This window comes from Mesorhizobium sp. M8A.F.Ca.ET.208.01.1.1, from assembly GCF_004791315.1.
Lineage (GTDB): Bacteria > Pseudomonadota > Alphaproteobacteria > Rhizobiales > Rhizobiaceae > Mesorhizobium.
In genome coordinates this window covers 1-54,855 of the sequence record NZ_SRUT01000002.1, presented here as the reverse complement: position 1 = coordinate 54,855, position 54,855 = coordinate 1, and the positions used below count along the sequence as shown (strand labels likewise).

The 54,855-nt window shown below is 63.4% G+C and carries 59 protein-coding genes and 1 pseudogene (1 of these 60 only partly in view); 20 read left to right on the top strand and 40 right to left on the bottom strand.

Features of this window, described 5'->3' with window-relative positions:
- The 10 genes from EN851_RS10770 to EN851_RS10725 form a co-directional block, all read right to left on the bottom strand.
- Nucleotides 1-296: the beginning of a HipA family kinase gene (locus EN851_RS10770; protein ID WP_348630724.1), read on the bottom strand. 403 nt of this gene lie to the left of the window's left edge; the window shows 296 of its 699 coding nt (coding positions 1-296); its start codon is at nt 294-296; its stop codon lies off the left edge, out of view.
- 216 nt (nt 297-512) lie between these two features.
- Nucleotides 513-1,448, bottom strand: a complete 936-nt coding sequence (locus EN851_RS10765) for a ribose-phosphate pyrophosphokinase (RefSeq protein WP_019860650.1) — start codon at nt 1,446-1,448, stop codon at nt 513-515.
- 155 nt (nt 1,449-1,603) lie between these two features.
- Nucleotides 1,604-2,242 (bottom strand): hypothetical protein, encoded by a 639-nt coding sequence (locus tag EN851_RS10760; protein ID WP_135867483.1) that lies wholly within the window; start codon nt 2,240-2,242, stop codon nt 1,604-1,606.
- A gap of 43 nt (nt 2,243-2,285) precedes the next feature.
- Nucleotides 2,286-3,437: a Xaa-Pro peptidase family protein gene (locus EN851_RS10755; RefSeq protein WP_135929204.1), complete on the bottom strand. Its 1,152-nt coding sequence runs from the start codon at nt 3,435-3,437 to the stop codon at nt 2,286-2,288.
- Nucleotides 3,437-4,231 carry a peptidoglycan editing factor PgeF gene (pgeF, locus tag EN851_RS10750; RefSeq protein WP_127869759.1) on the bottom strand — a complete coding sequence of 265 codons (795 nt, stop codon included), beginning with the start codon at nt 4,229-4,231 and terminating at the stop codon, nt 3,437-3,439. The genes EN851_RS10755 and pgeF overlap by 1 nt, the downstream gene beginning before the upstream one ends.
- Before the next feature lie 103 nt (nt 4,232-4,334).
- A complete protein-coding gene (locus EN851_RS10745; RefSeq protein ID WP_135929203.1) occupies nt 4,335-5,423 on the bottom strand; it encodes a class I SAM-dependent methyltransferase in 1,089 nt (362 codons plus the stop codon).
- Nucleotides 5,420-6,280: a prolipoprotein diacylglyceryl transferase gene (gene lgt, locus EN851_RS10740; protein ID WP_135929202.1), complete on the bottom strand. Its 861-nt coding sequence runs from the start codon at nt 6,278-6,280 to the stop codon at nt 5,420-5,422. Before lgt ends, EN851_RS10745 begins: the two co-directional genes overlap by 4 nt.
- A 126-nt stretch (nt 6,281-6,406) precedes the next feature.
- Nucleotides 6,407-6,649: a BrnA antitoxin family protein gene (locus EN851_RS10735; protein WP_135861319.1), complete on the bottom strand. Its 243-nt coding sequence runs from the start codon at nt 6,647-6,649 to the stop codon at nt 6,407-6,409.
- Between the two features lie 130 nt (nt 6,650-6,779).
- Nucleotides 6,780-6,872 carry a hypothetical protein gene (locus EN851_RS10730; RefSeq protein WP_348630723.1) on the bottom strand — a complete coding sequence of 31 codons (93 nt, stop codon included), beginning with the start codon at nt 6,870-6,872 and terminating at the stop codon, nt 6,780-6,782.
- Nucleotides 6,873-6,966: 94 nt separating this feature from the next.
- Nucleotides 6,967-7,224, bottom strand: coding sequence for a type II toxin-antitoxin system ParD family antitoxin (locus EN851_RS10725; RefSeq protein WP_127869755.1), 258 nt, complete (start codon nt 7,222-7,224; stop codon nt 6,967-6,969).
- Nucleotides 7,225-7,384: 160 nt separating this feature from the next.
- Between EN851_RS10725 and EN851_RS10720 the strand changes: the two genes are divergently transcribed.
- The 3 genes from EN851_RS10720 (at nt 7,385) to EN851_RS10710 (ending at nt 8,882) form a co-directional block, all read left to right on the top strand.
- On the top strand, nt 7,385-7,687 hold the full coding sequence (locus EN851_RS10720) for an accessory factor UbiK family protein (RefSeq protein WP_127280606.1): 303 nt from the start codon (nt 7,385-7,387) through the stop codon (nt 7,685-7,687).
- Nucleotides 7,688-8,005: 318 nt separating this feature from the next.
- On the top strand, nt 8,006-8,506 hold the full coding sequence (locus tag EN851_RS10715) for a YbjN domain-containing protein (RefSeq protein ID WP_027143347.1): 501 nt from the start codon (nt 8,006-8,008) through the stop codon (nt 8,504-8,506).
- A 16-nt stretch (nt 8,507-8,522) separates the two neighbouring features.
- The gene (locus tag EN851_RS10710) at nt 8,523-8,882 is read left to right on the top strand and encodes a tRNA-binding protein (RefSeq protein WP_135929201.1); all 360 of its coding nucleotides are present in this window, start codon (nt 8,523-8,525) and stop codon (nt 8,880-8,882) included.
- Nucleotides 8,883-8,906: 24 nt separating this feature from the next.
- On the opposite strand, the gene EN851_RS10705 is transcribed toward EN851_RS10710, so the two are convergent.
- The 5 genes from EN851_RS10705 to EN851_RS10685 all read right to left on the bottom strand — a co-directional run bounded on the left by EN851_RS10705 (nt 8,907) and on the right by EN851_RS10685 (nt 14,008).
- Complete coding sequence (locus EN851_RS10705; RefSeq protein ID WP_245520724.1) at nt 8,907-9,797, bottom strand: hypothetical protein; 891 nt, start codon at nt 9,795-9,797, stop codon at nt 8,907-8,909.
- A 173-nt stretch (nt 9,798-9,970) separates the two neighbouring features.
- Nucleotides 9,971-10,993 carry a glycosyltransferase family 1 protein gene (locus EN851_RS10700; protein WP_135929199.1) on the bottom strand — a complete coding sequence of 341 codons (1,023 nt, stop codon included), beginning with the start codon at nt 10,991-10,993 and terminating at the stop codon, nt 9,971-9,973.
- Nucleotides 10,994-11,252: 259 nt separating this feature from the next.
- Nucleotides 11,253-12,668, bottom strand: a complete 1,416-nt coding sequence (locus tag EN851_RS10695) for an ATP-binding protein (RefSeq protein WP_127279699.1) — start codon at nt 12,666-12,668, stop codon at nt 11,253-11,255.
- A gap of 100 nt (nt 12,669-12,768) precedes the next feature.
- Nucleotides 12,769-13,488 carry a response regulator transcription factor gene (locus tag EN851_RS10690; RefSeq protein WP_127869752.1) on the bottom strand — a complete coding sequence of 240 codons (720 nt, stop codon included), beginning with the start codon at nt 13,486-13,488 and terminating at the stop codon, nt 12,769-12,771.
- A complete protein-coding gene (locus tag EN851_RS10685; protein WP_167531318.1) occupies nt 13,475-14,008 on the bottom strand; it encodes a MarR family transcriptional regulator in 534 nt (177 codons plus the stop codon). The genes EN851_RS10690 and EN851_RS10685 overlap by 14 nt, the downstream gene beginning before the upstream one ends.
- Before the next feature lie 261 nt (nt 14,009-14,269).
- Here EN851_RS10685 and EN851_RS10680 point away from each other — a divergent pair, with 261 nt between their 5' ends.
- The 3 genes from EN851_RS10680 (at nt 14,270) to EN851_RS10670 (ending at nt 16,402) form a co-directional block, all read left to right on the top strand.
- Complete coding sequence (locus EN851_RS10680) at nt 14,270-15,163, top strand: branched-chain amino acid aminotransferase (RefSeq protein WP_127869751.1); 894 nt, start codon at nt 14,270-14,272, stop codon at nt 15,161-15,163.
- A 145-nt stretch (nt 15,164-15,308) separates the two neighbouring features.
- Nucleotides 15,309-15,626, top strand: coding sequence for a hypothetical protein (locus EN851_RS10675; RefSeq protein WP_127278400.1), 318 nt, complete (start codon nt 15,309-15,311; stop codon nt 15,624-15,626).
- Between the two features lie 137 nt (nt 15,627-15,763).
- On the top strand, nt 15,764-16,402 hold the full coding sequence (locus tag EN851_RS10670) for an MBL fold metallo-hydrolase (RefSeq protein ID WP_127278401.1): 639 nt from the start codon (nt 15,764-15,766) through the stop codon (nt 16,400-16,402).
- Nucleotides 16,403-16,505: 103 nt separating this feature from the next.
- On the opposite strand, the gene EN851_RS10665 is transcribed toward EN851_RS10670, so the two are convergent.
- The 3 genes from EN851_RS10665 to EN851_RS10655 all read right to left on the bottom strand — a co-directional run bounded on the left by EN851_RS10665 (nt 16,506) and on the right by EN851_RS10655 (nt 17,878).
- Nucleotides 16,506-16,940, bottom strand: a complete 435-nt coding sequence (locus tag EN851_RS10665) for a BA14K family protein (RefSeq protein WP_127278402.1) — start codon at nt 16,938-16,940, stop codon at nt 16,506-16,508.
- A gap of 192 nt (nt 16,941-17,132) precedes the next feature.
- Nucleotides 17,133-17,345, bottom strand: coding sequence for a cold-shock protein (locus tag EN851_RS10660; protein WP_008877668.1), 213 nt, complete (start codon nt 17,343-17,345; stop codon nt 17,133-17,135).
- A gap of 320 nt (nt 17,346-17,665) precedes the next feature.
- Entirely contained in the window at nt 17,666-17,878 is a 213-nt protein-coding gene (locus EN851_RS10655) for a cold-shock protein (protein WP_006202520.1), read from the bottom strand.
- A gap of 582 nt (nt 17,879-18,460) precedes the next feature.
- On the opposite strand from EN851_RS10655, the gene EN851_RS10650 reads away from it, so the two are divergent.
- Entirely contained in the window at nt 18,461-18,859 is a 399-nt protein-coding gene (locus tag EN851_RS10650; protein WP_127278403.1) for a Kazal-type serine protease inhibitor, read from the top strand.
- 41 nt (nt 18,860-18,900) lie between these two features.
- On the opposite strand, the gene EN851_RS10645 is transcribed toward EN851_RS10650, so the two are convergent.
- From EN851_RS10645 to EN851_RS10630, 5 genes are all read right to left on the bottom strand, one after another.
- Nucleotides 18,901-19,518 carry an NAD(P)H-dependent oxidoreductase gene (locus tag EN851_RS10645; protein ID WP_127869748.1) on the bottom strand — a complete coding sequence of 206 codons (618 nt, stop codon included), beginning with the start codon at nt 19,516-19,518 and terminating at the stop codon, nt 18,901-18,903.
- Entirely contained in the window at nt 19,482-19,823 is a 342-nt protein-coding gene (locus EN851_RS37035; RefSeq protein ID WP_245511697.1) for a hypothetical protein, read from the bottom strand. The genes EN851_RS10645 and EN851_RS37035 overlap by 37 nt, the downstream gene beginning before the upstream one ends.
- 94 nt (nt 19,824-19,917) lie before the next feature.
- Complete coding sequence (locus EN851_RS36265; protein WP_167498789.1) at nt 19,918-20,055, bottom strand: hypothetical protein; 138 nt, start codon at nt 20,053-20,055, stop codon at nt 19,918-19,920.
- 47 nt (nt 20,056-20,102) lie between these two features.
- Nucleotides 20,103-20,351: a hypothetical protein gene (locus EN851_RS10635; RefSeq protein ID WP_127278406.1), complete on the bottom strand. Its 249-nt coding sequence runs from the start codon at nt 20,349-20,351 to the stop codon at nt 20,103-20,105.
- Nucleotides 20,348-20,617 carry a hypothetical protein gene (locus EN851_RS10630; protein ID WP_135929198.1) on the bottom strand — a complete coding sequence of 90 codons (270 nt, stop codon included), beginning with the start codon at nt 20,615-20,617 and terminating at the stop codon, nt 20,348-20,350. The genes EN851_RS10635 and EN851_RS10630 overlap by 4 nt, the downstream gene beginning before the upstream one ends.
- 366 nt (nt 20,618-20,983) lie before the next feature.
- On the opposite strand from EN851_RS10630, the gene EN851_RS10625 reads away from it, so the two are divergent.
- Together EN851_RS10625 and EN851_RS10620 are read left to right on the top strand one after the other, a co-directional pair.
- Entirely contained in the window at nt 20,984-21,202 is a 219-nt protein-coding gene (locus EN851_RS10625) for a hypothetical protein (RefSeq protein WP_127869747.1), read from the top strand.
- Between the two features lie 201 nt (nt 21,203-21,403).
- Nucleotides 21,404-23,038, top strand: a complete 1,635-nt coding sequence (locus tag EN851_RS10620) for a sulfotransferase (protein WP_135929197.1) — start codon at nt 21,404-21,406, stop codon at nt 23,036-23,038.
- A gap of 251 nt (nt 23,039-23,289) precedes the next feature.
- Here EN851_RS10620 and EN851_RS10615 read toward each other — a convergent pair whose 3' ends face one another.
- The 7 genes from EN851_RS10615 to EN851_RS10585 form a co-directional block, all read right to left on the bottom strand.
- Nucleotides 23,290-23,706, bottom strand: coding sequence for a glyoxalase/bleomycin resistance/extradiol dioxygenase family protein (locus EN851_RS10615; RefSeq protein ID WP_127278410.1), 417 nt, complete (start codon nt 23,704-23,706; stop codon nt 23,290-23,292).
- 154 nt (nt 23,707-23,860) lie between these two features.
- Nucleotides 23,861-24,043, bottom strand: coding sequence for a hypothetical protein (locus tag EN851_RS10610; protein ID WP_023770253.1), 183 nt, complete (start codon nt 24,041-24,043; stop codon nt 23,861-23,863).
- A 120-nt stretch (nt 24,044-24,163) separates the two neighbouring features.
- Complete coding sequence (locus EN851_RS10605) at nt 24,164-24,463, bottom strand: HigA family addiction module antitoxin (RefSeq protein WP_135929196.1); 300 nt, start codon at nt 24,461-24,463, stop codon at nt 24,164-24,166.
- A gap of 13 nt (nt 24,464-24,476) precedes the next feature.
- Nucleotides 24,477-24,758, bottom strand: a complete 282-nt coding sequence (locus tag EN851_RS10600) for a type II toxin-antitoxin system RelE/ParE family toxin (RefSeq protein WP_135856120.1) — start codon at nt 24,756-24,758, stop codon at nt 24,477-24,479.
- A gap of 134 nt (nt 24,759-24,892) precedes the next feature.
- A complete protein-coding gene (locus EN851_RS10595) occupies nt 24,893-26,419 on the bottom strand; it encodes an ABC-F family ATP-binding cassette domain-containing protein (RefSeq protein WP_135929195.1) in 1,527 nt (508 codons plus the stop codon).
- 513 nt (nt 26,420-26,932) lie between these two features.
- Nucleotides 26,933-30,058, bottom strand: a complete 3,126-nt coding sequence (gene uvrB, locus EN851_RS10590; RefSeq protein ID WP_135929194.1) for an excinuclease ABC subunit UvrB — start codon at nt 30,056-30,058, stop codon at nt 26,933-26,935.
- Nucleotides 30,059-30,175: 117 nt separating this feature from the next.
- A complete protein-coding gene (locus tag EN851_RS10585; protein WP_127869742.1) occupies nt 30,176-31,771 on the bottom strand; it encodes a DUF2778 domain-containing protein in 1,596 nt (531 codons plus the stop codon).
- Nucleotides 31,772-32,298: 527 nt separating this feature from the next.
- On the opposite strand from EN851_RS10585, the gene EN851_RS10580 reads away from it, so the two are divergent.
- From EN851_RS10580 to EN851_RS10565, 4 genes are all read left to right on the top strand, one after another.
- On the top strand, nt 32,299-33,168 hold the full coding sequence (locus EN851_RS10580; RefSeq protein ID WP_135867468.1) for a protein-L-isoaspartate O-methyltransferase: 870 nt from the start codon (nt 32,299-32,301) through the stop codon (nt 33,166-33,168).
- 50 nt (nt 33,169-33,218) lie between these two features.
- Complete coding sequence (locus EN851_RS10575) at nt 33,219-35,897, top strand: hypothetical protein (RefSeq protein WP_135929193.1); 2,679 nt, start codon at nt 33,219-33,221, stop codon at nt 35,895-35,897.
- Nucleotides 35,897-36,829 (top strand): hypothetical protein, encoded by a 933-nt coding sequence (locus tag EN851_RS10570; protein WP_135929192.1) that lies wholly within the window; start codon nt 35,897-35,899, stop codon nt 36,827-36,829. The genes EN851_RS10575 and EN851_RS10570 overlap by 1 nt, the downstream gene beginning before the upstream one ends.
- Before the next feature lie 95 nt (nt 36,830-36,924).
- Entirely contained in the window at nt 36,925-37,203 is a 279-nt protein-coding gene (locus tag EN851_RS10565; protein WP_135929191.1) for a hypothetical protein, read from the top strand.
- A 29-nt stretch (nt 37,204-37,232) separates the two neighbouring features.
- Here EN851_RS10565 and EN851_RS10560 read toward each other — a convergent pair whose 3' ends face one another.
- Entirely contained in the window at nt 37,233-38,489 is a 1,257-nt protein-coding gene (locus EN851_RS10560; RefSeq protein ID WP_135929190.1) for a hypothetical protein, read from the bottom strand.
- 144 nt (nt 38,490-38,633) lie between these two features.
- Between EN851_RS10560 and EN851_RS10555 the strand changes: the two genes are divergently transcribed.
- Together EN851_RS10555 and EN851_RS10550 are read left to right on the top strand one after the other, a co-directional pair.
- Entirely contained in the window at nt 38,634-39,683 is a 1,050-nt protein-coding gene (locus EN851_RS10555) for a CapA family protein (protein WP_135929189.1), read from the top strand.
- 91 nt (nt 39,684-39,774) lie between these two features.
- Nucleotides 39,775-40,743, top strand: coding sequence for a DUF3137 domain-containing protein (locus EN851_RS10550; RefSeq protein WP_135881185.1), 969 nt, complete (start codon nt 39,775-39,777; stop codon nt 40,741-40,743).
- Between the two features lie 15 nt (nt 40,744-40,758).
- Here the strand turns inward: EN851_RS10550 and EN851_RS10545 are convergent, their stop codons facing one another.
- On the bottom strand, nt 40,759-41,253 hold the full coding sequence (locus tag EN851_RS10545) for a DUF2314 domain-containing protein (protein ID WP_135881184.1): 495 nt from the start codon (nt 41,251-41,253) through the stop codon (nt 40,759-40,761).
- 438 nt (nt 41,254-41,691) lie between these two features.
- Between EN851_RS10545 and EN851_RS10540 the strand changes: the two genes are divergently transcribed.
- From EN851_RS10540 to EN851_RS10530, 3 genes are all read left to right on the top strand, one after another.
- Nucleotides 41,692-41,934 carry a DUF1344 domain-containing protein gene (locus EN851_RS10540; protein ID WP_135929188.1) on the top strand — a complete coding sequence of 81 codons (243 nt, stop codon included), beginning with the start codon at nt 41,692-41,694 and terminating at the stop codon, nt 41,932-41,934.
- 180 nt (nt 41,935-42,114) lie between these two features.
- Nucleotides 42,115-43,737 (top strand): FAD-binding oxidoreductase, encoded by a 1,623-nt coding sequence (locus EN851_RS10535; RefSeq protein WP_135929187.1) that lies wholly within the window; start codon nt 42,115-42,117, stop codon nt 43,735-43,737.
- 73 nt (nt 43,738-43,810) lie between these two features.
- Nucleotides 43,811-44,434, top strand: coding sequence for a hypothetical protein (locus EN851_RS10530; RefSeq protein WP_127873622.1), 624 nt, complete (start codon nt 43,811-43,813; stop codon nt 44,432-44,434).
- 7 nt (nt 44,435-44,441) lie between these two features.
- Here EN851_RS10530 and EN851_RS10525 read toward each other — a convergent pair whose 3' ends face one another.
- The 4 genes from EN851_RS10525 to EN851_RS10510 form a co-directional block, all read right to left on the bottom strand.
- Nucleotides 44,442-44,963: a hypothetical protein gene (locus EN851_RS10525; protein WP_135881182.1), complete on the bottom strand. Its 522-nt coding sequence runs from the start codon at nt 44,961-44,963 to the stop codon at nt 44,442-44,444.
- Between the two features lie 136 nt (nt 44,964-45,099).
- The gene (locus EN851_RS10520) at nt 45,100-46,041 is read right to left on the bottom strand and encodes an alpha/beta hydrolase (RefSeq protein WP_135929186.1); all 942 of its coding nucleotides are present in this window, start codon (nt 46,039-46,041) and stop codon (nt 45,100-45,102) included.
- A 72-nt stretch (nt 46,042-46,113) separates the two neighbouring features.
- The gene (locus tag EN851_RS10515; protein ID WP_135929185.1) at nt 46,114-47,244 is read right to left on the bottom strand and encodes a hypothetical protein; all 1,131 of its coding nucleotides are present in this window, start codon (nt 47,242-47,244) and stop codon (nt 46,114-46,116) included.
- Nucleotides 47,245-47,250: 6 nt separating this feature from the next.
- A complete protein-coding gene (locus EN851_RS10510; protein WP_135929184.1) occupies nt 47,251-47,685 on the bottom strand; it encodes a DUF4383 domain-containing protein in 435 nt (144 codons plus the stop codon).
- A 753-nt stretch (nt 47,686-48,438) separates the two neighbouring features.
- Between EN851_RS10510 and EN851_RS10505 the strand changes: the two genes are divergently transcribed.
- Nucleotides 48,439-49,377: a diacylglycerol kinase family protein gene (locus tag EN851_RS10505; protein ID WP_135929183.1), complete on the top strand. Its 939-nt coding sequence runs from the start codon at nt 48,439-48,441 to the stop codon at nt 49,375-49,377.
- 277 nt (nt 49,378-49,654) lie between these two features.
- On the opposite strand, the gene EN851_RS10500 is transcribed toward EN851_RS10505, so the two are convergent.
- The 3 genes from EN851_RS10500 to EN851_RS10490 are packed head-to-tail and all read right to left on the bottom strand — an operon-like array spanning nt 49,655 to nt 53,396.
- Nucleotides 49,655-50,572, bottom strand: a complete 918-nt coding sequence (locus tag EN851_RS10500; RefSeq protein WP_127279783.1) for an NAD(P)-dependent oxidoreductase — start codon at nt 50,570-50,572, stop codon at nt 49,655-49,657.
- Nucleotides 50,569-51,783 carry a mandelate racemase/muconate lactonizing enzyme family protein gene (locus EN851_RS10495; protein WP_127279782.1) on the bottom strand — a complete coding sequence of 405 codons (1,215 nt, stop codon included), beginning with the start codon at nt 51,781-51,783 and terminating at the stop codon, nt 50,569-50,571. The genes EN851_RS10500 and EN851_RS10495 overlap by 4 nt, the downstream gene beginning before the upstream one ends.
- Nucleotides 51,780-53,396 (bottom strand): GMC family oxidoreductase N-terminal domain-containing protein, encoded by a 1,617-nt coding sequence (locus EN851_RS10490; RefSeq protein ID WP_135929182.1) that lies wholly within the window; start codon nt 53,394-53,396, stop codon nt 51,780-51,782. The genes EN851_RS10495 and EN851_RS10490 overlap by 4 nt, the downstream gene beginning before the upstream one ends.
- A gap of 205 nt (nt 53,397-53,601) precedes the next feature.
- Here EN851_RS10490 and EN851_RS10485 point away from each other — a divergent pair, with 205 nt between their 5' ends.
- On the top strand, nt 53,602-54,543 hold the full coding sequence (locus tag EN851_RS10485) for a phosphoribosylaminoimidazolesuccinocarboxamide synthase (RefSeq protein ID WP_135929181.1): 942 nt from the start codon (nt 53,602-53,604) through the stop codon (nt 54,541-54,543).
- Between the two features lie 207 nt (nt 54,544-54,750).
- Here EN851_RS10485 and EN851_RS37820 read toward each other — a convergent pair.
- A pseudogene (locus EN851_RS37820) lies at nt 54,751-54,855 on the bottom strand (IS110 family transposase); the annotation flags it as partial.

The window sequence follows — 54,855 nt, the reverse complement described above, 5'->3', positions numbered from 1 at the left end:
CCATCAAAAAACCGGTCCCAATTGCGGACCCACGTGTCGAAAATAACGAGCAACGCCACGTCGCCAGGTTCCCGGAGACGAGACAAAAAGGTGTCTCCTCCGTCGTGCGGGGTTCCGTCAACCGCGCGCGAAAAGAACATGGGCGGTGCCATATGCGCCCCATTTCTTTCCATGATTAGGTCTATTTGACAGTGGTGGACTATCGCGAATGGCGGCACCTGGAGGCCAATCCAAGAGGCCAATTCTCCGGAGACCAATTCCGACACGAGTATCGCGGAGCCCATCGGATTTCCCATAGATTTGAGAAATCCCTCGCCTGAATCTGTATCCACTCGGATCGGGCTGGTGCTTGAACCGAACGACTCTATTTCCCGGCGCACCTCAGCCGGCTGACATACCGCCCCACATGCAAGAGCCATGATGCCCCACCCAATCCCAATTCGGATTGCATACATCGCATCGCGAATGGAATCGAGTGTTGGGTACGCGAAGTGCAATATGCGGCAAAAACTCTAGTCGAACAGGCTCGACACCGATTCTTCGGTCGCCGTGCGCGAGATCGCTTCGCCCATCAGGTCGGCGATCGAGATGACGCGGATGTTGGGCGCGTCGAGCACGCCTTGCGTCGGCTGGATGGAATCGGTGATCACCAGTTCCTGCAGCTTCGAGCCGCTGATGCGGGCAACCGCGCCGCCCGACAGCACGCCGTGGGTGATGTAGGCGGTGACGCTGGTGGCGCCGTTGGCGAGCAGCGCATCGGCGGCATTGCACAGCGTGCCGCCGGAATCGACGATATCGTCGATCAAAAGGCAATCCTTGCCGGCGACCGCGCCGATGATGTTCATGACTTCCGATTCGCCCGGACGCTCGCGGCGCTTGTCGACGATGGCGAGCTGTGCGTCGAAGCGCTTGGCCAGCGCGCGGGCGCGCACCACGCCGCCAATATCGGGCGACACCACCACGACATTGCCGAGCTGCTTGTATTTCGCCTTCACGTCGCGGGCCATCACCGGCACCGAGAACAGATTGTCGGTCGGAATGTCGAAGAAACCCTGGATCTGGCCGGCATGGAGATCCAGCGTCAAAACCCGGTCGACACCGGCGCGTGTGATCATGTTGGCGACCAGCTTGGCCGAGATCGGCGTGCGCCCGGAAGCGCGGCGGTCCTGCCTGGCATAGCCGAAATAGGGGATAACCGCCGTGATGCGTTTGGCCGAGGAGCGCATGAAGGCGTCGATCATGATGAGCAGTTCCATCAGGTGATCGTTGGTCGGGAACGAGGTCGACTGCAGGATGAAGACATCCTCGCCGCGCACATTCTCCTGGATTTCGACGAAGATTTCCTGGTCGGCGAAGCGCCTGACACTGGCCTTGCCCAGCGGGATGTTGAGATAGCGAGCGACCGCTTCGGCCAGCACCCTGTTGGAATTGCCTGCGAAGAGTTTCATGCACCGTTCCTGGTGGAGGAAGGAGAGCCCCAACAGACTCTCCTGCGCCTTTTAACCGGGCTTTTAGCGGCCCGCGCGGCTATTGCAAGCGCCGTGATCGCGAATCCGCCGGCTAAGCCTAAGAAAGCTGTTCGGCATCACCGGCTGGCAACACCTCAACTCGCCTTGCCGCTGAGAAAGGCGGCAAACTGATCGATGGTCTGGTCGGCGATCGCCTGCATGGTGGCTGGCGAGACCGACTTCCAGCTGTCGGCCGCGCTGCCGCCGGAACCGGTCGAAGGCGCCTTCATCTGGCCGTTGATGCGGTGCAGCCGGTTGCCGGAGGGGTCGTAGACGTCCCAGACATAGATGACGGTGGTGTCCTTGCCCTCCGTCATCGTCGAGAAGTAACCCTTGAGCACATGGGTCGCGGTCTGGTCCTGGCTGCCGGCCAGAGTGATGCCGCGCTGCTTGGCGCGTGTCTGCAGTTCCGCCGTCAGCGGCGTGGCGGCGTCCACCGAAGCGCCGACGATCGGCGCGATCTGCAGCCGGGTCTTCGACAGGATCGCGGCGGCCTGGGCGGAGGTGACGGGCGAGGCGGCGGGTGCGCCCGCGGTCGTGGAGGCCGGCGCGGCCGTCGATGGCGGGGGGGCGGGAACGGTCGCGGCGGCGCTGCCTTGCGTGGCGGGTGCTGGCTGTGCCGAGGCTGCCGGCGGGGTGATGGCGGAGGGTTCGAGAACGTCCTTTGCGTTGGTGCAGGCAGTCAAAGCCAATGCCACAAGCAATGACACGGTCGTCAGGTGCGATCGTCTCATTTGCCTTCTAACTCCTTGGCGAAGAACGCCTCCCATTATGGATTCACTGCACGATCAAGTCGAGATCATGGCGGGACAGCGGCTTCGGCTGGGATTCGGTGGTCAGGTAGGTGCGGCCAAGCGTCATCGCCGTCTCGGTCTCGGAATCCATGATGATCATGTGGGCAAACAGCGTCATGTTCGGCGCGATCGGCTCGGGATTGCCCTGGTAGAACATCGGCATGTCCATCCAGGACGGCGTGAAGCGGGCGCCGACCGAATAGCCGCAGGCGTTCAGCCGATGCTTGGTCAGGCCGTGCGCTTCCATGGTGCGGGCGTGGGCGTCGAACACGTCGCCGAAGGTGTTCGCGGGCGTCATCGCCTTTTCGACGGCCAGAAGCGCGGCGCGTGCGGCGTCGAACAGCTCCTGATGGCGCTTGGAGACCTTGCCGGTCAGCACGGTACGCATCATCGGCGCATGGTAGTGATGGAAGACGCCGGCCCATTCGAGCGTCAGCTGGTCGTTCTTGGTGAGCTTGCGGCGGCCGGCCTTGTAACGGCACAGCAGCGCATCGCCGCCGGAGCCGATGATGAACTCGTTGGCCGGGTAGTCGCCGCCGCCGGCGAAGACCGCGCCCTGCATGGCGGCCAGGATCAGGGCCTCGTCGCCGCCCTGCTTGATCAGCGGCAGGGCCGCGTCCAGCGCGTCGTCGGAGAGATTGGCGGCCTTTTCCGCCTTGGCGACCTCGGCCGGGCTCTTGAACAAGCGCAGCCGGCCGACGATGCCCGAGGCATCGGCGATCTGGCCGAAGGTCTGCAACTGCTCGTCCAGGCGGCGGCCATTATAGGCGGTCAGGCCGTGGGTGTCGTATTCGACGCCGATGCGGGCGCCGAGCAGGTCGAGTTCGTTGAGCAGGTTGCGCAGGTCGACCGCCGGATTGGCGCCGTCGCGGTCGGTCCACAGCACGATGTTGTCGATGATCGAGGTGTTGCGCGCCTGGCGAAGGTCCGCCGAGCGGGTCAGAAGCACCATGGAGCCGTCGGCCTTCACCACCAGGCACTGGAAGAAGCAGAAGCCGAACGTGTCGTAACCCGTCAGCCAGTACATGCTTTCCTGCGCGAACAGCAGCATGGCGTCGAGCTTCTTCTCGGCCATCTCGATCATCAGCCGGTCGCGCCGCGCGTCGAATTCCGATCGTTCAAAATGCAGCGCCATTATATCTTCTCCAAAACGATTGCCGAAACCTGCCGGCCATAATCGGGCTCCTTGCGGTGCGTGGTGCGCCGGTAGGAGTAAAACAGATCTTCCTCGGCATAGGTGCAGCGGCCGAGACCCTCGGCCGTCACGCCGGCCCTGGCCAGCCGGTCGACCGTGTAACTGGCGAGGTCGAACATCGAATGGCCGGCATGTGCCGAAGGCACGAAATACCGGGCATTTTCGCTGTCGGCCTCGACGAAGCGGGCCACGAATTCCGGCCCCACTTCGTAATTGTCGGGGCCGATCGAAGGGCCGAGCACGGCGATGATGTTTTCGCGACGGGCGCCGAGGCTCTCCATGGCGGCAATGGTGTTTTCGAGCACGCCGGTGAAAGCGCCTTTCCAGCCGGCATGCGCCGCGCCGATGATGCGCGCGCCGGCATCCGCGAACAGAACCGGGCCGCAATCGGCGGTCGAGGCGCCGATGGCGATGCCGGGCCGGTCGGTGACGATGGCATCGGCCTTGGGCCGCTCGCCCGCGAATGGTTCCCTGGCGATGACGACGTCGGGCGAATGGATCTGCCAGGCGGTCAGGAGATGGCTTGCGGGCACGCCCATCCAGGCGGCGACACGGGCCCGGTTCTCGGCCACCAGCGCCTGGTCGTCATCCGATCCGGTGCCGATGTTGAGGCCCTGGTAGATGCCTGTGGAGACGCCGCCATTGCGGGTGAAATAGCCGTGGCGGATGCCTTGTGCCTGCGCCTTGTCCAGCAGCGGCGACCGAACGGGATCCGGTTTGGTCTGATTGAGCATGTCGGCGTTGTTGTCCGTGTGGGCGGTTTCGTCAAGGAAAAGCAGCCGGCGGTCCGGCCGCTCTCTTACCGGACGGGAGATTGGGAGGGGCAGCGGCAAAAAGTCAATCCGCCGTGGCGAAGGGCCTGACGGAGATACCACGCGGCATGACGGCAAGCACCTTGAACAACTCGCCCATCGCTTGCGGGCCGGCGAGGCGCTCGACGGCATTGGATATCCTGTCGCGTGCCGCCTGGCCGGCATCGGCGCCCAGCTGGCCGGCGCGCTCCAGAATGCCCATCCCGAGCAGGAAATCGCCCTGCGTCGACAGATGGGCGTCGAGACCATGCGCGCGCACGACTGCCGCAAGAGCGGCGAAATCGACATGCGAGGTGAGGTCGGCCTCGCCGGGATTGGCCAGCACATCTTCATGATTGTGCCGGCGCAAGGCCTGCAGCGTGTCGCCGATACCAGGCCGCAGATGGCCGTAGTCGGGGAATAGTCCGGCGCCGCCGTCGCTGGCCATGCGCTCGGCGATGGCCGCCATCAGTGCGGTGCGGGCGGGCGCGACTTCGACGATCGCGCCTTGCGGCGCGTCGCCCGCATCCCTGGGCAGCAGCGTCGGGTCGACCGAGCCGGCGCCGGCGAAGAAGCAGAGATTGCCGGCCTCGTCCAGGCCGACCATGCGCTCGCGCCATTCGGCGCCGGCGCGGACGAACTGGCGGATGGGCACGGCATCGAACAATTCGTTGCCGACGATCAGCAGCGGCTGCCGCGGCAGCGTGTCGATGATCTCGTGCCAGGAAACATCGAATGGTGTCTCGCCGAGCGTCTGTTTCTGGACTTCCGTCAGGCGCGGGCTGGTCTCGACCATGGCGAAGGCGGCGCCATCGGCCAAGGCCGGATCGAGCCGCGACAAGGTGCGCAGCATGTCCTTCATCAGCGTGCCGCGGCCGGGGCCGATCTCGGCGATGGTGACCGGCATCGGCCGGCCGATTGCTGTCCAGGCCTGGTAAAGCCAGACGGCGACGAGCTCGCCGAACATCTGGCTGATCTCCGGCGCGGTGATGAAGTCGCCGGCCGCGCCGAACGGTTCGCGGGTCGTGTAGTAACCGTCGCGCGGATCGAACAGGCACAGCGCCATGTATTCGTTGACGGGCATCGGGCCCACCGCCTCGATCAGGTCGACGATGCGGGATTTCAGTCGCGTCATGTCACCTGCGGTTGTGCTTGGGTCACCGGCTTGGCTGTCGCCATCGCCCAAATGCCGGCCAGCACCATCGGCGTCGACAGGATCATGCCCATGGTCAGCCAGTTGGTGGCGAGGAGATAGCCGAGCTGCTGGTCGGGTTCGCGGAAGAACTCGAGAAAGATGCGCGACAGGCCGTAGCCGCAGATGAAGGCGCCGCCGACAAAGCGCGGCGTCTTCAGCTTGAGACGCGAATGAGTGAGGATGCGCAGCACGACAAACAGCACCAGGCCTTCGAGCAGGGCCTCGTAGAGCTGGCTCGGATGGCGGGTGAACGGACCGCCATTGGGGAATTCGATCGCCCAGGGCACATCGGTGGGCCGCCCCCAGAGTTCGGAGTTGATGAAGTTGGCGACACGCACGAGGCCGAGGCCGACCGGCACGCCGGCTGCCACGACATCGAACAGCGACCATGTGCGGATGCCGCGCTTCATGGAAAACAGCGTCATGGCGAGGATGACGCCGAGCAGGCCGCCATGGAAGGACATGCCGCCTTGCCAGACGGCGAAGATATCGAGCGGATGGGCGATATAGCGCGCCAGGTCATAGAACAGGACATAGCCGGTGCGGCCGCCCAGAACCACGCCGATGGCCGCCCAGACGATGAAATCGTCGAGATCGTCCGGCTTCATCGGCAGGACGCCGTCGGGCCAGAGTTTCGGATTTGCCGCGAGCCGCTTGGCATACCACCAGGCAAACAGGATGCCGACGATGTAACCGATGCCGTACCAGTGCACCGCCAGCGGCCCGATCTGGACGAGGATCGGGTTGATGTTCGGGAAAGGCAGCGACGCCAGCGGCAGCAGGAAATATTCGTTCAACGGGGAGCTCTCGGTTGCGATCGGCGCGGACCATGCGGCAGGGTTTTGGCAGGGTCAAGGCAAGGTCACGGCCGTCCATGGTCCGTGAACAGGATCGCTCCCAGCTCCGTCGCCGGGTGGGCGTGCTCAACCCCTGGGCTTGGCGGACACCAGTTCACGCAAGGCGTCGTTGATCCTATCCTGCCAGCCGGGACCATCTTCCTGGAAATGATCGAGCACGGCCCGGTCGATCCTGATCGAGACAAGCTCGCGGACATTCGGCGCGGTGGAGGGTTCGCGAGGCGGAGCCGCGGCCGGCTTCTTGACCGGCTTGAAGACGGCTTCGGCGGCTTCCATCGGATTTGTCGGTCTGCGCGGGGGCGTTGCCATTGGGGGACCCTGATTGGAAGCGACTCATGCTTGATGCAGGTCGTGAGGAAAACATTACACTAGGCGAATTGACGCCATGCCGTACAGAAGGAGCCGTTCGAAAGCTGGTTCAGGCTCGGGTACCGATCCGTCAGTTATCCGGGAACGGAATTGCTCCGAGGTCCATTGAGCCGTGCAGGATGTGCAATATCTCAACGGTTTCCACGCCAACGCGGTAGAAAATCAGATAGTTGCCGTGAGGACGCCGCCGAATGCCGGAAGATCGATGCCAATGGCTTCAAGGTCCGCCTCCGCCTGATCGGTTAAGACCAGCCGCTTCACTTTTTGGCTGCCATTGCCTTGTACTTGGCCTCCAAGCGGTCAAACACTTCGTCAACCGCCTTTACGCGCCCAGCATCAGCGTCTGAAAGGCCTTTGGCGAGAGCCGCATCGAGAGCCGCAAGGCGTTTCTCGCGCTCTTCGACGAGGCGAACACCTTCGCGCAGCACTTCGCTCTTCGAGTTGTAGCGCCCTGTGTTGACAAGCTGGTTGACGATGTCTTCGAGCCGGGTGCCCAAATCCGCGCTAATGGCCATGGTGGTGCTCCTGCATATTCCCTCCAAAACAATAATAGTTATTGGCGCGACTTACCAGTCGTTTGGGAGGTTGGCGCCGACGTGATGCCGCACCGGCCTCAACGTTCTTGCATTCGGCGCGCAGCACCACTAACTCAAATCAAGCAAGCGAGGATTTGCCATGTCGACCGGACCGAACCGCATTCTCGATGAATTCGCCAAGCTGATGACCGATGCCGCCGGTGCCGCTCAAGGTGTGCGGCGCGAGGTGGAGACGGCCTTCAAGGGCCAGGCGGAGCGCATCCTCAACTCCATGGATGTCGTGCAGCGCGAGGAGTTCGAGGCCGCGCGCGAGATGGCCGCCAAGGCGAGAGAAGAGAACGGCAGGCTTGCCGAGCGCATCGAGGCGCTCGAGGCCAGGATCGCCGAACTGACCGGTCAGGCCACACCTGCGGCTCCGGCGAAGCCCAAGCCGAAAAAATAATTCGTTAAACTTTTCCACAAAGCACCAGCCTGAAAATCGCTTTGCCGTGAATCGCTTACCGGCATTGCGTGACTCTTTGTGACAGGCACCTTTCCACATGCGAATGACGCAGTGCGAAAAATTGGGCTGTTCACGCGACTCCCGATCAATAGACTGAATTTGTTGCATGATTCGGAGCAGGGTCATGCCGCCGGGCGGTGGGGTCCGGTCTGGGGTCTTTGCGTTGAGAAGTCCCGGCCGTCCGAGTTCTAGACAAGATTGTTCGTCGTGTGTGCCCCGCGGAGCGTGTGGCGCTCCCCTGAACACAGGAAGCATTCCATGGAACTTCTCGAACTCGAATTTTCCCGCGAAATCCATCCGGTGGATGTGATCGAGCAGGTGGCCCACAACAATGACTGGTCCTTTGAACGGGCCGGCGACGACGAAATCTCGATCTCGGTTGCCGGCAGCTGGACCGACTATCACGTCTCCTTCTCGTGGATGGAGGATTTCGAGGCGCTGCATCTCGCCTGCGCCTTCGACATCAAGGTGCCGGAAACCCGCACGCTGGAAGTGATGCGGTTGTTGTCGCTGATCAACGAACAGATGCTGTTCGGCCATTTCGACCTCTGGGAGCAGGAGGGCGCCATCATGTTCCGCCAGTCGCTGCTGCTCGCCGGCGGGGTCGAACCCTCGAGCCAGCAGGTCGAGGTGCTTTTGTCCTCGGCGCTGGAAGCTTGCGAGTGCTACTTCCAGGCTTTCCAATTCGTCGTCTGGTCGGGAACCTCGGCCAAGGACGCGCTCGCCGGCGTGCTGTTCGAGACCTTCGGCAACGCCTGAGCAAGACGCGTTCGAGATGAGTTCAAGCAACGAGCGCAAGCCCGAAATCAGCTTCGCCGATTTCGATCGTGTCGACATCCGTGCCGGCACGATCATCGAGGCCGTACCGTTTCCGGAGGCGCGCAAGCCTGCCTTCAAGCTGAAGATCGATTTCGGCGCCGCCATCGGCGTCAAGAAGTCGTCGGCGCAGATCACCAAATACTATACGCCGGAAACGTTGATCGGCCGCCAGGTGTTCGCGGTGGTCAATTTCCCGCCGCGCCAGATCGGCCCGTTCATGTCGGAAGTGCTGACGCTCGGTTTTCCCGATGAAAAGGGCGCCGTGGTGTTGGGCGCCATCGAACGCAAGGTGCCGGACGGCGGGCGGCTATTCTAGATCAGGAAGCCCCGGCAAGCGTCATCATGGTGGTGCTGCAGCCGGCTGGATTGAAGCGACAGCTCGAGGCCGGAACGCGCCGAGAATGGTTCCAACCGTTGCAGCTGAGAGCACGAGATGCAGGACGTCGAACGGCCAGGCCAGTCCGAAATGGATCATCATAAGGGTCAAGAAGGAAGGCGACGCGCCATCCGCGGGAATCAGGACCAAAGCTCCGGCCAGGGCCAGTCCATATTTGAGTATGGCAACTATTGCCAGAACGATGAACATTATGGCGGTGAAACGCAGAAGATTGCCGTCCAGCGCACGCCAGCAGCCGATTGGATCAAACGATCCCGTCCACAGAAAATCGCCGACAAACAGATATGTCCAGCCAAGGACGAAACCACCCGCGAGGAGGTTGAAGGCGCCCATCGCCGACACCCAAGGCGCGACGTCCTCGGGGCGGAGCGGCAGGTCATGTGTGGCCATCAGGCCGGCAAAAAGCAGTCTGTGCTCGCCGGCGACCGCAAAGCGGCAAAACAGCTGGATGACTGCGAGAAGCAGGGCGGCCAAAAGAATCCGCCGGTCGAGCTCAAAGCGCACGCCCGGGATAGCGAAGCGCTTGACACTCTCAATGCCGCGCCGAACGACGACCCGGCCATCCTCGGGCGCATTTCCCATACGGTCCAGAACGAACGCAAGGACCATCGCCGAGAACGGCGCGGCGACAATCGCGGAAAGCCAAGTCCTGGGGTCAAAGCCCCGCGATAGAAGCCAGGTTGGCGCCTTCCCCGGATCGGCAAAAAGAACAAGAGCAAGCACCGCCAGACAAAGCGTTGTCAGAAAGCAGGGAAACCAGGCGGCCACGAAGAGCGGCCAGGCATTCGCGCGGCAATAGCCGAACACCCTCGCAACGGTCTTGCCGATGCGCAAGACGCGACGCTTCGATGATACTGCAGGCACGTCGTCCAGCGTAGAAATCGGCGTCAATCCCGCAACGAACTACACACACCGAATAATGCACCGCAAGCAACTGTCGCACAAGCTCTCGCAAGGAGCGTGTTTGACCAGACCTGAACTTCACCGCATCCTATGCGCCGGCTCTATCAGGCCGCCAGCTTGCGTGTCGTTCCCAATGCTTCCTCAACCGCGTCGAGGAACATTTCCGCGCAGGCCTTCCAGCTGTAGCGCATGGCGCGCTCGCGGGCCTGGTCGCGGCTGACGTTGAGTGCGGTAAGCGCCGCCTCGCGCAAATCGTTCGACACCGCGCCACCAAAACCGTCGCCGACGATGTCGTTCGGCCCGGTCACCGGATAGGCGGCGACCGGCGTGCCGCTGGCCAGCGCCTCGATGATGACGTTGCCGAAGGTGTCGGTGCGGCTGGGGAAGACGAAGACGTCGGCCGAGGCATAGATTTCGGCCAGTTCGTCATTGGGACGATGGCCGAGGAAATGCGCCTTCGGATATTTCGCCTTGAGCTTGGCAAGCTCGGGACCTTCGCCGACGATCACCTTGCTGCCGGGCAGGTCGAGATCGAGGAAGGCGGAGAGGTTCTTTTCGATGGCGACTCGGCCGACGCACAGGAAAACCGGTCCGGGGAAACCGAGGTCCTTCCTTTTGTCTGGCCGGAAATGATCGGTGTCGACGCCGCGCGTCCACGGCCTCAACCTGTTGAAGCCACGCGCGGCAAGATCGTCGGCGAGCGACTGGGTGGCGACCAGCGTGCCCTGGCCTGAATTGTGGAAATCGCGCAGCCAGCGATAGGCCCAGCTCTCCGGCACCGGCAGGCGGGCACTGAGATATTCGGGGAAGCGGGTGTGATAGCTGGTGGTGAACGGCCGGCCGGCATTGCGGCAATAGCGCCGCGCCATGATGCCCAGCGGCCCTTCGGTGACGATGTGGATATGGTCGGCCTTGTAGCCGTCGATCAGGCGCGCGACATGGCCGGGCGTGGTCAGCGCCAGGCGGATGTCGGGGTAGGTCGGCAAGGGCAGGGTGCGGAAGATGTTCGGGGTCAGGAACTCGACCGCGACGTCGAAGGACTTCAGAGTCTCGGTGAGCCGCTCCAGCGTGTGGACGACGCCGTTGACTTGCGGGCGCCAGGCGTCGGTGACCATCAATATGCGCATGGCGGCCCTTTGCTTCGGAGGTCTGCGGTTGCCTTGAAACGATACCGGAACGGCGACCATGCGGCCGCCCTCGCTTCGCTCCAGCGCACCCTGGCGGGCACGGGGTCGAAGTGAGGCGGCAAGGACGAATCAAGTGCGGTCGCGCGCTTCATGCGCGCTCTTGACCATGGTTTCATGACGGGCGGATGAAGCAGACCGCGCCCCCGGAAAGTCGAAACCGTTTTTCAGGCAAGATCATGCTCAGTTAGTCAAATAGAAATCAGGCCGGAACCTTGATTACGGCGCGCAGGCCGCCCATCGGACTGTCGTCGAGCGTGATGTCGCCGCCATGGCTGCGGGCGATGTCACGGGCGATCGAGAGGCCGAGCCCGGTACCGCTGGCGTCGAGGTTGCGGGCCTCGTCGAGCCGCACGAAGGGCTTGAAGACGTCTTCCCGCCTGTCAGGAGGAATGCCCGGGCCGTCGTCGTCGATGGTGACCAGAAGCGAGCCGCGGCCATGATTGGCGGTGACCTCCACCGTCTTGGCATAGCGGAAGGCATTGCCGATGACGTTGGACAAGAGCCGCGCGAAGGCGTTCGGCCGCACATGCACGGTCGGATCGCCGGAAAGCGTCGTCGACAGCTTGCATTTGCGCAACCCCGCTTCCTCGCCGAGCTTCTGGAAATAGGCTTCGAGATCGAAACGTCCCGGATCCTCCGAGGCCTCGCCGCGGGCAAAGGCGAGATAGCCTTCCAGCATCGACTGCATGTCCTCGATATCCTGGTCCAGCGCCGCCTTGGTCTCGGCCTTGCCGCCGGCCAGCGCCAGCTGCAGCTTGAAGCGGGTGAGGATGGTTCTGAGATCATGGCTCACACCGGTCAGCATGGCCGTGCGCTGCTCGATCTGGCGCTCGATGCGCTCGCGCATCTGGATGAAGGCAAAGCCGGCGCGGCGCACCTCCTCGGCCCCGCGCGGGCGGAAATCGCGCGGCATCGGCCGGCCCTTGCCGAAGCTCTCGGCGGCCTCGGCAAGCGCCAGGATCGGCCGGATCTGGTTGCGCAGGAAGGGGATGGCGATCATCAGAAGCACCAGCGAGGTACCGACCATCCAGATCAGGAAGATATGGGTGTTGGAGGCATAGGCCTGGCTGCGCCGCACGAAGACGCGCAGCACCTTGTTTTCGAGCTGGACGCGGACCTCGACGATGTTGGAATTGCCGACCGTGTCGATCCAGAATGGGCGGTTGATCTGGCGGGTAATTTCGGCGGAGAGAACATCGTCGAGGATCGAGAAGAACGGTTTTGGACCGGGCGGCGGCAACGGATCGGGCGGCAGGAGGTCGACCTTGAGCTGCATGCGGTCCTGCGCGATGCGGATGATGTTGGCGTAGTCGGCGTCGTGCGGATAGGTCTCGATCAGGTCGATGATGGCGGCGATGTCGCGCACGGTGGCCTGCGACAGGCGTTGCGTCACGGTTGCCCAGTGACGTTCCATGAAATCGAAGGCGACGACCGACTGCAAAAGGATCATCGGCGCGATGACGATGATCAACGAGCGCGCATAGAGGCGCTTGGGCATGTAAAGCGAAACGAGACGCCAGAACCGGTTCCAGATGCGCGGCACCGCCTTGAACGTCCGCGTGGCGCGTGCGCTCAGGCCGTCATTGTCCGGCTGTTCCAGTTCCGTGGTCGCCATTGGCTCTTTTCATCCGCGGCTAACTCTTTGTTGGAGCATAATCTTTCCGAAAACCGGTTCCCAGTTTTCGGGATCATGCACTTGAGCCGCCGCCGGCATTCTATTCCACGCTGAGCCGATACCCAATACCGCGCACGGTCTGCAGCCAGACCGGGTTGGACGGATCGCGCTCGATCTTGCGGCGCAGCCGGTTGATCTGGACGTCGATGGTGCGCTCGCCGACTTCCGAATCGTCACCGACCAGCTCGTGGCGGGGGATGGTTTCGCCGGCGCGCGCGGCGAAGATCGCCAGGATCTCCTGTTCGCGGTCGGTCAGCTTAAGCGCTTCGCCGCCGCGCTTCAGTTCGCGCCTGGCGATCTGGAATGTGTAGGGACCGAACACCAACTGTTCGACCTTGGGCGTCGCCGCCGGGCCGCCCCGGCGCAAGATGTTGTTAATGCGCAGGATCAACTCGCGCGGGTCGAAGGGCTTTGGCAAATAGTCGTCGGCGCCGGCCTCGAGCCCGGAAATGCGGCTGTCGGTCTCCGACAGGGCCGTCAGCATCAGGATCGGCACATTCTTTTCGGCGCGCAACGACTTTGTCAGGTCGACGCCGGTTTCACCAGGCATCATGACATCGAGCACAAGCAGGTCGAAGTCGAGACCGGCGAGCTTGCGGCGGGCCTCGCCGGCATTGCCGGCGACGGTGACGCGAAAGCCGTTTTCGGTCAGATACTGCTTGAGAAGATTGCGGATACGGGTGTCGTCGTCGACCACGAGCAGATGCGGTGCGTCGTCGTCCGGTGCGGCCGCCTGGTCGATCCTCTCAGTGCTCTCCATGGCTTTTTCCTGACATTTTTGCGGACCCAACGTCGATCTGAGCTCTCAGTTCCGGATTGACCATCGCTTCGAGGAAGCGTTCCACCAAGGTCCGTTCGGCGGCGCCGGAATCTTCCAATGCAGCATGGATGCGGCGCGACTGTGGCCGCGCCAGCGCCAGCGCCAGCGCGCGGCCCTTGGCCGTTGGATAAAGTTCGCGCTGGCGGCGGTCGCGCGGGCCTTGCAACTGCACGACGTGATCGGTGTCGATCAATTGCTTGAGCACACGCGCCAGGCTCTGCTTGGTTATCTTCAGCACGTCGAGCAGTTCGGCGACGGTCAGGCCCGGCCGGCGGTTGACGAAATGCAGCACGCGGTGGTGGGCGCGGCCGAAGCCGTAATCGGCCAGGATCTGATCGGGATCGGAGGTGAAGTCGCGATAGGCGAAGAAGAAGAGTTCGATGATGGCGAAGTCGATGCCGTCCTCGCTGGTGATCGCGGTCCTGATCGGTTTTCCGGCAGCTGGGCTTTTATCCGTCATCATTTCTCCATGGGAACGGGAGATTATGTCAGTACTATTGACGTAATTTCCCTGCAATGGTAATTTTTGACAAGCTTTTGGGCGGATTGCGAACGAAAAGGCAAGGCAGGCCGGTTTTTCCGGAACTTCCTGAGTTTGCCAGGGCGCGATTATCCGCTTACGCTTCGAGACACCGGCCGGCGTCTCCAATCACCTGGCGCGGCCAAAAAAGAACACGCAACGACACTGAGATATGCGGGCCGTTGTCCGCGGGAGGTTACCATGGCATCCGTTCCTTTCGATCAACTGGACGGCTTCATCTGGATGAATGGCGAGTTCGTACCGTGGGGAGACGCCAAGATCCACGTGCTGACCCATGGCCTGCACTACGCCAGCGCGGTCTTCGAGGGCGAGCGCGCCTATGGCGGCGAGATCTTCAAGCTCAACGAGCATACCGAGCGGCTGCATGAATCAGCGCGCCTGCTCGGCTTCAAGATTCCCTATTCGGTGGCCGAGCTCAACGACGCCTCGACCACGCTCCTGAAGAAGCAGGGCTTCCAGGACGCCTATGTCAGGCCGATCGCCTGGCGCGGCAGCGAGCAGATGGGCGTTTCGGCGCAAAACAACCGCATCAACGTCGCCATCGCCATCTGGCAGTGGCCGAGCTATTTCGATCCGGCGCAGAAGCTGAAGGGCATCCGTCTCGATGTGGCGGAATGGCGCCGGCCCGACCCGCGCACGGCGCCGTCGCGGTCGAAGGCCGCCGGCCTCTACATGATCTGCACCATGTCCAAGCATGCCGCCGAGGCCAAGGGCTACGCCGACGCCATGATGCTCGACTGGCGGGGCCAGGTCGCGGAAGCGACCGGCGCCAACATCTTCTTCGTCAAGGACGGCAAGATCCACACGCCCAAGCCCGACTGCTTCCTCGACGGCATCACCCGCCGCACGGTCATTGGCCTGGCCAGGGATCGCGGCCTGGAGGTCATCGAGCGCGCTATCCTGCCGGAAGAACTGGAAGGCTTCGAGCAATGCTTCCTGACCGGAACGGCAGCGGAAGTAACCCCGGTTTCGGAGATCGGCCCTTACCGATTCGAGGTCGGCGAGATCGCCAAGAATCTCATGAACGACTATTCTATGGCCGTTCAACCCAAGCATGCGATTGCCGCAGAATAACGATAGTCACAGCTTTTCTCGCAAGCAGGGGCGGTTTTCAGGCCGCCCCTTTTATTTAAGCGTTTGTGCATTTGACTTTCGTCCAATTCGGCGTCTCATGATGGTGTCGGCCCGGGAGGCTGGCAGCTATGGAGGGACTAATCATATGGACATGAACACGCTTCTTCCGATCATCATTCAGATCATTACAGGCATTATCGGTGGTCAGGCGGTCGGCGCGGCGATCAAGACGGCGGCGATGGGTCAGCTTCCCAAAATCCTGGGCGGAGCCATCGGCGGCGTTGGCGGCGCGGCGATCCTCGGCAGCCTGCTCGGCGGCGGCGCGATCACTCCTGACGCAGCCGCGGCGGCCACCAGCGGCCTGGGCAGCGCGCTCAACCTGCAGAACATCGTCGGTGGCGCAGGCGGCGGCGCGATCCTGACCGGCATTCTCGGCGCGGTCATGGGCGCCATGAAAAAGTAAGCCTGCCAATCTCGGGCTGGCAAAATGGGCGGCTTCGGCCGCCCATTTCTTTTTGGACACGCACTGTTTGACCTTCCGGACGTGGACGGTCTTGGCCGATGCCTCTACATGATCGCTGACACAGCGAAAGGACGATCATGGGTCAGCTCAATGCCGGTATCGTGCCGGTCACTCCGTTCCAGCAGAACTGCACCATCCTGTTCGACATGGACGACAAGCACGGCGTGGTGGTCGATCCCGGCGGCGACATCGACAAGGTGCTGGCGGTGTTGAAGGACAATGCGATCACCGCCGAAGCGATATGGATCACGCATGGCCATATCGACCATGCCGGCGGCGCCATGGAGTTGAAGGAGGCGCTCGGCATCGAGATCATCGGCCCGCATGAAGCCGACAAGATGCTGCTCGACAATCTGGAAAACCAGGGCAGGCGCTACGGCATCGACGGCGTGCGCAATTGCGTGCCCGACCGGTTCCTTGCAGAAGGGGAAACTGTGTCGTTTGGCGGCCATGTGTTCGAGGTGCTGCATTGCCCCGGCCACGCGCCCGGCCATGTCGTCTACTACAACCGCGCCGCCAAATTCGCCCATGTCGGCGACGTGCTGTTTCGCGGCTCGGTCGGCCGTACCGACCTGCCGGGCGGCGACCATGCGGCACTCATCGCCTCGATCAAAGACAAGCTGTTGCCGCTCGGCGACGACATCGGCTTCATTTGCGGCCATGGCCCCGGCGGGCGCTTCGGCGAGGAACGGCGGACCAATCCATTTTTGACCTGAATGAATGAGGTCTGGACCGCCCTGGGTTCGAAAGCCCAACAAGCCGACAACAAAAAAAGCGCCGGCCTTGCGGTCAGCGCTTTTTGTCTGGGGCAGGGAAGCCTCAGTTGGCGGTGCAGAAATGCTGCTCGCCGTCGCTGCCGGTGAAGGTGCCGGTGCGGGAATTGAAGGTGCGGTAGCGATCCGAGCAATAGTCGTACCAGCCGCGCGTCCAGGGTTCGGCGTAGCGGTCGGCATAGACCACCTGCGGTTCCACATAGTAGCGGCGGACCGGAGCCGGGCGCACGAGCACCTGACGATCGTAGTAACCGTCATCGTAATAACGGTCGGAATCGGGCGGCGGCCGGTCATTGGCCAATGCGCCACCAATCAGCGCGCCGGCGGCAAGGCCGAGAACGCCGGCTGCCACAGCGTCGCCATTGCCATGGCCGTGATGGTGCCAACGGCGCCAGTCATCGGCATTGGCTGCCGAAAAGGTCCCCAGCGTGGTGGCGACCACGGCGGCGGACAGCACGGCTGTCTTGAAAATGCGGTTCATCTTGGTCTCCTTCGTACCGGGCCGTGCAGGTCTGCAGGGGATACGGTCCGGCTTTACCAGTGACTAATATGAGACCGTGGCTGAACGGGGGCTGAACGAAATTTTGACCACGCGCATTCTTTCACGGCATCAACAGCCGCACCCTCGGGGCGCGGACCTGACCTGCCGGAGCCGGCGTCGTCCGAAGCCGGCTCAGCCGACCGACAGGTTGACGGCCTTGGGTCCCTTGCCGCGCTTGTCCGGCTCGGTGTCGAATGTCACTTTCTGCCCATCTTCGAGACCGGGAAGACCCGACGCCTGCACGGCCGAAATATGCACGAAGACATCCTTCGCGCCATCATCCGGTGTGATGAAGCCGAAGCCCTTGGCATGGTTGAAGAATTTGACGGTGCCGGTCTGCGGCATGGGAAGCTCCTTTGATCCCATAAACTCCAGTCTCGGGCCGGCAAATGCCCGAGAGGAAATTTGTCCTTTATTTTAGCGTCATCGGCAAGAGAAAGTTTTGCGGGCACTTAAAGCCCGCCGCGCTTTAAGTGCTTGTTATGATGCGCGTCATTGGCCGGAACCCGGATGAACTTGCCGGTAACATGCGTTCATGCTGCACTGCTGACATGAAAAAGGCGCGGCGAAAACCGCCGCGCCTTTCAAAAATCTGTCTGCCTGCCCAGGTGCTGGTCAAGCTCCTCGTTCGCTCATCCGCCTGGGACGTGCGGTGCGCCGATCGCTCAGGCTGCGCGCAGGTTGACCGCCTTCGGGCCCTTGCCCATGCGGTCCGGCTCGACGTCGAAGGTGACCTTCTGGCCGTCGACGAGCGTGCGCAGGCCCGAGGCCTCGATCGCTGAAATGTGGACGAACACGTCCTTGGCGCCGCCGTCGGGCGTGATGAAACCGAAGCCTTTGGTTGCATTGAAGAATTTAACGGTGCCGGTCTGGGCCATTGGGGAAACTCCTTCACCCGTTCAGTCTTGGTGGTCCTGCCCGCCACCTGGCGTCGAGGGCAGTTCCTGGTGGTTGCTTTCGGCAGTCATGCATTGGCGCATGGTCAAACCCCCCGCCGAAAAACGGGGCCGTCAGAGATTCACAGTATCGGGGAAAGGTCGTCCAAAACGTTCCGCTCTCCGGGTCGCAAATGCCCGAACACAGAATTTATCGCACGGAAACGTGAAGGTTGCAAGATAGCGCCGCGGGCCGCCGCCATGGGCGCATCCCGACGCATAAATCGACCGATCAAAGCGTCGACCGGCCGCAGATAGGCTTCGTTGGCCGAGGGGTCATCGGCCCACAGCCCCGGTCATGCATGGGCCAGAAGCGATGATTGCCGGCGACGCGGCGGGACCCGACCGATCCCGCTGTCATTTCCCGATAGAGGCCGCGGGCGGGGTTGCAATCGGCAGTGGAATGGCGAGGATCATGCCATTGGCGACTGATCTAAATCTTGTTTTGAGCGATATCATTGTCAGCGAACCGCCAGGCAGTCTTGGGCGGTATGCACCGGGACGGGGATCGAGGGAGAGACGATCATGAGGTTGCTTGCGGCAATCTTTTCACGGCAGGGTTTTAGCGTCCTGTTCCTGTCGGCAATTCTTGCCGCCTGTACGGTCGTCGTCGATGACGGACCGCGCCCGCGTCCGCCGCGCCCCGAACCGCAATTCTGCACCAAGCAGTACGAGCCGGTCTGCGCCCGGCGCGGCGACGATCGCCAGACCTTCGCCAATGCCTGCCTTGCCGGCAGGGCGGGTTACCGCATTGTGCGCGATGGCCCCTGCCGCGATGGTGGTGGTGGTGGCGGCCAGCAGGCCTTCTGCACCCGCGAATACGCGCCGGTGTGCGGCCGCCGGCATGGCGAGATGCGCACCTTCCCCAACGCCTGCGAGGCCCGCGCCTCGGACTATCGCATCGTCGGCGAAGGGCCGTGCTGAGAACTTACCTTCCCTCCTTGTCGAAGAAGCGGAAATTGCAGTTATTCTTCCACGCCGACATAAGCCTTCGTCCTGAGCAGGCCGGCCAGATGAGCGGCGTTTGAAGCCGCCATTTCGATGGCTTCGGCGACCTTGTCGGGAGTCTTCGGCAGGTCGACATAGTTGACGTCGCCCATGGCTTCACCGACCCAGTAGACGCCGCCATTGGCGGGGATTGTGAAGCCGACGTCGTTCAGCGCCTGGAAGCATTCCGCGTGGCAGTGATGCGCGCCGTCCTCGTTGCCGACGATCGCCACCAGCGCCACCTTGCCGGCGGCCGGCATGCGGCCCTTGTCGTCGGTTTCGTCGAGAAAGGCGTCCATGCGTTCCATGACGCGCTTGGCGATGCTTGACGGCTGGCCCAACCAGATCGGCAGACCGAGGATGAAGATATCGGCGGCGACAATCTTTTCTCGCAGGCCAGGCCAGTCGTCGCCCTTGCCCATGTCGGAGAGCACGCCGGGCTTGATGTCGTGATCGACAGCCCGCACGACCTGGCCCTTCACGCCATGCGGTTTGAGCGCTGCGAGCAGATCGGCGATGATCTTGTCCGTGGACGATTTTTCCTTGTCGCCGGAAGCTTTCAGCGAACAATTGATGGCAAAGGCGGCAAGGGGCATTGCGGAACTCCTGCATAGGGTTGTGCACGCTCAACGTCACAAGGCGCTTGCGGTTGCGCGGCGGGCGAGATCCAAACATGGCTGCCTAGGCAGGATACGCCCCATCGGCGGGTCCTGCATAAAAGCTCGCTGCCGTGCTCGTCGGAAATGCGCAGGCGGTCGGGGGTTTGCGGCATGGACAGGCTGTGGAACAGCGCGGTGGCGCATTGCAGCGCCGCACGCAGGGTCGGCGCCTCCAGCGACACCTTGTCGAGCGTCGCTTCCTCGGTGTCGCGCGACCGGTAGAATTCGATTACAAAGTTCAAGCAAGCCTCCGAGCGGAATATTGCGTGAGCATGTTGCGTCAGTCCATTGTCTGCTCACGGCAGCGGGTGTGCGCACTCAGCGCCGCTCGGGCTGTCAACCCTTGGACTTCGGCTTCAAGCCGCTCTCCGCCTGCTTGACCGACGAGCCGAACGGGGAGGCAGGCTTGGCCACCACCTTGTCCTTCTTCGGCTTGCGCACCTCGCGATTGCTTCGCTGCTGACCCTTGGACATGACTGCTCCTGATGCGCGTTGGCTGGGCGTGTCGGCTGGCTTTCCGCTCAGGTGACCGGATTGTCGGCCAGTTCGAGATTGTCTTCCGTGGTGACCCGTTCGTGGGTCTCCTGCTCGCTTCGGATACGGTATTGCGGGGAACCGTCCTTGACCGGCAGCCTGCTCTTGATCTCGAACAGTTCCGCGGTCTTGCTGAGCAGGCCGGTCCGGCTTTTCATGCGCACGGTCTGGCCGATGGCGAAGAGATGCGAGGGCGTGTCGGTGCGCGGACGCGCATTCTGTTGGAAACGGATCATGCTGCATTCTCCCGGTCGCGCATCAGCGCGGTTTCGAGGTCCATGTAGTCGATGGCGACAAGCTGGCTGATGGGCGGGTTGTTCATCGCCCTTGCCGGCAGATGGATGAAGGTGGCGATGCGGCGCCAGGCAAGCCGCGACATGCCATCGATCAACTCTTCGTCGTGATCGATGTCGTAGTCGCCAGCCGGCAGTTGTCCTTCCAGGCCACCGAGCACGAACGGTGCGGTGAAATGGGCGATGGAGCGGGTGGTGCGGTCCGGCATTGTCCTGGCCTTGATATTTCCCCGCCTCGTGGCGTCACGTAAACAGCGGTCTGAGAGCAAAAAAGCGGGGACACGACGAATGTGCCGCGCGTCCGGTACCGGCAATTTGGAATGAGATTGGCGGGTCGAAAACCTCCGACGCCGCGAGATGCCAATTCTGGCCCAAACGATATCTCCCATATAGCTCAACTTTGCGCTCTCTTCAAGAAGAATTGTTGAATTACCCGCCTCGGATAGAAAAATAGGCCTCTATAAACTTTCGAACAATTCCGTTAGGGTTCAAGATATTTCTAAAAGTTTCTTGGAAACATGCCGAGTTTTTCCTTGACGCCCGTACTTTTTATTTTTTCTAAAAAGGATAAAACCATGGTTTCAGTCAGAACCTCGAAAGGGAAGACGGTGGCGATCAATCCGATCGTCAAGCCAATCGCCACATACGCCAATGGCGCCGCTGGAAAGCCGATGGCCGTCCAGTCGGCGCGGCTGACCATCAGAAGCGACGAGGCGGCAAGGCGTACGATCTCCGACACCGACGGCACCGTCAGGCGGGCCAGGCAGGTTGCCGAGACCAACCGCCTGATCTGACCGCTTTCGCGGCGATGTAGGGCACAGAACCAAGCAAAGCCTTGAACGTGCCGCGCCGATGGCCTAGATCGCGGGCAGGCGCGAAAACACGGCAGGTGTCCCATCAACAGAGATCAGAGAAGAGCGGCGGGTGCGGGAGCTACGTCTGGCGCGGCCAAGTCTGGCGCCGGAGGACGGTCGCCGCTGGGCCTCGACCAGTATGTGCAGCAGGCGCTGCAACTGCATCAGGCCGGGCGCCGGCAGGAGGCCGAGGCGATCTACCGGCAGGTGCTGGCGCGTCAGCCCAAACACGCGGCCGCGGCGCATTTCCTCGGCTTGCTGCTGCACCAGACCGGGCGCAGCGAAGAAGACATGGATTTCCTGGAGCAGTCGGTTCAGCTGCAGCCGACGAACCCCGACTTCCTCAACAATCTCGGCACGGTGATGCGCGATCTCGGCCGCGTCACGGCGGCGATCGATTTCTTCCGCGGCGCGGTGGACCTGCGGCCGGAGCAGCTCGCGGCGCGCGACAATCTCGGTTCGTCGCTGAAGCAGATCGGCCGGTTCGAGGAGGCCGAGGACATCTATCGCGGCACAGTGCAGCGCAATCCATTCCACGTGCGCGCGCGCATCGGGCTTGCCGAAACCCTGCAGGAAGCCGGACGCCTCGACGAGGCACTGGCCGTCTTCCAGGAGGCCCTGACCATTCGCCCCAAGGATGCCGACCTGCTGCACGGGCTGGGCGTCGGCCTGATGGAGAAGGGCAAGCTCGGCGAGGCGACAGACCTGTTCCGCCAGGCGGTGGCGATCCAGCCCGGCATGGCCCGCGCGTGGCTGATGCTGACGCAGGTCAAGCGCCAGAAGGAGCGCGATGCCGAATTGGCCGGCATGGAGGCGCAGCACGCCAAGGCGCCTCAGGACAGCCTGGCACGCATGCAGCTGTCGTTTGGCCTCGGCAAGGCCAATGACGATCTCAAGGATTACGGCAAGGCCTTCGACTACTTCGCCGAGGGCAATGCCATCCGCCGCAAGGGCATCGACTATGATCCGGTGAAGACGCGTGCCGAATTCGAGGCGATGAAGACCGTGTTCGATGCCGGCTTCTTCGAGAAGCACAGGCCGAGCCCGATCACCGACGATGCGCCGATCTTCATCGTCGGCATGCCGCGTTCGGGCACGACGCTGGTCGAACAGATCATCGCCAGCCACCCCCAGGTTTATGGCGCGGGCGAGCTCAGCATCCTGAAGACGGCGGTCGGCAGGCAGTTTCCGTCGGACATGCCGGGCGGCTTCCCCTGGGGCGTGGCCGACACCGACGATACCGATTTCGGCGAGGCGGGGCAGGCCTATCTCGACATGCTGCATGCCCGCTATCCGCATATGCGCCACGTCACCGACAAGATGCCGGGCAACTTCCTGCTCGTAGGCTTCATCCGCATGATGCTGCCGAAGGCCAGGATCATCCACTGCGCCCGCGATGCGGCGGCGACATGCCTGTCGATCTACAAGGTGCATTTCCGCGGCGACAGCCACCGCTATGGCTATGACCTCGGCGAACTCGCCGATTTCCACAATCTCTATATCGACATCATGGCGCATTGGCACAAGGTGCTGCCCGGCGTCGTGCACGATGTGCGCTACGAGGACTTCGTCGCCGACCAGGAAGGCCAGAGCCGGGCGCTGATCGACTATCTCGGCCTGCCATGGGACGATGCCGTGCTGTCGTTCCACGCGACCGACCGGCCGGTGCGCACGGCATCCGCCGCGCAGGTGCGCCAGCCGATGTACCAGGGCTCGGTCGATTTGTGGAAGCGCTACGGCGACCGGCTGAAGCCGCTGCTCGACAAGCTGGATTAGCGAGCGGGTCGCGGAGATGCCCATCAGCTTCGTCATCCTAGGGCGAAGCAGGAGCGAAGCTCCGTCGCGAAGACCCTAGGATCCATGCCGCGACCTCGATCGAAGAATGCCGCGGGGAAGAAGTCTTCGCCGTTTCCGATATTTTGACGTTACGGCACGGATCCTATGGTCTACGCCGCGTCGCTTCGCTCCTTGCTCCGCCATAGGATTGTTTGGGCGCATCCCCCTCGGCGAGGGCGCGCACGCTAAGCTTATTCAGTCGGTGCGTTCATTGCCCAGGCGACGCCGAAGGGATCCTTCACCTGGCCCCAGCGGTCGCCCCAGAACATCACCTGCAGCGGCGTGACGATCTCGCAGCCGGCGTCGACGGCGCGTTTCCACCAGGCGTCGATGTCATCCTTGCCGAGATGGAGCTGCAGCGTATAGCCCTGCGCCGCCTGGTGCGGATGGCCGTGTTCCGGATAGGCGTCGCCGAGCATCAGCGTCGAGCCGTTGATGTAGAGATGGATATGCATGGTGCGGCCTTTTTCATCCGCCGGATAGGCAAAGACTTCCTCGGCCCCGAAAGCCTTCTTGTAGAATTCGGCGGCCTTGATGGCGCCGTTGACCTGCAGATAGGGGGTCAATCCGCCAAGTACTTTGGCGCGGGGCGGGGTCTGGTCGGTCATTCTCGTGTTCCTCTTCACGTTTGGCATGGCCTTGCGGATCATAGGACGGATGAGGTGACGCCAATCCTACAGGGCCCGAAAATTTTTCGCCGCGGCCGGATCATCGGGCACCGGCCGGCTTTTGAGGCCGGTGCTGCCGCGGCGGGCCATATGGTCATATGACCTTGGCCGAGGACGTGGCCGCGCGACGGCTGTCGCGGGCATCGAAGATTTCCGGAAAGCCGATATCCTTGCGCAGTTCGGCCGGCAGCGACAACAGGATGCGTTCGCTGCGGTGACGGGCGCGCGCCGCGGCATAGCGGGTTGCGATGCGGCCGATGGATGACAGGACGGACATGATGACTTCTCCCTGGGTTGGCGCCGGCATCATCGTGTCGGCATCCCAAGGACGAGGCAGCAACGGGCGATCCGACAGATTGTCGAATTTTTTCTCTGTTACCGGCGCGGCGCCCTTACGTCAGGCAGTAGTCTCCAATCGTTCGATCGTTTCAAGGTCGGCTCTCTTGGCCTTCCCCTCGACGGCGAGGTCATAGCTTGCCTGCATGTTCATCCAAAACTGCGGCGTGGTCCCAAAAAACTTCGCAAGGCGCAGTGCGGTATCGGGCGTTACCGGTGTCGTCTCGCTGGCTAGGCGCTCGATGCGCGTGCGCGGCACATGCAGCTTTTTGGCCAGCGTGTAAGGCTTCAGACCAAGCGGTATGAGATACTCTTCGCGGAGAATTTCTCCGGGATGGATGGGCGGGTTGATATCAAGCATTTGGGACCTGCCTTCAATGGTAGTCGGTTATTTCAACATCTTCTGCTTGCCCATCCACCCAGCGAAAGCAGATGCGAAACTGATCGTTGATGCGGATCGAATGCTGACCGGCACGGTTGCCTTTCAACGGCTCAAGCCTGTTGCCGGGAGGCGTCTTGAGATCTGACAGTTCGGCGGCGTTGTCGATCATGTACAGCTTCCGTTGGGCCGGTCGGACAAGATCCGAAGGGAAGCCCTTTGGAGCCTTGCCGTTCGAAACGGCTTGGCTGGTCTTGTCCTTGAACGAGCGTATCATCCGTGGGGTTCCGACGGACGTACCATGACATGATACGTTTCAGGAATCAAGAGTACGTCTCATGAAATGATACCAAAGGTGCGCCCTGTCAGTGACAGGCCGAAACTTCATCGGCAATGCATCTTCGTCGCCGCTCAGCCGGTTCCTTCAGCCACTTCGCGGAAGAAACGCTCCGGGTCTTCGACCTCGGTCAGCTTCTGCTTCTCGACCAGCCAGAAGCGGTTGCCGACGGCACGGATGAAGGAGCGGTCGTGCGAGGCGAGCAGGCAGCTTGCCTGGTGCTTCAGCAACTCCTCCTCCAGCGCTTCCTGGCCGTCTATGTCGAGATGGTTGGTCGGCTCGTCGAGCAGGTAGAAGTTGGGATTGGCGAGCCTGAGCGCCAGCATCATCAGCCGCGCCTTCTGGCCGCCCGACAGCACACCGATCCTTTTCTCCTGCATCTCGATGACCACGCCGGCGCCGGCGAGCAGCGAGCGGGCGCGCTGTTCGCCGACATCGTAGCGGCGCGAGACCATGGCCAGCGGCGTGTCGTCGCCGCTGATGCCGGATAGCGCCTGGTCGCTGTAGCCGAGCACTGTCGACGGCGTCACCTTCACATTGCGCACCGCATCCTGATCGAGGATGGCGTTGCGGATCAAGGTGACGAAGCGCGACTTGCCGACGCCGTTGCGGCCGAGCAGCACGATGCGGTCGCCCTGGCAGATGTGACGCTTGCCGGTCCGAAACAGCAGCGTGCCGTCGGGCGTTTCCACCGCCGCGTCGTCGAGCGTGATCAGCACCTTGGCGTGCGTGCCGCGATTGGCGAGTTTGATCGCGCCCGCCGATTTTTCGCGATGCGCCGGATTGGCTGCCTCTTCGAGCTTTTCCGCGCGCTGGTTGAGCTGCTTGGTCTTGACCGTCAGCAGGTCGCTGCCCGAATTGATGCCGATATTGTTGAGCTTGGCCGCCTGCCGGCGCAATTGCTGCGCCACTTTCATGTCGCGCTGGAATTTTCGCTCGGTCGAGGCGTCGACCTCGTCCAGCGCTTCCCGGGCCCGTGAGTAGGGTAGCGAAAACACCGGCGACTGTTCCGGACGCAGGAACAGCGTGCGGTTGGTGGTGGCGTCGAGGAAGGCGCGGTCATGGCTGGCGATGATGACGGGCACGTCGCGCGGCAGCGCGTTGAGCCAGGTTTCCAACTGGCTGATGCGGGCGAGGTCGAGATGGTTGGTCGGCTCGTCGAGCAGCAGCACGTCGGGATCGGTGACCCAAACGCGGGCGATCAGCGCCAGCCGCTGCCAGCCGCCGCTCAGCGCCCGCATCTCCCGCTCGCGCATTGGCTCGGGCACGTCGAGCGAATCGAGGACCACGTCGACGCGCCACATCTCGCTGTCGGTCTGCTCCGGTGGCAAGGCATCCGCCACCACCTGGTAAAAAGTACTGCCGAGCAGGGCAGGGGCAACGGACTGTTCGACATGGCCGACGCGCAGGCCGCGCGTGCGGGTGATGTCGCCCGTTGTCGGCTCCAGCTCGCCGGCCAGGCATTTCAACAAGGTCGACTTGCCGCGGCCGTTGGCGGCAACGATGCCGAGCCGGTCGCCAGTGCCGATGCTGAGGTCGAGATTGGAGAAGAGCGGCGCACTCATGGTGACGCCGAGGGATTTGAGGCTGATCAGGGCCATTTTCGATTTCTCTGGTCTGTCCGGAAAGTCCGGGTCAATGCACTTTGACGGTGCGCGTGCCGGCTATCAGGCCAGGCGTTGCACACCACGAAGGGCAGACCAAAAAATCGAAGCGGGAAAAAAACCCGGACCGTCCCTGGTCAGCCCTGCAAGCTAGCTCGCAGGGCAGAAATCGGGCCACGCTGACGATGGTGACGAAAAAACGTAAACACGTGAGCCCTCCTTTCGAGACGTTCGAGTGTGACGACTGGGTACAACGAGGAGGGGGCGAATGGCAAGGGGCGGGCAAAGTTGACAGCCACAACGGAGTCGCTGCGTTCCTTCGCGCCCCCCTCTGGCCTGCCGGCCATCTCCCCCACGAGGGGGGAGATTAGCTGTCGTCGGCGCCTCGCCAATCGCCAGCGCTGCAAGATGCAAGCCGGCGCGTGAGCTGCCAATCTCCCCCCTCGTGGGGGAGATGTCCGGCAGGACAGAGAGGGGCGCTGTCCCGCCAGCATTTCGGCATGGTGAAAGCTACTTCCCCGGCCGCCCGGTCTTGCCAGGCCTGCGCTTTTCGCGGCGGGCGTCGCCTGGATCCTCGTAAGAGCCGATGCCGGCGCGTTGGCGCACGATTGGTTTGTCGTCGCGTTCCGCTTGGGGGGGGATTGGCTGCGGCTTTGCCGGCACTTTTCCCTCGACCGGCGTCTCCGTGCGCCGCACGGTCATTTCGTCGAGTGAGTTCTTCTTGAACAGCGGTTTGGTCGCGTCGCCCGGGATGCCGAAATCGGAGCCGTGCGCCTCTTCGGCCGACTGCTTCTTGAACAGCGAGCGCGACACCGCGCCTGAAGGTGTCGGCATGTCGGTACCAGGCCCCATATCGTCCAGCGACGGCTTGGCGAACAGCGGCTTCTTCACCGGTACGGCGCCGTCGGCGCCCATCTCGTCGAGATCGGGCTTGCGGAAGAGGTTGGGCCGGGCGGCCTTGGCCGCCTCTTCGGCGGCACGTGCCTGGTCGAGCTTGCGGAACCGCTCCTGTTCCTCAGCCGTACGATGCTTGGCCACGCCCTTGTTGTGCTTGCCTTTTTCGCGGCCCGAGGCCGGACTTTGGCCTTCCACCTCGCGCGCCAGCGGATCGTCGGAGATCGACAGTTCCATCTCGCGCAGCCGCTTGATCTCGTCGCGGATGCGGGCCGCCTTCTCGAAGTCGAGATTGGCGGCGGCGTCGCGCATCTGCTTGTCCAGCGCGTCGAGATGGGCTTTGAAATTGTTGCCCATCATGGCGCCGGCGCCGTCGGTGAACTGCGAGATATCGGCGCGGACATGGTCCTTCTCGTAGACCGAGTCGAGAATGTCGGAGATCCGAGACTTGACCGATTCCGGCGTGATGCCGTTGGCGGCGTTCCACTCCATCTGCTTTTCGCGGCGACGGTTTGTCTCGGCCATCGCCCGTTCCATCGAGCCGGTGACCTGGTCGGCGTAGAGGATGACCTTGCCGTCGACATTGCGGGCAGCGCGCCCGATGGTCTGGATCAGCGATGTCTCCGAACGCAGAAAACCTTCCTTGTCGGCATCGAGGATGGCGACAAAGCCGCATTCGGGAATGTCGAGACCTTCGCGCAGCAGGTTGATGCCGACCAGCACGTCGAAGGCGCCGAGGCGCAGGTCGCGCAGGATCTCGATGCGCTCCAGCGTGTCGATGTCGGAATGCATGTAACGAACGCGCACGCCCTGCTCGTGCAGGTATTCGGTCAGGTCCTCGGCCATGCGCTTGGTCAGCACGGTGACCAGCGTGCGGTAGCCGGCGGCCGTCGTCTCGCGGATTTCGCCGACGACGTCGTCGACCTGGCTCTTGGCCGGGCGCACTTCGACCGGCGGATCGATCAGGCCGGTCGGGCGGATGACCTGCTCGGCGAAGACGCCGCCGGCCTGCTCCATTTCCCAGGCGCCCGGCGTCGCCGAAACGGCAACCGAAAGCGGCCGCATGGCGTCCCATTCCTCGAAGCGCAGCGGCCGGTTGTCCATGCAGGAGGGCAAGCGGAAGCCGTATTCGGCCAGTGTCGCCTTGCGCCTGAAGTCGCCGCGATACATGCCGCCGATCTGCGGCACGGTGACGTGGCTTTCGTCGATGAAGACCAGCGCGTTGTCGGGAATGTATTCGAACAAAGTCGGCGGCGGATCGCCAGGCTGGCGGCCTGTGAGATAGCGCGAATAGTTCTCGATGCCGGCGCAGGAGCCGGTGGCTTCCAGCATTTCGAGGTCGAAGCGGCAGCGCTGTTCCAGCCGCTGCGCTTCAAGCAGCCGGCCGGCGCGCTCGAGTTCCACCAGCCGGTGCTTGAGCTCTTCCTTGATCGACTTGATCGCCTGGTTGAGCGTCGGGCGCGGCGTCACATAGTGCGAATTGGCGTAGATCTTGACGCTCTTCAGCTCGCCGGTCTTCTGGCCGGTCAGCGGGTCGAATTCGGTGATCGCCTCGATCTCGTCGCCGAACATCGAGATGCGCCAGGCGCGGTCTTCCAGGTGGGCGGGGAAGATTTCGATCGTGTCGCCGCGCACGCGGAACGAGCCGCGCACGAAATTGATGTCCTGGCGCTTGTACTGCTGGGCGACGAGGTCGGCGAGCAGGGCGCGCTGGTCGAGCCGGTCGCCGATCTGCATCTGGAAGGTCATCGCCGTATAGGTCTCGACCGACCCGATACCGTAGATGCAGGACACCGAGGCGACGATGATGACGTCGTCGCGCTCGAGCAGCGAACGCGTCGCCGAATGGCGCATGCGGTCGATCTGCTCGTTGATCGAGGATTCCTTCTCGATGAAGGTGTCGGTGCGCGGAACGTAGGCTTCCGGCTGGTAATAGTCGTAGTAGGAGACGAAATACTCCACCGCATTGTCGGGGAAGAATTTCTTGAACTCGGAATAGAGCTGCGCGGCCAGCGTCTTGTTGGGGGCCAGGATCAAGGCAGGGCGCTGCGTCTCCTCGATCACCTTGGCCATGGTGAAGGTTTTGCCGGATCCGGTAACGCCGAGCAGCACCTGCGTGCGGTCGCTGTTGTCGACGCCTTCGACAAGATCCTTGATGGCGGTCGGCTGGTCGCCCGCCGGTTCGAAGTCCGACACCATCTTGATGGCGATGCCGCCTTCGGATTTCTCCGGCCGGGCAGGGCGGTGCGGCGTCCACAGCACGCCGTCCTTGTGCAGCGGATTGCCGGATTCGATCAGAGCCGAGAGCGCTGCCACGGTGGCGGTGACGCCACTGGACGACATCGTCTCGGCTTCTTCCAGCGAGATGTCGAGCCCGGCGACCGGATTGAGGCCGGCCGCCGTGCGTTCGCGGGCCGACGCGGCGCCGCCCATCGAGGTGCCGCGCGCGGTGCGGCCCGGCGCCGCGGAGCGCTCTGGAATCTTCTTCGGCGACTTGGCGCCGCCGCCTTTGCCCGCGGCGCGGCCTTCCCGTTCAGCCTCCTGTTCGATCTGCTCGGCCCAATCCGCGATCGAACCGGTTAGCGGCGTGCCCGTCAGCTCAGCCTGCGGCATCTCGGCGAAGCCGCCCTTGTGCAGCGGCTCGGACGCGTCGAGGAAATCGGTCAGCGGGCTGCGCCGCTTCGGCGCGGCGCGGTCGTCATCCGCCGTCGGCGGCGTTCTTTTATCGGGGGATTTGGCCATGTCCCGAATATGGGAGGTCTTGGCGAAAATGGAAAGAGCGCGATGAAGGCTGGCCGGCGGGCGCGTCATGCTCCTGACAGAAGGCTGTCAGGAGGTGTCGGTGGGTTCCGCCTTATCTCAAGCGCCGCTTCCGTTCGACGCGACCCGGGTCGCCGATCCCTTCAGGCGATCCACTACGACGAGGCGTGTAACCCTGCCCTTCTTGAAGGCGGCGAGGAAGCGGGCATAGTCCCGGAAGACGACGCAGCCATTGGATTCGGCGCGGCCGCCGCGCAGCATGTAGGTATGCGCGAGGAGGCCGTTGCGGTTGTATTTGTTGCCGCCGCTCGTCGGTGTCAGGCGGATCGCCTCGACGCCGTGGAAGCGGGATTCGCGCAGCGACAGATTGTAGGTGTCGGGCGGCGTCGGACCACGGTCCTTCACGTGGACATAGCGCGGCTGGTCAACCATGGCGCCGAGGCCGGAATGCGCTTCGAGCCGCTGGCCGTCCGGCATGTAGACGGTCTTGGCGCTGATGTCATAGACGGCCACGCCATGGCCAGCGCCGCTTCCGGCACTGGGGCCGTTGAACAGGTTCCTGAACGCCTGGCCGAGGCCGCCCGCAGGGGTATCCGGCTTGGCATAGGCCAGCACGTCGCCGTTTTCGCCGGAGCGGCCCTGGCGGGCAGGCTGCCTGGCCACCTCGACCGGCTTTGCCTGAGGTGCAGGCTTCTGTGGCAGTGCCTTGGGCTGCGGAGCCGGCTTGTCCTGCTCCACGACCTTGGGCTGCGGAGCCTCATATTGCGGGCGGCGGGTCGGCAGCGGGACGCCGTCGGTAAGCGCATCCGGCAGCGAGGCGGCGTCGCCGGGCTGTTCCTGCTGGGTCTCCACCGGCGCAACCGCGACATCGGGTGAGGATTCTGTCATCGGCAGCGGCGAGGCGAAGGCTTCGTCCTCGACCGGCATCGACTCGACGAGGGCAAGCGCCAGCTGCGCGTTGTCGGGCGTTTCCGACTGGGCAAAGCCCGTCGGCGCCGGCGCGGTCTGCACGACGGAACCCGTATCGGCGCGGGCGAAGCGTTCCGCCGCCGGAGCCGGCATGTCGTTGGACAGGCTGGCCATGACCTGGACGGACGGCACGAGAGACGCCTCGGTGACTTGCTGGGCGGCGGTGGAAATAAGGGGATGGGTGCTGGCTGGGGCCGCCGGCTTTCCCGCACCGGCGAAGGCGGCGGCAAGCTTTGTCGGCGACAGCGACGCTTCCATCAGCTCGAAGCGTTGCTGCGATTTCGACTTCGCCGGCGTTGGTTTGACCTGTGCCACCAGACGCGCGGATTTCTCCGCCTTGGAGGTTACCGCGGCCAGCTTGAAGCAGCTGGCGCCGCACTGTACGGCATGGTCGTGCAGCGCCTGCGCGCCGCCATGGGCATTGGCCATCACGAACGGCGCCGAAGAGCTGAGGAAATGCTGTTTCAGCGGATCGGCGAGAGCGAGAACGCCCGGCATGGACAGCGTCTGCGGCAGGCCTGCCGACGTCGCCGAGAGCGAGGCGCCGACGGAGCTGAGGCCGGCCATGGTGCCGATCAGCCATAGGCCGACGGCAACGCCGACGCCTGGCACAGCGACCCAGGGGACAACCCGTTCAGGGGTGAAGGATGAGGCACGTGACGCTTCGACAGCGGTCTCGCCGCCCCAACGCCTGTCCCCGACAATTTTACGACTCAAGAACGCCATGCAACCAATCTTGCTCCAATCGGCTCCCACGTCCGCGGCTGTGATAGCCGCGACGACCATTCTGTGAGTGATCCCAGGTGGTCCCCGACGCGTTTGCCGCGCCTGTCGTTAGTTGCCGATTGCTTCAAAATATGGACAAAGTTGGTTAACCAATCCCTCTCAAAACCAATCGAGAGACGTGGACTTTGTGCCGAAAAAGGCTCGTCCACGACCATGCACGCGGTATTGCAGCCCTTCCAAGGCTGTTTTGCTGCCTGTTTTTGCCTGTCGAGTCAAGCAAAACAGCCCTTGCTAATCCTTGCAAAAACACGATCGAGCGCTTCCCGCGGCAATGAGGCGCGCCGACAGGCATCGGCCGCGCCGCCGCGAACGCCACCGGGTGCCCGCGACTACTGTTGCCGTCCTGCCACAATTTTTCGGCCTGGCGGATCGACTTCCGGCGGCCGATTGACTCGTTTTGGGAGGCGGTGCAATCCGGTCAAGTGCTTGGTTTCAAGGTGGCAAAGGGCACCTTTGGAGGCTTTTCCATGAAGCGTCGGGACTTCTTGGCGCTGTCGGCGGGAGCCGCGGCGTTTTCCATTCTTCCGGCCGCCGTCAAGGCTGCCGTGCCGGTTCCCTATGACCGCAATGCGGAGGTGCCGTTCAAGGATAAGAAGTCCTTCATCGACTGGATGGTGGCCAATCGCGGCGAGGATCCGAAGTTGCTGGCTGAGCGATTCGATCGCTTCCAGATCATGGTCTACAACAAGGACGTGCTGGACGATCGCAACAAGCGCGCCTTCCTGCTGACCCCGCGCGAGGAGTTCGTGCTGCCGCAGAACCTGGGCCGCGCCTATGATCATGCCTTCCTCGATATCGGCTATGGCGTGACGATTTCAGGCCCGCACCTGGTCGGGCGCATGACGACGGCCATCGACGTGCAGTTCGGCGAAGCCGTGCTCGAGATCGGCACCGGCTCGGGCTACCAGTCGGCCTATCTGGCCAACCTCACCGACAAGGTGCACACGATCGAGATCATCAATCCGCTGGCGCAGCGCACCCGCCGTATCTATGACGGGCTGATCGAGCGCGGCTACAGCGAATTCGGCGCGGTCACCAGCCGCAATGCCGATGGCTATTATGGCTGGGAGAGCGTCGGTCCGTTCGACAAGATCATCGTCACCTGCGGCATCGACCATATTCCGCCATCGCTGCTGCAGCAGCTCAAGCCCAATGGCGTCATGGTCATTCCCGTCGGTCCGCCGGGCGCCCAGCATGTGCTCAAGGTGATCAAGCAGCAGCTTGCCGACGGCACGTTCAACATCGTCCGCTCGGACATCTATAACGGCAAGGTGGTGCCTTTCGTGCCCTTCACCAAGCTGGAAGGCGACCAGATCGTCGGCACGCATAACGGCTGAGTCGCCGCGCGGCGGCACCGGCCTTGCTGAATTCGCATCGAGGGGCCTGAATGGCAGCCGTCGCATCGATCTCTCGACCAGGCATCGCCTCGCTGGAGGCGCCACGGCTTGCGCATTACCTCGCGGTCGGGCTGATCGCCGGCGCCATCATCGCCCTGCAGATCGCCGTCATGCGGGTGTTTGCCGTGGGCAGCTGGTCGCATTTCGGCTCGCTGGTGGTCAGCCTCGCCATGCTTGGTTTCTCCTTGTCCAGTGTCGTCATCTTCGCCGGCAAGGGTTGGTTCGATCGCCACTGGCAAGGCGCCGCAACGGTGGCCCTGTTGCTGATCGGCCCGCTCGCCGTCGGCTCCAACCTCATCGCCCAGACGGTGCCGTTCAATGCCATCTTCCTGGTGTCCGATCCCCAGCAGAAATGGCGGCTGCTCGCCAATTTCCTGCTCTACCTCCTGCCGTTCCTGGCCGGCGCCTTCTTCCTCGGCATCGTCTTCCTGAAAAGCCGCACCGCCTTCGGCCGCGTCTATTTCGCCGACCTGACCGGCTCGGGGCTTGCCGGCCTCGTCGTGCTGGTGTCGCTGTATCTGTTCGCGCCTGAAACCATCATCGTCGTGCCGCTGCTTTTGTGGGCCGCCGGTTCGCTGCTGTGGTTCGCCGCGTTCGGCGCCTGGAAGAGCGTTGTCGCGGGCCTGGTGGTCGCGGCGCTGTCGATATCAGGCTACCTCGTGCTGCCCGGGCTTACAGGCATACCCGACATCACTGTCTCGCAATACAAGGGTGTCGCCTATGCCCGCAACTTCCCGGACGGCAAGCGCATCTACCGCAGCGTCTCGCCGTTCGGCGATTTGCAGGTCTATGCCAGCTCCTACATGCATTTCGCGCCGGGCCTGAGCGACAACGCCGCCTTCGGCATGCCCGAGGTTCCGGCCAACACCTATGTCGGCATGTATCGCGACGGCGACGGGCCGGAAGGCATCATGCGCAACCTGGCGCCGGCCGAGCAAGTCTATTTCCGCTATCTGCCGATGCACTATCCCTATGTCATCAAGGAGAAACCCAAGACATTCGTTGTGCAGTTCGGCGGCGGCATTTCCACACAGGCCGCGCTCAATGCCGGTTCGACCTCGGTGACCCTCGCCGAGAGCAACCCGATGACGTTGCGGGCCTTCCGCGATCCGATCCTCAGGGATGTCACCGGCAATATACTGGCGGAACCGCGGCTCAAGGTGATCGACTATGACGGGCGCCTGTTCCTCGCCAACACGGCCGAGCGCTACGACGTCATCGACCTCAGCCTGGCCGACAGCGTCGGCCTGTCCAATCCCGGCGGCTTCGCCATTTCGGAGAAATACGCCTACACGCGTGAGGCGATGCTGAGCTACATGCACGCGCTTGCCGATGGCGGCGTGCTGTCGATCACCTTGTGGAACAAGGAAGAGCCGCCGAAATCGGTGCTCAAGCTATATTCGACCGTCGCCGAAGCGGCGGAGATTTTCGACCGCCAAGGTGCCGCCAACGATGTCTTCGCCGTGTCGAGCTATCTCTCCACCACGACGGTGCTGTTCAAGCGTGGCGGCTTCACGGAAACCGAAATAAAGACGCTGCGCGACTACACCAAATCGATGTCCTGGGAGGAAGTCTATTATCCAGGACTGGTTTATGACGGCTCGGGGGCGCAGAAGGTACTCGATGATTACCGCGCGTCGATCTTCGGCAGCGGACAGGACGCGACGCTCACCCAACCCGCCGACCCGACCACGCCTGCAAATCCTGACTGCGATCCGACCGCACCCGCCGATCCGACGCTCGATGCCTGCGCGGATGCCGATGCCGGTCCGCAGGTGTTGCCGGCGACGGAACTGCAGCGCATGAGCTGGCACGCACTTCTGACCGGCGGCTGGGAAAAGCTCGCGAGCGACTATGTCTTCGACGCGCGTGCGCTGAGCAACGATCAACCTTATTTCGCGGCCTATGTGAAGGTCGCCGACCTGCCGCGCACGCTCGACCGGCTCGACCTGTTCCAGGACGATTGGGGCTATCTGCTGATCTGGGCGACGCTCGGCATTGCCTGCATCACGGCGGCGTCGCTGGTGTTGTTGCCGGTGCTCTTCGGCTGGCGCATCGTGTTCTCGCGCTCGCGCGGGAAGCTCGGCACCATCCTCTATTTCGCCTGCCTCGGCCTCGGCTACATCATGGTCGAGGTCGGGCTGATCAGCCGCTTCACCGTGGCGCTGGCCAATCCGACCGTTTCGGCCTCGGTGCTGATCTCCTCGATGCTGGTGTTTTCCGGTCTCGGCAGCCTGTTCGCCGAACGCATCTTCGACCGTGCCAGGACGCTGCTGCCGGTGGTGCTGCTGGCCATCTGCGCGCTGCTGCTGATTTACGGCTTCTATCTGTCGCCGGTGCTCGACTGGATCGGCGCCTATCCCTATGCGGTGCGGTTGCTGCTCTGCTTCCTCTTGGTGTCGCCGCCGGCCTTCCTGATGGGCATGCCGATGGCCACCGCCATGACCTGGCTGGCGCGGCTCGGCAAGGAGCATCTGTTCGTCTGGGCCTGGGGCATCAATGGCTGCTTCTCGGTGATCGGCTCGGCCGCGGTGCCGATCGTCGCCACCAGCTTCGGCCTCAGCGCCGTGCTGCAATGGGCTGGGATCGCCTATCTCGTCGCCATTCCGGCCTTCTTCGCGGTGCTGTTGCCATCAAGGGCGCCGGCTCTCCGGGTGGTGCCCGCTTGATGCCGGACCGGCGCGCCATCGTCGCCGGACTGCTGGCCACGGCGGTATTCCCGGCCGCAAGCCAGGGCGCGCACTCGCACAAGGCGATCTCGACCATCGTGCCGTTCAAGGCGTCGCCGTTTCCGTACCGGGGCAAGCTGCCCGACGGCTCCGCGCCGTTTCTCGACGTCGATGCGAACGGCCGCCACGGCCACACCTCGCCGCGTGGGGGAATCTACTGGGAAGACGAGACCTATTCGGACCGCTCGACGCTGCTCGCGATTCCCAGAGGTTTCGATGCCGCCAAGCCTGCTGTCATCGTCGTGTTCTTCCACGGCAACGGCGCGACCTTGCAGCGAGACGTGGTCGGGCGCCAGCGCGTGGTCGCGCAGGTCGAGGCTTCAGGCCTCAACGCCGTGCTGGTGGCGCCGCAATTTGCCCGCGACGCGCAGGATTCCAGCGCCGGCAATTTCTGGACGCCGGGCTATTTTTCCGGGTTCATGGCCGAGGCGGCGCAAGGCCTGGCCAGGCTGACCGGCGCCAAGGCGGCAAAATTCGAGGCCATGCCGGTGGTGCTGGTCGCCTATAGCGGCGGCTACAATCCGGCCGCTTCCGTGCTTGGGAATGGTGACATTGGCGGCCGCCTGCTCGGCGTCATCCTGCTCGACGCCGTGTTCGACGAAGCCGACGTCTTCGCCGACTGGATCGCGCATCACAGGAAGAGTTTCTTCGTCAGCGCCTACGGCAAATCCTCGGCCTCGGGCAATGCCGAGATCAGGCAGGCGCTGGCAGGCAAGGGCATCAATGCAAGCGCCGATCCGCCGCGGCGGCTGGAAGCCGGCACCATCGCTCTGCTCGCCTCGGAAGCCGCCCATGACAGCTTCGTCACCAAGGCATTCGTCAACAATCCGCTGCAATGGCTGCTGGCCCGGCTGCACGGGTTCGCGCGATAGGATCTGTGTACATCAGGCCGGCTGAATTCCATCAGCCCTTGCCACTTGAAACCTGGCACTTGAAAGGTTTGGTTTTTGAAGCTTAGTGCCCGGCCATGCTTCTGACCGCTATCGTCATTGCCCAGATACTGGATCCGCTCAGGATCGTGCTGATCGCGATCGCCTATTTCCTCAGCCTCAGGGTCAAGCAGCCAAGCGTGGGCTGGCTTGGGCTGGTGGCGGCAATTGTCATCATCGCCATCTTCTATCCCTTCGTAATTCTTGGTCAGTCCGGCGATATCGCCTGGATGAGCGGCGCGGTCGGCGTGATATCGAACGCGTTGATAGCGGCGGTCGTGGCCGGGCTCCTGGGTCTCCAACGCCGTTTCTTCTGATCGTCAGTGCGGTTAGAGGCGCTTAGTCCTCAATTGAACCACAGCGCGAAGGTCAGAAACCCGCCGCCGCCGAATTCGCGCTGGATCAGGTCGAAATCGTCGCTGGTCAGGATCTTGCCGGTCTCCAGATAGGGTGCGATGCCGGGGCCGGTGATCGACAGTACGAGGTCGAAGGGCTTCGGCTCGTCGAAGAAGCGCTTCATGTTGATGCCCTTGCCGGTGATGCGGAAATGCGGCAGCAGCGCCCGGCCTTCAAGCAAGTCCTCGGCCATGGTCAAGGTGGCGAGCCAGGCCTGGACCTGCTCCTCGCCGACTTCGAGGCCGGTGAGCCGGTTTTCGCCCTTCTGCTGCGGGCCGGGCAGCCATTCGCGGTCATTGTCGGTCTCGGCGCGGATCGCTTTCCAGTCCTCGCGCGACAGCCGGATCATTTCGAGCAGCTCCTGGCGCGCCGCCTTGCGGCGCTCCGGCTCGATCACCGGCCAGTTGATCATGTGCACCATCGAGATGAAATCGGCGATGCGCCATTCCGAGGAGAACATGTTGCCGCCCATCTCGCTGGGCGGCGGCACGAGGATGTCCTGCAATGGCAGCTTGGCGCGCGGGAACAGCATGTGGAACGAGCCGTCGAACGTGCCCCTGAAATCATGCGCCAGCCAGAAATCGGCCTGCGCCATCAGGAACTCGGCATAGCCCTGCAGCCAGTAGCCGTCGGCGCGGTCGAAGCGGAAGGTGAGCGCCGGTGCGGCGCCGTCTGGCGCCATGCCGCCGTGCGACAGCGCCGCCATGATCGCAGCCATGCTTTCATCCGGTGCGATCGTGCCGTCCTCGTTGAGGTCGATGCCGACATGGGTGAGGTCGATGACCATGCCGATATCGGCGTCGGCCGGCACCGAACCCAGCGTCGCCGCGGACTTTGCCAGCCGGTCGCGGAAGGCGACCAGGATGGAGCGGAACTCTTCGTAGGTCAGCGGCTCGGGGTTGGGGTTTGTCGGCACCGGCAGCTGCATCAGCGGCAGCATGAAGGATTGCGGGCTCTCGAAGCCATGGCGGTGCAGGCCGCTCGCCAGCAATTCCAGTGCGGTGAAGAACTCGCCGGCGCCGGCGGCATAGGCCGAAGCCGGATCTTTCGGCGCAGCCGCTTCCAGTGTCGACAGGGCGCCGTCGCGCGCGGCCACGGTCTTGGCTTCGAACAATGCGGTTGCCGCTTCGGGCATGGCGGCGTTAGCCGAACACAACGGTACAAGCAGCATAAAGGCTGAGGCCAGCAGGCTCGCAACTCGTTTCATGTTCCCCCTCCAGGTGCGTTTCGCGCCGGCGACCATACACGAATTTGCCGTCCGCCGTCTGCCGGTCTCGGCGCATGATTGTCGCCGGATGGCTTCAACACGCCGGACGGACGGTCTACACAGGGCAAGCAAATTGGGCATCGCGTGTCGAACTATCCGCTTTCCTACAAACTGTCCTGGCTGCCGCGGTTCCTGAAGCCGTCGCTTGGCGGCGACGCCAACGGGTTTGCCCCGGCGGCGGGGACGCCGATGGATCCGCCGCCGGGACAGACTGTGCGGCTGGCCTTCGTCGGCGACATCTCGGCCGTGGCCAACCGCAGCGCGCCGGCGTGCGATCCGGCGATCAAGGCGCTGCTCGGCACTGCCGACCTGGTGATCGGCAATTGCGAAAGCCCGATCGTGGACAAGCCAAGTGCCGTGCTGGGGACCAAGCTCGGCACGCATCATGCGATGAGCGAACGCTTTCTGGTGGAAGCATTGGCGGCGGTCGGGATCGAGCGCGAAAAACTCGTGCTGTCGCTGGCCAACAATCATGTGTTCGACCAGGGTGTCGCCGGTTTCGACGCGACGGCGGCCACGTTGAGGCTGCTCGATATCCGCACCATCGGCCTAGCCGCCACTGGCCCGGTCGAACGCTTCGCGGTCGGGCCGATCGCTCTCGGCTTCGCCGCTTTCACGCTCTGGCGCAACGCCGACGAAAGCCTGTTTGCCGGCCGCGTCTTGATGGAAGGCGATCCGGCGCGCTGGCCGCGCGAGGCGAGCGCGGGGATCGATCTCCTCTGTGCGGTGCCGCACTGGGACTGGGAATTCCGGCATTTTCCGCGTGCCGGAACGCGGGCGCTGGCGCGGCGGCTGGCCGGGCACGGCGTCGGGCTGATCGCCGGCCATCATGCCCATGTCGTGCAGCCGGTGCAGCGGATCGGCGAGGCGATCGTCGCCTATGGGCTCGGCGACTTCCTCGGCACCGCTTTTGCCCGCCAGCCATGGCCAGGGCGTATCGGCGGGATTTTCATCGTCGACGTCAGTGCTGAAGCGCAGAAGCGCGGCAGGGTCGCCGCCTATCGGCTGCTTCCATTCATGCGGCTACGCGTGGGCGACCATGAGCGGCTGGTGTCGGTGGACGGATTGGAAGGTGGAATGCGGCAAAAGGTCGAGGGTCGGCTGAGGGCGATCTTCCCTTCTCCCACAAGGTGAGAAGGGAAGATCGCTCTATCCGGCTGGCGCCGTTCCTGCAAAAGCAGCTATCATAATGGCGCAAAGCGGGCTTCGGCGGCGGGGGATGGCGATGGAAACAGCGGATTTCATGCCGGGCGCGGCAGCTATCGCGGCCATCAAGAAGGACATCGGGACATACGAAGCGACAAGGGCCTCGGTCGCCCGCAGGGTCAAGTGGCGCGTCCCATTGTTCGTTGGCCTGGTGGTCGTTTTCGTCGCGCTCATTGCCTGGCTGTTCAACAAGGTCGCCGATCCCCACGAGCAATGGTTCTCGACGCCGCATGTGTTTCTCTATGTCATAGGCTTCGCCGCTTCGGTCCTGCTCTATTTCCAGGCCATGAAACCGGCGACGCGGCTGCAGCAATCGTTCCGCGACACGCTGCTGCCCATCATTTTCGGTTTTATCCGCGATGTGCACTACCAGCACGGCGGAAGGCCGAACTCCTTCGACCGGCTGCCGCGCGAGACGGTCGGGCCTTTCAACCGGCAGTCCTTCGACGATGTCGTTTCCGGACGCTACGAAGAGTTTCCGTTCGAGCTTTACGAGACGGAATTGCGGGAAGGGAACGGCAAGGGTTCGTCGACTGCATTCAAGGGTGTCATCGTCGCCTTCGAGGCCGTCCAGCCGTTCCCGGGAATCCTGGTGGCGACGCGGCGAACCAATGCGGTCGTCGGCTTTTTCCGTGGCATGTTTGGGTCCAAGCTGCAGGACCTGTCGTCGGGGGAGCCTTTTCTCGACGCCGCCTATGAATTCCGCACCGACAATGTCGAGGCGGCGCGGCCGCTGGTGACCGGGCGGCTGGCGCAGGCGCTGAAATGGCTCGGCGAAACCTGGCCGGACGAGCCGGCGCGTGTCGCGCTCAACGGCAGCGACGGTTTTCTGCTTCTGCCGCAAGCGAAGAACTTCTTCGAACTGCCCGCCATTTCGGTGCCGCTGGATTACCAGACCCATGTCGCGCCGATGATCTCCGACATGGGCGCCATGCTGGCGACGGCGGCCTTGGTGAGGAAGATCGGTGTGAGGGACGGGGCGATCTGATCGGCCGAAGCAGGCTCAGCAGTCGAAGCCGTATTTGCCGCGCATATAGTCCGCCTCTTCCTTGGACATTCTCTTGAACATCACACAGACGGTGAAGCTGCCGACCTGATGGCCGTCCCTGGTGTATCCCCAGTCGGAAATGTCGTCGCGCGTGAATTCTATATTCTGACCGAGCACGACGTTATGCACTTCTTCCGGTTCGTTCGCCAATATGCCGACAAATCCGGTCTCCGTGCGGCGAAACGGCATGACCCAGAAGTGTTCGGTGACATTGCCGTCACGCACTTTGACCTTCAGTTTGAACCTGTCGGTGCCGGACGGAGGTGTTTCGGACAAGGCCAGGAATTCATCCAGGCCGGCGAGGGCTCGCGCGGTCGCCGACGCCATGTCGGGATCATCAGGAGCAAAGATGATCGTGCTGTCGTCACCCGGATCGGCGCCTTGCGCGCCAGCCAGGCCCGGCAAAATCGCTAGCATCAGGGATAGCGTGGTCCGGACGGCGATTTTCATGGAAGCCCCCCCTTATCACAAGCGCGACACCATCCCGCATTCGCTTCGAGTTTGCAACCTGAGCGCGAAATTGCTCTCCGCCAAATGGGAGGCTCGAGCCGGCCCCGCGACATAAAATGTGTACCGATGAAAAATCGAAGTCCTGTTTCGTGATGCGGCCGGGAAGGGATTGCGGCGGCCGCGTGATCGCCGGCGGCGCGAGCCACAATCCGTCAAACGACTCTTTTCGTGCGGAGAAGAGGCTTCCATCTGGACGGGAAAGCTGTCGGCATCGGAGGGCTTGGAGGCTATTGTGTCGGAATTAAGCCAATGATTTCCTTTGCGAAAATTCATTCAACGTGATTTGCCGATGGCGCGCTTTCCGCTCCAGTCTCGGGCCGTTCGGTGCTGCCTCTCCCAAGCGGTGCCGGAAAACCGAAACAGCACGGAGTGCTATCCATGAAGAAGACCCTCGCAACCACCGCCGTTCTGCTCGCCTTTCTCGGCACGGCCTATGCCGCGACCGTTCAGGGCACTATCCAGGCGGTCGATCCGACAACCAAGTCGGTCACCCTCGACGACGGCAAGATCTACCAGCTGTCGCCCGATGCGTCGGTCGGGAAATTGAAGGTCGGCGCCAAGGTGGCGGTGACCGTCGACGACAAGACCGGCATGGTGACGTCGATCAAGAAGGCTTCATAGAGACTCCTGATCGGACTTTTGAGACCCTGCTCCAATCTGGCCGGTTCCTTCGGGGATCGGCCATTTTCATGACCTTGGACACGCACCGCCGGGCGTCGACGGTGGCGAAACGCCGTTCCGGCAGCGCTGCTATGGTTTTTGCCCAGAGGCCGCGCTATTCCTTGGCTGCGGGGGATCTGCATGGCCGAGGAACAAAAGGGATTTCGCCTGTCGCGGCGGCTGCTTCTGGGCGCGGCTGTCCTTGGCGGCGCCGTCCTGTGGGGCGGCACCACCGTGGCGCGGCTGGCGCGAGGCCCGTCAGGGCCGAAGAACACCGGACGCATCGCCGATATCGACGGCATCGCGCTGCCGCTGAAGCCGATCGACAACGCGCCGGCCTTCGATCCGTCGCTGCCCTGGCTGGCAAAAGGCGGCGACATAAACGATGCCAGCGGCCTGTCGAGGACGCCGGTCTATGGCGTGGTCGAGGTCAGCGAGGAAGAGCATATTGCCAAGGCGCTGGCCTTCGCGCGCGCCAACGGGCTGAAAGTGTCGCTGGCGGCCATCCGCCATTCGATGGGCGGGCATGCCTTCGACGACAATGCGCTGGTTCTCGACCTCAGACCGTTCAACAAGGTCACGGTGGACGCCGCGGCCAGGACAATGACCTTGCAGCCGGGCGCGCGCTGGCACGACATCCAGACCATGCTGCATCCGCGCTTCGCGGTGAAGGCGATGCAGTCGACCGATATTTTTTCGGTCGGCGGTTCGCTGTCGGTGAACGCGCACGGCATGGACCATCAGGCGGGCTCGGTGGCCGGCTCGATCCGCTCGATGCGGGTGATGCTGGCCGACGGGTCGGTGACCACCTGCTCGCCAGCCGACAACAGCGAGCTGTTCCGCCATGTCGTCGGCGGCTACGGCCTGTTCGGCGTGGTGGTGGAGGCGACGCTCGATATCGTCGACAATGCCGTCTACCGCACCTCGCGCGAGATCATCAAATCCGACGACTTTCCGAAATTCTTCGCCGAGGTGCTGGAACCCAACAAGGACATTGGCCTGTTCTACGGCCATCTGTCGACGGCGCCGGGCAATTTCCTTGAGGACATGATCGTCTACCGCTACGACAAGGTGGCGGAGCAGCCGCCGGCGGACCAGCCGGCGCTCGGTGAACCCGATGGCGTCGGCCTGAAGCGGGTGATCATGAACATGGCCAAGTGGGGCAGCGCGTTCCAGGAACTGAAATGGTTCACCGAAAAGACGCTGGAGCCGAAATTCGAGAGCTGCACGGTGCCGCGCAGCTCGGCGCTTGCCCAGGGCGAGGCCTGTCTCGTCACCCGCAACAACCCGATGCACGATTCGGTGCCGTATCTGTTCAACGACCTCATGAACAAGACCGACATACTGCACGAATATTTTATTCCTCGCGCAGCCTATGTCGAGTTCATCGCAGAAGCGCGCGAAATCCTGCGCAACCAGGATCTGCCTGTCCTCAACGCCTCGGTGCGCGTCGTCCACAAGGAGGATGTGGCGCTGACCTACGCGCCGGAGCCGGCCTATTCGCTGGTGCTCTATATCAACCAGCCGGCCGATGCCGATGGCAATGCCAGGATGCGGGCGCTGACGCGGGCGCTGATCGACGTGACGATCAAGCATGGCGGTCGGTTCTTCCTGCCCTACCAGCTGCACTATACGGGCAAGGAGCTGCTGGCGTCCTATCCCGAACTGCCGGCCTTCCTGGCGGCAAAGCGGCGCCATGACCCGACGGAACTGTTTTCCTCGACCTTCTACCGTGCCATCAAGGCGCTGAGCGGGGTGGTATAAGAAGCAGTTCCAGGAAAAGTGTGAAGCGGTTTTCCGTCCGGAACTGCTCAGGAATAGAGCAGGAGAACAGTCAATGCGCATGGTATCGGCGGCAGCCCTCACTCTTATCGCGCTGTGCGCTGGATCCGCCGGAGCCGAGGACCTCAAGGCCTTCAAGGTGACGATCGACGGCAAGGCGGTTGATATCGACGCCGGCGAGAGCACCCATGTGACGCTGCCGGACGGCAGACAGGTCGAAGTGAAGCTCGACAAGAACGATTTCGCCACCTTTTCCGGCGGCAGTTTCTCCTTCAACCATCCGAGCGGCATTTCGGTGACCAAGAGCGATCTCGGCGAGAACATCACGCAATATCTGATGGCCTCGGCGCTGGGCACGATCGTCGTGGTGCAGGAATACGGCGAGATGAACCCGGTGTCGCTCAACCAGCTGATGCTGCAGGAGATGACCAAGGAATCGGTGCAGGCAGGTGCCGCGCTGACGCAGCAGCCGACGACGCGCAAGCTTGCCGACGGCAAGGAATTGACCGGCATCACCGCCGAGGTGAAGACCCGCACCGACACCGCTTATTTCGAAATCGTCGGCTACGGTCGCGCCGACCAGGGGCTTTTGTTCATCACGCGCGTCGCCGGCGAGGATGCGGCGACCGAGAAGCCGCTGATCGACAAGTTCTGGCAGAGCCTGAAGCTGAAGATGTAGGCTGTGCCTAGAGCTTGCTCGGCACCAGGCCGGCCAGCCAGTTCACCGAGCGCTTTGCCGCGTCGGCGGTTGCCGAGGCGGCGCGGCCGAGATCGGTCTTGACCACGGCGTAGCCGTTCTTCGTGCGATAGAGGACGCCGGTTCCGCCATCCACCACCTGTTCATATGCGACGGGCCGGGCAGCGGCCGCGTCCAAGGCCGTCGTCGGCGATCCGACGGGCACGCTCGGCCGATGGCTGAGCTCCGGCGGCAGCGGGCTCTCCGTTCTGACGATCTTGCTGGCGGGCTTCAGTTCCGGGCCTGACGCGATCGCGGCCAGGTGCGATGAGGACGCCGAACCCTTGGTGCGGCAGATGCCGGACACCAGCGGATAATTGAAATTGCGCTCGTGCAGGATCTGGCTTTTCATCGCGGCTTCGCAATCGGCGATGGTCGACCACTTGGCCGGCGTCTCGCCGATATATTCGCACAGCTTGGCGTCGCAGTCGCAGCCGACGATGGTCATGGCGACAAGGGCGGTCTTGATCACGGTCTCGTCCCTTCGAGATGCCCCCCGGCAGCCCAGTCAGGTGCGTGCCGCGTTCCAGGCGACATGCAATTCTCCATTGCGCGCGAACAAGGCGGGATTTTGGCTTCAACCGTGGAATGTGCGTGACGGCGCGTGCCTACCAGCTGCCCGGGAAGATCCGTCTGAGGAAATTGGCGATCAGCCGCACCACGTCGTGCGGGCGCTCGACCTGTGGGATGTGGTTGACGCCATCGAGGACGGCCAGTTCGGCGTGTGGAAACAGCGAGGCGATCTCTTCGCCCTGGGCCAGCGGCGTGGTCGAATCCTCTCGTCCCCAGATAACGAGAACCGGCGGTGTGAAGGCGCGATAATTCGCCTTGTTGGCGGCAAGCGATTTCCGCTCGTCATTGTAGAGGCCGCTGAACAGCCAATGACCGACGGCATTGGTGGTGCCCGTGACATTCAGCGGGCGCGTGTAGATGGCGATGCGCTCCGCCGTGACCAGATCATCGTTCTCGATGAACTGGCGCAGACCGAACCCGGTCATGAGCGGATTGGTGAAGGTCGAGGCGGTCAGGAGCTGGCGTGGCCAGTCCCTTTTCAGGAGAGATGCGAACGGTGGGGCGGGCGCCTCGGTCTGGCCGAGGCCAATCGCCACGTCGAGCAGGATCAGCGCATCGATGCGATCCGGGGCCGAGAAGGCGGCTTCGATCACGCCTCCGCCACCATAAGAGTGGACGCCGATGCTGAAATGGCGAAGGCCGAGCGCGTCGGCAAAGCCAAGGACACGCCTGGCGTGAGCGGCGCGCGAATAATCCTGGTCGGCCGGTCTTTCCGAATAACCGAAGGGCGGCATGTCGACGGCGATCACGCGAAAGCCCTGTTCACCCAGGCGTGCTGCGATATCGCGGTAGGTTTCGGCCCACGACGCCGTACCGTGGAACAAAAGCAGCGGCGGCCCGTCCGGCGGCCCCCAGACCTGGTAGTGCATCTTCAGCCCATCGACCGTCGCGAACAGGGCTCCCGCCGGCGCAGCCTCCTGTGGCGACAGCGTCTCGCGCCAGGCCGCCGCGCCGCGAAAGCCGACGAGCACCACCATGATCAGCACGAGCAGCGTGAACGCGAGCCAGCCGACAATCCGGATCAGTCAACGCATGGCAGGGCTGTCACCTCAGTAGTCGTAGACGTGTTCGAGCCTGGCGCCGGCCTTGATCAGCGACGGCAGCACCAGATGCAGCTTGCGCACGGCCACGACCATGCCGGTGCGGCGCGTCGAGGGATCCGCCGGGAGCGGATAGCTGAACAGGATGCGCATGCCTTCGGGAATGGCGATCGCGTCGGTCGACAGCGCCGTGACCATGATCTCGTCATTGCCGCCGATCTCGACGAAGGAGACACCCTTGTCGATCAGCCGCGGGATCATGTCGGTGAAGACCTGATAGCGCTTGGTGACGAAGACGGTGCCGTCCGGACCCAGGTCCCGTTCCAGCAAGGTGTCGGGCTCGTTGCGGGTGGCCTCGCCGACCGGCCCCTTGGCCCAGACATGGACATTGAGGAAGGCCGGGTCGGAGGTCGCCGCCAGCGCCTGCTTGATCAGATCGGCATAGCCTTGCTTGATGGTGTCGGCGAGGCCGAAGGCGAGCTTGCGTTCGCTGGTGCGGATGGAACTGTCACCAGGCGCCGGCTGCACGGCAAACAGCCCGGCGCGCTTTTGCGCGTAGGGGAACTGGTACCACGGCACCTGGTCGAGAAAAGCTGCATAATCCGCCGCCACCTTGGCCTGGTAGATGTCGGCGGCGGTACGCTTGGTCGATGCCGCCTCGGTGATACGGCCGACCGTGTTCTCATAGGCCCATTGCAGGATATGCTCGATCGAATGGCTGGTGCCGATGATGACCAGCATCTGGTGGTTGGCGTAGTTGAACTTGTAGGGGGAACTGGCGCGGATCACCGTCGCGTAATCCTGCCAGAAGCGGCCGACATAGGACCAATAGGGAAAGCCGCTTGGCTGGTCCTTGGCGACGAAACCGGCATATTCGCGCGCGGCGTAGACGATCGCCCATTCCGGATAAGTGAGGAAGGTCGATTCCTCCGGCCGCTGGTAGCCGGGAATTTCGGCGCGCACCTTGTCGGCCAGCGCCTTGGGCGGCGCCCCGTCGGCAATACCGGGCAGCGGCGTCCTGTCGAGTGACGGCGTGGTCAGGAAGCCATAGGCAAGCCCGGCGATGGGGATCAGGATGACGATGACGATCAGCCAGAGGATCGTCTTGACGATGCGCTTTATCAAGCGGAACAGGAACATGGCCGATCAGGCCGTGGCGAAGTGGTCGTAGATGCGCTTCGACAGCCAGAAGCCGATATAGACGGCGATCCCGCCGATGACGATGTGCGGCAGGTTGGCGAAGAAGCGGGTGGGGAATTCGATGTCGTTGAGGGAGCGGAAGCCGTTGATGAAGATGCCGGCATCGAGGCAGCCCGAGCCGGTGACCAGTCCGAGCACGCCGTCGAACAGATAGACCGAGCCGAACAGCTTGAAATAGAACACCGACTGGCGGTGCGAGATGAAGGCGGCGGCCAGCGCCCAGACGCCTGAAAAGGCATGCAGCAGGTCGTCATACCATTGCAGGGAGAACAGGCCGAACAGATTGCCGTCGGCATCGTTGAAGGCCGGAATGTAGCCGATGGCCACGACCGCGAAGAACAGGAACGCGTAGGTGATGGCAAGCTTCTGGATCAGCGTCATGAAGTATCCCCCTCCGAAAAGCCCGTTGCAGACGGACTCTGACGACGCAGCGATACTAACCGATTTTGACGCGCGGTGAAGCGGCGCCCGCAACTTCGCCGGGAAAGGACTTTGCGAGGGTTAAGAAAGACAGTCGGCGCCGGGATTTCTCCCAGCGCCTCCCTGTCAGATCAGGACACGGTCGCGGCAGCAACTTCCGTAAAGTCGTCGCGCCATGCCGGCCTTGATTTTGACGGTCCTGCCAGAAGCCACCCGAAGGCAGCATCCGTTCCAGACCACGCTGGTCTTGGCCCTTGCGGGCTTTGCCCTGCGTGCCATCGAAGGTTTTTGCCGTCCTTCATGGCAGCATCGGTCCGCCGTCGGCGTTGGCACGCTTTCCGCGGCCCCGTAGGTCTCGGCTACCATCCCTCGAACAGGCAAGCCTGGTCTCGATCCGGGCCGTACGGGCCTCAGGAAATCCGCCTTTCACTTCGCCTTTCGGCTTGGCGATCGGTAGCCGCCTGAGATGGGTTGAACTTACGCCGGGTAAGGGGTTTGGGGAATGGCCGCGCCCCTGTGGATAGCGGGATTATCGGGGACCGATGCCAGAAGCCAGGGAAATTCAAGCGCGAACACCTTAGACAGCCTGCCCCGCTTTTTCGGCGAACGAACCGATGGTGCCCCTTGCCCTGCCGACAGGCGCGGGTTTCAATGCTGGCAAACGATCGGGGCCGGCAAAGGATCGGGTTGGCGCCTTCCGGGGGAGGAAAAGCATTGAAGGTCGGGGTGGTGCTCAATCCGATTGCCGGCGGCGGCCGGCTGAAACGGCATTGGCCCGATGTCGCCGCCGCGCTGAAAAAGCACTTCGGCGATTTCGAATTGCGCGAGACCCAGGCCGAGGGCGATGCCGAGCGGCTTGCGCTCGATCTCGCCGCAAACGGCTTCGACCTGGTGATCGCGGCCGGTGGCGACGGCACCGCGAGCGAAGTGGCCGACGGGTTGCTGCAGGCCCGCGAGGAGGGCGGCAGGACAACCGAACTCGGCCTCCTGCCGTGCGGCACAGGCATCGATTTCGCGCGCGGCCTCGGCCTGCCGACGGAGATCGACGCGACGCTGAAGCGGATTGCCGAAGCCAAGCCAAGGGCGGTCGATGCCGGCCGTATCTGCTATATCGACGAGCATGGCGCGCTGGCCAGCCGCCACTTCATCAACATCGCCAGCCTTGGCCTGTCGGGCGCCACCGACCGCGCCGTCAATGCCGACAAGCGCAAGGGCAGGATGTCGGCCAAAGCGCTGTTCCTGTGGCGCACCGTGGTCGAGTTCGTCCGTTACCGCTTTCAGGACGTGCAGATTACCGTCGATGACGGCGACCCGGTCGAGGCGCGCATGGCGCTGGTGGCGGTGGCCAACGGCAAATTCTTCGGCGGCGGCATGATGATCGCGCCGGATGCGGAGCTGGCCGACGGACAGTTCGACATCGTCATCCTGCGCGCGGCGGGCAAGCTGAAGCTGATCTGGGATATCAGGCTGCTCTATGGCGGCAGGCACCGCAACCACCCCGCGATCACCATCCTGCGCGGCCGGAAAGTGGTGGTCGAACCGCTCGGCGACGTCGAGAAGAATGGCGCGCTGGTCGATATAGACGGCGAGTCGCCCGGGCGGATACCCGCGACCTTCGAGATTTTGCCGGGGGCCCTGACGCTGAGATATTGAATGAAGGCGTTGAGCGGGGTGGAGCGTTCCCATAGCGCTGCAACGGTGCTGATTCTGCTCCGTCGCATTCTTTGGCCAAGGTCACGGCATGGATCCTCGGGTCAAGCCCGAGGATGACGAAGGGAAGGGGTGCTTCTGCCGATCGCCGAGACGTGCAGCGTGATCGAAACTCTCTCCCGATAACCAGTCGGGATGTTCCAGCTCTGATTCAAGTTGTTGAGGCCGTGATTCCAGATGCTTGCCCAACGCCTTGATTTCATTGGCTGGTCTGCCGGGATCACATCTCCAATCTGGCCGGAAAACCAGGCGCGCGCAGGTCGGTACCGACAGCATCTTCCAGCAATTTGACGATCTGCGTCGACCACGCTCCGCCGCCATAGGCTGCCTTGCCCTGCTGAAAAATCGCGTTGACCCGCGATGCAAGCTCAAGCGGCACGCCCGATTGTTCGCCCATGGCGAGCGCGAAGCCGAGGTCTTTCAGCGCCAGGTCCATGGTGAAGCCGATGTCGTAGGAGCCGTTCAGCACCAGCTGGCTTTCGGTTTCGTGGACGAAGCTGTTGCCGGAGGAGGCAACGATGGCGTGGTAGCATTGCGCGAGGTCTAGCCCGCCCCGCTTGGCCAGCATCAGCGCCTCGCCGGCGGCGACCAGATGGATGAAGGCCAGCATGTTGGTGATGACCTTGATCACCGCCGCCGAGCCGATCGGGCCCATCAGAAACGACTTGGCGCACATCGCTTCGATGGCTGGGCGGTGGCGCTTGTAGAGGGCCGCATTGCCGCCGACCAGCGCGGTGATCTTGCCCACCGCCGCCAGATGCACGCCGCCGGTGACCGGGCATTCCAATGTCTCGACGCCCTTGGCCGAGGCGAGGGCGGCAAGCCGCAAAATCTCGTCGCGGCCGTTGGTCGACATCTCGATCCAGGTGCCGCCCTTGGGCAGGCCTTCCAGCAATCCGCCCGGGCCGGCCAGCACTGCCTCGCTGACTTTTGGTGAAGGCAGGCAGCTTATGGCATTGCCGGCGCGGGCGGCGGCCTCGGCGGGACTGCCGGCAGCCGTGGCGCCGAGCGCGACAAGGCGCTCGACGGCGGTGGGGTCGCGGTCGACAACGGTAACGGCAAAGCCGTTGCGGATCAGGCTGGCGGCAAGGTTGCCGCCGAGATGGCCAAGGCCGATGAAGGCGTAGCTTTCGCTCACGGCATCAGCGGCATCTGCATCATCTGCAGATGCAGGTCCTTGCCGGTGTAAGGATGCGCGTCGCAGACCGCCTCGTTGAGCTCGACGCCGAGGCCAGGCTCCTTCGAGGGGATGACGTTGCCGTCCTGCCATTCGATCTTCTTCTTCAGCAGCGTCGCGTGGAAGCCGTCCCACTGCTTCAGCGATTCCAGGATCAGGAAGTTCGGCAGTGTCACCGCGAGCTGGATGTTGGCGGCACCGACGATCGGCCCGCAATAGCAATGCGGCGCGACCTGGATGTGGTAGGCCTCGGCCATGGCGGCGATCTTCTTGGTTTCGAGAATGCCGCCGGAGCGGCCGAGGTCCGGCTGCAGGATGGTCGCGGCGCGGTTCTCGATGACGCGGGCGAATTCGGACTTGGTCGTCAGCCGCTCGCCGGTGGCGATCGGGATCGAAGTCGCACGCGCCACCTGCGCCATCACTTCGGGCATGTCCGGGGGCACCGGCTCCTCGAACCACAGGGGGTCGTAGGGTTCGATGGCGCGCGCCATGCGCAGCGCGCCCGATGCGGTGAACTGGCCGTGCGTGCCGAACAATATGTCGGCGCGGGTGCCGACCGCCTCGCGGATCGCCTTGATCATGCGGGTGGAGACATCGATGTCGACGAGGCGCGGCTGATGACCGTCGAAGGCGGTGTAGGGGCCGGCCGGGTCGAGCTTGACGGCATTAAATCCCTGCTCGACATATTCGAGCGCGCAGGCTGCGGCCATCTCAGGGTCGTTGTAGACGTTCCTGCCATCGGGCGCGTCCTCGGAATGGACGCTGCCGGTGTGGGGGTAGAGATAGGTGTAGGAGCGCAGCGTCTCGTGCACCTGGCCGCCGAGCAGCTTGTAGACCGGCTTGTTCGCTTCCTTGCCGACGATGTCCCAGCAGGCCATTTCGAGTGCCGAGAAGCAGCCCATGCCGGAGACGTCGGGACGCTGGGTGAAGCCCGAGGAATAGGCACGGCGGAAGAAGTTTTCGATGTCGTGCGGATCGCGGCCGATCAGATAGCGCTCGGCCATGTCCTCGATCATCCTGGCCGTGACATGGGCGGAGAAGGTGGCATTGTAGGCTTCGCCATAGCCGACCACGCCGCCGTCGGTGGTGAGCTTGACGAAGATGAAATATTTGCCGCCGATGCCGGGCGGCGGGTTGCCGACAACCCAGGTCTTGACGTCGGTGATCTTCATGTGTGGTCCTCCAGAACCAGTTCGGCGCCCTTCCACCCGGTCATGACCGAGGCGGCGTTGGTGTTGCCGGTGATGTTGTCGGGAAAGATCGAAGCGTCGATGACGCGCAGGCCTTCAAGGCCATGAACTTTCAGGCGCGGATCGACGACGGAGCGCGAGGGGTCGGGCCCCATGCGGCAGGTCGAAACCGGGTGATAGACGGTCCCGGAGCGCTTCCTGAAGTCGGAGATCAGGTCGGCGTCGGACTGGATCGACGGGCCGGGCAACACCTCCTCGGCGATGATCTCGGCCATGGCCGGCATCGAGGCGATCTTGCGCACGAATTTCACCGCCGCCAGCATCTCGTCGACATCGGCATTGGTGGAATAGGCGTTGGCGACGATCTTGGGATAATCGAGCGGGTTCCTGGAGCGGATCATGATCTCGCCCCGGCTCGACGGGCGGCAATTGGACAGGCCGATGGAGAAGCCCGGCCATGGGTCGGGCGTCAGGATCGGACGCTCGCCGTTTTTCGGGATGAGGGTCGAGAAGGCCTGGAAATAAAGCTGCATGTTGGGCCGCGAGAAGGCCGGATCGGTGCGGAAGAAGCCGCCGCCGTGGTTCATCGACAAAGACAGCGGGCCGGAGCGCGTCAGGATGTACTGCATGCCGACCAGAAGCTTGCCCCACCAGGGCCGCAGGATCTGGTTGAGCGTTGGCAGCTTGCCCTTGAAGGTGTAGTTGATGCCGACATGGTCCTGCAGATTGGCGCCGACATTCTCGTTGGCGTGCACGACCGGGATGCCCAAGCCTTTGAGCAATGTCGCGGGGCCGACGCCGGAGAGCTGCATGAGCTGCGGCGAGTTGATCGAGCCGGCGGAGAGGATCACTTCGCGGCCGGCTCGTGCCGTCCTGGTCTCACCGTTGCGCAGATATTCGACGCCGACGGCGCGCTTGCCTTCGAACAGGATGCGGCTCGCCAGTGCGTTGGTCTCGACGCGGACATTGGCGCGCTTCATCGCCGGGCGCAGGAAGGCGCGGGCGGCCGACATGCGGCGGCCGTTCTTGGTCGAGATCTGGTAGATGCCGACGCCTTCCTGGGCAGCACCGTTGAAATCGGGGTTGAGCGGCAGGCCGGCCTGCTGGCCGGCGGCGAGATAACGCTTCGTCAGCGGGTGGACGGCGTTCGTGGTGTCGCTGATGTGAAGCGGGCCGCCGGTGCCGCGCCATTGGTCGGCGCCGGCCTCATTGTCCTCGAGCGCCTTGAAGGCCGGCAACAGATCGTCATAGCCCCAGCCGGGATTGCCGGCGGCGCGCCAGTCGTCGAAATCCTCGCGCGCGCCGCGGATCCAGACCATGGCGTTGATCGAACTCGACCCGCCGAGCAGCTTGCCGCGCGGCCAGTGGTCGACATTGCCGCCAAGGCCGGGATCCGGCTCGGTCTTGTAGTTCCAGTTCACCGTGGGATCGAAGAAGGTCTTGCCGTAGCCGAGCGGCATCTGCACGTAGAAGCGACGGTCGCTGCCGCCGGCCTCCAGCACCAGCACGGAGAAACGGCCCGAGGCCGAGAGCTTGTCGGCGAGCACCGAGCCGGCCGAGCCGGAGCCGACGATGATGAAATCATAGGTCTGCATGATGGAAATGGGCGGCTCCTGAAAACAGGGCGCAGCCTAGACGCCACGAGTTCGCCGCGTCGCCGCGCCTTCCGGCATCGGTTGTGAAAAAAGCGACTGGTCTATCCGGCCGGGTTGTGGGGAATACCGACAATCGCGCTTGATATGCATGGGGTCGACGGACTATGCGGGGACATCGGCCACTCTGCACAAGGCAGGAGAACCCATGCGTGTCCTGTCGGATGCTTTCATTCCCGAACTGCCGGGCTATTACCGGGGCAAGGTCCGCGAAAATTACGACCTGGCCGACGGCAGGCGCATCATCATCGCCACCGACCGTCTCAGCGCCTTCGACATCATCCTGACCTCGATCCCGTTCAAGGGAGAGATCCTGACGCAGACGGCGCGCTACTGGTTCGAGGAAACCGCCGACATCTGTCCGAACCATGTGCTGGAATATCCCGACCCCAACGTCGTCGTTGGCACAAGGCTCGACATCCTGCCGGTCGAGATCGTCGTGCGCGGCTATCTGGCCGGGACCACCAGCACCTCCATCCTGACCCGGTACAAGCGCGGCGAGCGGGAGATGTACGGAATGCGCCTGCCGGACGGCCTGCGCGACAATGAGAAGCTGGCCGAACCGGTCATCACGCCGACGAGCAAGGCCGCCGATGGCGGCCATGACGAGCCGCTGTCCAGGGCCGAGATCCTGGGGCAGGGCCTGCTCACGCCGGCGCAGTGGGAGACCGTTTCGAGCTACGCCTTGAAGCTGTTCGCCCGCGGCCAGGCGCGCGCCGCCGAGCGCGGCCTGATCCTGGCCGACACAAAATACGAATTCGGCACCGACAAGGACGGGACGATCATTCTCGCCGACGAAATCCACACGCCCGACAGCAGCCGCTACTGGATCGCGGCGAGCTACGAACAGGCGCTGGCTGATGGCACGCGGCCGGAGAGCTTCGACAAGGATTTCATCCGCTCGTGGGTGGCGGCGCGCTGCGATCCTTACAAGGATCCGATCCCGAGGATCCCGGACGAGGTCGTCGAACAGGCTTCGCGTGTCTATGCCCAGGCCTTCGAGGCGATTACGGGCAAGGCATTCGTTCCCGACCTTTCCGGGGATACGGTTCTCGATCGTATCCGAGCTAACCTTGCAGATTATTTTTGAGAGGTGCGTCTCTCAGCTAGCGCCTGGTCTTACGCCGCGCAGTCGACCCCCACTCCGTCGAGCTTCGCTCGACACCTTGCCGGGGCGAGCCGCGGGTCTCGCCCGTCCTTCGGACCCCCCGATCGACGGGGAGAGGAAAGGCGCGAGCTTGCCCGGCCGGGCTCCCTTCCTCTCCCTCCGGAGGGGGGAGAGCGACTATCTGGGGTGTCAAGTTGCATTTGCGAATTCGCTTCTCGCGTCGCGTGCTTTTGCGTTGAGGATGACGAGAAGTTTTCTGGCGAGTGCGATGCGGATGAGCATTTTGGGCTTTCC

Coding starts and splice junctions, on each gene's coding strand:
- EN851_RS10615 (WP_127278410.1), bottom strand. CDS start 23,706: ATGACCGACCAGACCCCGCCCCGCGCCAAAGTACTTGGCGGATTGACC.
- EN851_RS10515 (WP_135929185.1), bottom strand. CDS start 47,244: ATGTTCCTGTTCCGCTTGATAAAGCGCATCGTCAAGACGATCCTCTGG.
- EN851_RS10520 (WP_135929186.1), bottom strand. CDS start 46,041: ATGGTGGTGCTCGTCGGCTTTCGCGGCGCGGCGGCCTGGCGCGAGACG.
- EN851_RS10595 (WP_135929195.1), bottom strand. CDS start 26,419: ATGGCCCTGATCAGCCTCAAATCCCTCGGCGTCACCATGAGTGCGCCG.
- EN851_RS10650 (WP_127278403.1), top strand. CDS start 18,461: ATGAGGTTGCTTGCGGCAATCTTTTCACGGCAGGGTTTTAGCGTCCTG.
- EN851_RS10490 (WP_135929182.1), bottom strand. CDS start 53,396: ATGCAGACCTATGATTTCATCATCGTCGGCTCCGGCTCGGCCGGCTCG.
- EN851_RS10655 (WP_006202520.1), bottom strand. CDS start 17,878: ATGGCCCAGACCGGCACCGTTAAATTCTTCAATGCAACCAAAGGCTTC.
- EN851_RS10645 (WP_127869748.1), bottom strand. CDS start 19,518: ATGCCCCTTGCCGCCTTTGCCATCAATTGTTCGCTGAAAGCTTCCGGC.
- EN851_RS10550 (WP_135881185.1), top strand. CDS start 39,775: ATGGAAACAGCGGATTTCATGCCGGGCGCGGCAGCTATCGCGGCCATC.
- EN851_RS10725 (WP_127869755.1), bottom strand. CDS start 7,224: ATGGCCATTAGCGCGGATTTGGGCACCCGGCTCGAAGACATCGTCAAC.
- EN851_RS10735 (WP_135861319.1), bottom strand. CDS start 6,649: ATGGCAACGCCCCCGCGCAGACCGACAAATCCGATGGAAGCCGCCGAA.
- EN851_RS10710 (WP_135929201.1), top strand. CDS start 8,523: ATGAGTTCAAGCAACGAGCGCAAGCCCGAAATCAGCTTCGCCGATTTC.
- EN851_RS10580 (WP_135867468.1), top strand. CDS start 32,299: ATGAAGCGTCGGGACTTCTTGGCGCTGTCGGCGGGAGCCGCGGCGTTT.
- EN851_RS10545 (WP_135881184.1), bottom strand. CDS start 41,253: ATGAAAATCGCCGTCCGGACCACGCTATCCCTGATGCTAGCGATTTTG.
- EN851_RS10560 (WP_135929190.1), bottom strand. CDS start 38,489: ATGAAACGAGTTGCGAGCCTGCTGGCCTCAGCCTTTATGCTGCTTGTA.
- EN851_RS10495 (WP_127279782.1), bottom strand. CDS start 51,783: ATGAAGATCACCGACGTCAAGACCTGGGTTGTCGGCAACCCGCCGCCC.
- EN851_RS10565 (WP_135929191.1), top strand. CDS start 36,925: ATGCTTCTGACCGCTATCGTCATTGCCCAGATACTGGATCCGCTCAGG.
- EN851_RS10765 (WP_019860650.1), bottom strand. CDS start 1,448: ATGAAACTCTTCGCAGGCAATTCCAACAGGGTGCTGGCCGAAGCGGTC.
- EN851_RS10665 (WP_127278402.1), bottom strand. CDS start 16,940: ATGAACCGCATTTTCAAGACAGCCGTGCTGTCCGCCGCCGTGGTCGCC.
- EN851_RS10600 (WP_135856120.1), bottom strand. CDS start 24,758: ATGATACGCTCGTTCAAGGACAAGACCAGCCAAGCCGTTTCGAACGGC.
- EN851_RS10760 (WP_135867483.1), bottom strand. CDS start 2,242: ATGAGACGATCGCACCTGACGACCGTGTCATTGCTTGTGGCATTGGCT.
- EN851_RS10715 (WP_027143347.1), top strand. CDS start 8,006: ATGGAACTTCTCGAACTCGAATTTTCCCGCGAAATCCATCCGGTGGAT.
- EN851_RS10575 (WP_135929193.1), top strand. CDS start 33,219: ATGGCAGCCGTCGCATCGATCTCTCGACCAGGCATCGCCTCGCTGGAG.
- EN851_RS10660 (WP_008877668.1), bottom strand. CDS start 17,345: ATGCCGCAGACCGGCACCGTCAAATTCTTCAACCATGCCAAGGGCTTC.
- EN851_RS10720 (WP_127280606.1), top strand. CDS start 7,385: ATGTCGACCGGACCGAACCGCATTCTCGATGAATTCGCCAAGCTGATG.
- EN851_RS10530 (WP_127873622.1), top strand. CDS start 43,811: ATGCGCATGGTATCGGCGGCAGCCCTCACTCTTATCGCGCTGTGCGCT.
- EN851_RS10635 (WP_127278406.1), bottom strand. CDS start 20,351: ATGATCCGTTTCCAACAGAATGCGCGTCCGCGCACCGACACGCCCTCG.
- EN851_RS10510 (WP_135929184.1), bottom strand. CDS start 47,685: ATGACGCTGATCCAGAAGCTTGCCATCACCTACGCGTTCCTGTTCTTC.
- EN851_RS10485 (WP_135929181.1), top strand. CDS start 53,602: ATGCGTGTCCTGTCGGATGCTTTCATTCCCGAACTGCCGGGCTATTAC.
- EN851_RS10570 (WP_135929192.1), top strand. CDS start 35,897: ATGCCGGACCGGCGCGCCATCGTCGCCGGACTGCTGGCCACGGCGGTA.
- EN851_RS10610 (WP_023770253.1), bottom strand. CDS start 24,043: ATGTCCGTCCTGTCATCCATCGGCCGCATCGCAACCCGCTATGCCGCG.
- EN851_RS10625 (WP_127869747.1), top strand. CDS start 20,984: ATGGTTTCAGTCAGAACCTCGAAAGGGAAGACGGTGGCGATCAATCCG.
- EN851_RS10685 (WP_167531318.1), bottom strand. CDS start 14,008: ATGACGGATAAAAGCCCAGCTGCCGGAAAACCGATCAGGACCGCGATC.
- EN851_RS10605 (WP_135929196.1), bottom strand. CDS start 24,463: ATGCTTGATATCAACCCGCCCATCCATCCCGGAGAAATTCTCCGCGAA.
- EN851_RS10670 (WP_127278401.1), top strand. CDS start 15,764: ATGGGTCAGCTCAATGCCGGTATCGTGCCGGTCACTCCGTTCCAGCAG.
- EN851_RS10540 (WP_135929188.1), top strand. CDS start 41,692: ATGAAGAAGACCCTCGCAACCACCGCCGTTCTGCTCGCCTTTCTCGGC.
- EN851_RS10745 (WP_135929203.1), bottom strand. CDS start 5,423: ATGACGCGACTGAAATCCCGCATCGTCGACCTGATCGAGGCGGTGGGC.
- EN851_RS10680 (WP_127869751.1), top strand. CDS start 14,270: ATGGCATCCGTTCCTTTCGATCAACTGGACGGCTTCATCTGGATGAAT.
- EN851_RS10585 (WP_127869742.1), bottom strand. CDS start 31,771: ATGGCGTTCTTGAGTCGTAAAATTGTCGGGGACAGGCGTTGGGGCGGC.
- EN851_RS10695 (WP_127279699.1), bottom strand. CDS start 12,668: ATGGCGACCACGGAACTGGAACAGCCGGACAATGACGGCCTGAGCGCA.
- pgeF (WP_127869759.1), bottom strand. CDS start 4,231: ATGCTCAATCAGACCAAACCGGATCCCGTTCGGTCGCCGCTGCTGGAC.
- uvrB (WP_135929194.1), bottom strand. CDS start 30,058: ATGGCCAAATCCCCCGATAAAAGAACGCCGCCGACGGCGGATGACGAC.
- EN851_RS10690 (WP_127869752.1), bottom strand. CDS start 13,488: ATGGAGAGCACTGAGAGGATCGACCAGGCGGCCGCACCGGACGACGAC.
- EN851_RS10535 (WP_135929187.1), top strand. CDS start 42,115: ATGGCCGAGGAACAAAAGGGATTTCGCCTGTCGCGGCGGCTGCTTCTG.
- EN851_RS10675 (WP_127278400.1), top strand. CDS start 15,309: ATGGACATGAACACGCTTCTTCCGATCATCATTCAGATCATTACAGGC.
- EN851_RS10755 (WP_135929204.1), bottom strand. CDS start 3,437: ATGGCGCTGCATTTTGAACGATCGGAATTCGACGCGCGGCGCGACCGG.
- EN851_RS10700 (WP_135929199.1), bottom strand. CDS start 10,993: ATGCGCATATTGATGGTCACCGACGCCTGGCGCCCGCAAGTCAACGGC.
- EN851_RS36265 (WP_167498789.1), bottom strand. CDS start 20,055: ATGTCCAAGGGTCAGCAGCGAAGCAATCGCGAGGTGCGCAAGCCGAAG.
- EN851_RS10630 (WP_135929198.1), bottom strand. CDS start 20,617: ATGCCGGACCGCACCACCCGCTCCATCGCCCATTTCACCGCACCGTTC.